Source organism: Streptomyces sp. TG1A-8, assembly GCF_030499535.1.
Taxonomy (GTDB): Bacteria; Actinomycetota; Actinomycetes; order Streptomycetales; family Streptomycetaceae; genus Streptomyces.
In genome coordinates, this window is record NZ_JASTLB010000001.1 from 5,904,609 (window position 1) to 5,961,117 (window position 56,509).

52 protein-coding genes, 2 rRNA genes, 2 pseudogenes and 1 riboswitch (2 of these 57 only partly in view) are annotated in these 56,509 nt (G+C 71.9%); of the genes and pseudogenes, 40 read left to right on the forward strand and 16 right to left on the reverse strand.

The features are described 5' to 3' along the window. The 12 genes from QQY24_RS26050 to QQY24_RS26105 all read left to right on the forward strand — a co-directional run. Positions 1 to 1,633: ribosomal RNA gene (locus QQY24_RS26050) — 23S ribosomal RNA — on the forward strand; it begins 1,489 nt to the left of the window's first position. 85 nt (positions 1,634 to 1,718) lie between these two features. Beyond that, positions 1,719 to 1,835 (forward strand): 5S ribosomal RNA (gene rrf / locus QQY24_RS26055). 106 nt (positions 1,836 to 1,941) lie between these two features. Further along, positions 1,942 to 2,550 carry a CDP-alcohol phosphatidyltransferase family protein gene (locus QQY24_RS26060; RefSeq protein ID WP_301975149.1) on the forward strand — a complete coding sequence of 203 codons (609 nt, stop codon included), beginning with the start codon at positions 1,942 to 1,944 and terminating at the stop codon, positions 2,548 to 2,550. A gap of 113 nt (positions 2,551 to 2,663) precedes the next feature. Then, a complete protein-coding gene (locus QQY24_RS26065; protein ID WP_301975150.1) occupies positions 2,664 to 5,159 on the forward strand; it encodes a mannose-1-phosphate guanyltransferase in 2,496 nt (831 codons plus the stop codon). A 129-nt stretch (positions 5,160 to 5,288) separates the two neighbouring features. After that, complete coding sequence (locus tag QQY24_RS26070; RefSeq protein ID WP_301975151.1) at positions 5,289 to 6,194, forward strand: DUF881 domain-containing protein; 906 nt, start codon at positions 5,289 to 5,291, stop codon at positions 6,192 to 6,194. After that, on the forward strand, positions 6,191 to 6,523 hold the full coding sequence (locus tag QQY24_RS26075) for a small basic family protein (RefSeq protein WP_003988855.1): 333 nt from the start codon (positions 6,191 to 6,193) through the stop codon (positions 6,521 to 6,523). Before QQY24_RS26070 ends, QQY24_RS26075 begins: the two co-directional genes overlap by 4 nt. 5 nt (positions 6,524 to 6,528) lie before the next feature. Continuing rightward, a complete protein-coding gene (locus tag QQY24_RS26080) occupies positions 6,529 to 7,431 on the forward strand; it encodes a DUF881 domain-containing protein (protein WP_301975153.1) in 903 nt (300 codons plus the stop codon). 190 nt (positions 7,432 to 7,621) lie between these two features. Further along, positions 7,622 to 8,452, forward strand: a complete 831-nt coding sequence (locus QQY24_RS26085; protein ID WP_301975154.1) for an FHA domain-containing protein — start codon at positions 7,622 to 7,624, stop codon at positions 8,450 to 8,452. 37 nt (positions 8,453 to 8,489) lie between these two features. Beyond that, complete coding sequence (locus QQY24_RS26090; protein ID WP_301975155.1) at positions 8,490 to 9,227, forward strand: MerR family transcriptional regulator; 738 nt, start codon at positions 8,490 to 8,492, stop codon at positions 9,225 to 9,227. A gap of 86 nt (positions 9,228 to 9,313) precedes the next feature. Further along, positions 9,314 to 9,787, forward strand: coding sequence for a bifunctional nuclease family protein (locus tag QQY24_RS26095; protein WP_004934251.1), 474 nt, complete (start codon positions 9,314 to 9,316; stop codon positions 9,785 to 9,787). A 255-nt stretch (positions 9,788 to 10,042) separates the two neighbouring features. Further along, positions 10,043 to 10,723 (forward strand): MerR family transcriptional regulator, encoded by a 681-nt coding sequence (locus tag QQY24_RS26100; protein WP_301975156.1) that lies wholly within the window; start codon positions 10,043 to 10,045, stop codon positions 10,721 to 10,723. Positions 10,724 to 10,791: 68 nt separating this feature from the next. Continuing rightward, positions 10,792 to 12,204, forward strand: a complete 1,413-nt coding sequence (locus QQY24_RS26105; protein WP_301975157.1) for a DNA polymerase IV — start codon at positions 10,792 to 10,794, stop codon at positions 12,202 to 12,204. A gap of 45 nt (positions 12,205 to 12,249) precedes the next feature. Here the strand turns inward: QQY24_RS26105 and QQY24_RS26110 are convergent, their stop codons facing one another. Further along, a complete protein-coding gene (locus QQY24_RS26110; RefSeq protein WP_301975158.1) occupies positions 12,250 to 12,621 on the reverse strand; it encodes a PRC-barrel domain-containing protein in 372 nt (123 codons plus the stop codon). Between the two features lie 118 nt (positions 12,622 to 12,739). After that, positions 12,740 to 12,834: riboswitch (glycine riboswitch) on the forward strand. 167 nt (positions 12,835 to 13,001) lie between these two features. On the opposite strand from QQY24_RS26110, the gene gcvP reads away from it, so the two are divergent. Beyond that, entirely contained in the window at positions 13,002 to 15,887 is a 2,886-nt protein-coding gene (gene gcvP, locus QQY24_RS26115) for an aminomethyl-transferring glycine dehydrogenase (RefSeq protein WP_301975159.1), read from the forward strand. Positions 15,888 to 15,937: 50 nt separating this feature from the next. On the opposite strand, the gene QQY24_RS26120 is transcribed toward gcvP, so the two are convergent. The 8 genes and pseudogenes from QQY24_RS26120 to QQY24_RS26155 form a co-directional block, all read right to left on the reverse strand. Then, positions 15,938 to 16,357, reverse strand: coding sequence for a molybdopterin-binding protein (locus QQY24_RS26120; RefSeq protein WP_301975160.1), 420 nt, complete (start codon positions 16,355 to 16,357; stop codon positions 15,938 to 15,940). Positions 16,358 to 16,385: 28 nt separating this feature from the next. Next, a complete protein-coding gene (locus QQY24_RS26125) occupies positions 16,386 to 17,471 on the reverse strand; it encodes an ABC transporter ATP-binding protein (RefSeq protein WP_301975161.1) in 1,086 nt (361 codons plus the stop codon). Between the two features lie 58 nt (positions 17,472 to 17,529). Next, a complete protein-coding gene (gene modB, locus QQY24_RS26130) occupies positions 17,530 to 18,387 on the reverse strand; it encodes a molybdate ABC transporter permease subunit (RefSeq protein ID WP_301976361.1) in 858 nt (285 codons plus the stop codon). Further along, positions 18,384 to 19,211 carry a molybdate ABC transporter substrate-binding protein gene (gene modA / locus QQY24_RS26135; protein ID WP_301975162.1) on the reverse strand — a complete coding sequence of 276 codons (828 nt, stop codon included), beginning with the start codon at positions 19,209 to 19,211 and terminating at the stop codon, positions 18,384 to 18,386. Before modA ends, modB begins: the two co-directional genes overlap by 4 nt. A gap of 216 nt (positions 19,212 to 19,427) precedes the next feature. Then, on the reverse strand, positions 19,428 to 19,823 hold the full coding sequence (locus QQY24_RS26140) for a molybdopterin-binding protein (RefSeq protein WP_301975163.1): 396 nt from the start codon (positions 19,821 to 19,823) through the stop codon (positions 19,428 to 19,430). 70 nt (positions 19,824 to 19,893) lie between these two features. Next, a pseudogene (locus QQY24_RS26145) lies at positions 19,894 to 20,663 on the reverse strand (amino acid transporter); the annotation flags it as partial. 104 nt (positions 20,664 to 20,767) lie between these two features. Then, positions 20,768 to 20,974 (reverse strand): DUF5999 family protein, encoded by a 207-nt coding sequence (locus QQY24_RS26150; protein ID WP_301976362.1) that lies wholly within the window; start codon positions 20,972 to 20,974, stop codon positions 20,768 to 20,770. Between the two features lie 348 nt (positions 20,975 to 21,322). Further along, positions 21,323 to 21,907 (reverse strand): hypothetical protein, encoded by a 585-nt coding sequence (locus tag QQY24_RS26155; protein ID WP_301975164.1) that lies wholly within the window; start codon positions 21,905 to 21,907, stop codon positions 21,323 to 21,325. 577 nt (positions 21,908 to 22,484) lie between these two features. Here QQY24_RS26155 and QQY24_RS26160 point away from each other — a divergent pair. Both QQY24_RS26160 and QQY24_RS26165 read left to right on the forward strand, forming a co-directional pair. Further along, positions 22,485 to 24,002, forward strand: a complete 1,518-nt coding sequence (locus QQY24_RS26160) for a glutamate--cysteine ligase (RefSeq protein ID WP_301975165.1) — start codon at positions 22,485 to 22,487, stop codon at positions 24,000 to 24,002. Positions 24,003 to 24,231: 229 nt separating this feature from the next. Beyond that, positions 24,232 to 25,032 (forward strand): CPBP family intramembrane glutamic endopeptidase, encoded by an 801-nt coding sequence (locus QQY24_RS26165; RefSeq protein WP_301976363.1) that lies wholly within the window; start codon positions 24,232 to 24,234, stop codon positions 25,030 to 25,032. Between the two features lie 16 nt (positions 25,033 to 25,048). Here the strand turns inward: QQY24_RS26165 and QQY24_RS26170 are convergent, their stop codons facing one another. Then, complete coding sequence (locus QQY24_RS26170) at positions 25,049 to 25,861, reverse strand: PhzF family phenazine biosynthesis protein (protein ID WP_301975166.1); 813 nt, start codon at positions 25,859 to 25,861, stop codon at positions 25,049 to 25,051. A gap of 187 nt (positions 25,862 to 26,048) precedes the next feature. On the opposite strand from QQY24_RS26170, the gene QQY24_RS26175 reads away from it, so the two are divergent. The 3 genes from QQY24_RS26175 to QQY24_RS26185 are packed head-to-tail and all read left to right on the forward strand — an operon-like array spanning position 26,049 to position 29,874. Further along, a complete protein-coding gene (locus QQY24_RS26175) occupies positions 26,049 to 26,810 on the forward strand; it encodes a TnsA-like heteromeric transposase endonuclease subunit (RefSeq protein ID WP_301975167.1) in 762 nt (253 codons plus the stop codon). Beyond that, positions 26,798 to 28,858, forward strand: a complete 2,061-nt coding sequence (locus QQY24_RS26180) for a transposase (RefSeq protein WP_301975168.1) — start codon at positions 26,798 to 26,800, stop codon at positions 28,856 to 28,858. Before QQY24_RS26175 ends, QQY24_RS26180 begins: the two co-directional genes overlap by 13 nt. Continuing rightward, complete coding sequence (locus QQY24_RS26185) at positions 28,855 to 29,874, forward strand: ATP-binding protein (RefSeq protein ID WP_301975169.1); 1,020 nt, start codon at positions 28,855 to 28,857, stop codon at positions 29,872 to 29,874. Before QQY24_RS26180 ends, QQY24_RS26185 begins: the two co-directional genes overlap by 4 nt. An 817-nt stretch (positions 29,875 to 30,691) precedes the next feature. On the opposite strand, the gene QQY24_RS26190 is transcribed toward QQY24_RS26185, so the two are convergent. Then, positions 30,692 to 31,081 carry a VOC family protein gene (locus tag QQY24_RS26190; protein ID WP_301975170.1) on the reverse strand — a complete coding sequence of 130 codons (390 nt, stop codon included), beginning with the start codon at positions 31,079 to 31,081 and terminating at the stop codon, positions 30,692 to 30,694. Positions 31,082 to 31,372: 291 nt separating this feature from the next. Between QQY24_RS26190 and QQY24_RS26195 the strand changes: the two genes are divergently transcribed. The 4 genes and pseudogenes from QQY24_RS26195 to QQY24_RS26210 form a co-directional block, all read left to right on the forward strand. After that, positions 31,373 to 32,017 (forward strand): PadR family transcriptional regulator, encoded by a 645-nt coding sequence (locus QQY24_RS26195; RefSeq protein ID WP_301976364.1) that lies wholly within the window; start codon positions 31,373 to 31,375, stop codon positions 32,015 to 32,017. Positions 32,018 to 32,271: 254 nt separating this feature from the next. After that, positions 32,272 to 32,898 (forward strand): Clp protease N-terminal domain-containing protein, encoded by a 627-nt coding sequence (locus QQY24_RS26200; RefSeq protein ID WP_301975171.1) that lies wholly within the window; start codon positions 32,272 to 32,274, stop codon positions 32,896 to 32,898. A 46-nt stretch (positions 32,899 to 32,944) separates the two neighbouring features. Then, positions 32,945 to 33,958 carry a DMT family transporter gene (locus QQY24_RS26205; protein WP_301975172.1) on the forward strand — a complete coding sequence of 338 codons (1,014 nt, stop codon included), beginning with the start codon at positions 32,945 to 32,947 and terminating at the stop codon, positions 33,956 to 33,958. Positions 33,959 to 34,100: 142 nt separating this feature from the next. Continuing rightward, a pseudogene (locus QQY24_RS26210) lies at positions 34,101 to 34,418 on the forward strand (hypothetical protein); the annotation flags it as partial. Here QQY24_RS26210 and QQY24_RS26215 read toward each other — a convergent pair. Then, the gene (locus QQY24_RS26215; protein ID WP_301975173.1) at positions 34,400 to 35,083 is read right to left on the reverse strand and encodes a pyridoxamine 5'-phosphate oxidase family protein; all 684 of its coding nucleotides are present in this window, start codon (positions 35,081 to 35,083) and stop codon (positions 34,400 to 34,402) included. The pseudogene QQY24_RS26210 and the gene QQY24_RS26215 sit on opposite strands and share 19 nt — an antisense overlap. Positions 35,084 to 35,132: 49 nt before the next feature. Here QQY24_RS26215 and QQY24_RS26220 point away from each other — a divergent pair, with 49 nt between their 5' ends. Continuing rightward, entirely contained in the window at positions 35,133 to 36,464 is a 1,332-nt protein-coding gene (locus tag QQY24_RS26220) for an aminotransferase class I/II-fold pyridoxal phosphate-dependent enzyme (protein ID WP_301975174.1), read from the forward strand. A 40-nt stretch (positions 36,465 to 36,504) separates the two neighbouring features. Here QQY24_RS26220 and QQY24_RS26225 read toward each other — a convergent pair whose 3' ends face one another. Further along, positions 36,505 to 37,434 (reverse strand): DMT family transporter, encoded by a 930-nt coding sequence (locus QQY24_RS26225; RefSeq protein ID WP_301975175.1) that lies wholly within the window; start codon positions 37,432 to 37,434, stop codon positions 36,505 to 36,507. 74 nt (positions 37,435 to 37,508) lie between these two features. Between QQY24_RS26225 and QQY24_RS26230 the strand changes: the two genes are divergently transcribed. After that, on the forward strand, positions 37,509 to 38,411 hold the full coding sequence (locus tag QQY24_RS26230; RefSeq protein ID WP_301975176.1) for a LysR family transcriptional regulator: 903 nt from the start codon (positions 37,509 to 37,511) through the stop codon (positions 38,409 to 38,411). 3 nt (positions 38,412 to 38,414) lie between these two features. On the opposite strand, the gene QQY24_RS26235 is transcribed toward QQY24_RS26230, so the two are convergent. After that, the gene (locus tag QQY24_RS26235; RefSeq protein ID WP_301975177.1) at positions 38,415 to 38,885 is read right to left on the reverse strand and encodes a pyridoxamine 5'-phosphate oxidase family protein; all 471 of its coding nucleotides are present in this window, start codon (positions 38,883 to 38,885) and stop codon (positions 38,415 to 38,417) included. A 136-nt stretch (positions 38,886 to 39,021) separates the two neighbouring features. Next, positions 39,022 to 39,453 (reverse strand): Rieske (2Fe-2S) protein, encoded by a 432-nt coding sequence (locus QQY24_RS26240; protein WP_301975178.1) that lies wholly within the window; start codon positions 39,451 to 39,453, stop codon positions 39,022 to 39,024. Between the two features lie 1,472 nt (positions 39,454 to 40,925). Between QQY24_RS26240 and QQY24_RS26245 the strand changes: the two genes are divergently transcribed. From QQY24_RS26245 to QQY24_RS26310, 15 genes are all read left to right on the forward strand, one after another. After that, on the forward strand, positions 40,926 to 41,192 hold the full coding sequence (locus QQY24_RS26245) for a hypothetical protein (RefSeq protein WP_301975179.1): 267 nt from the start codon (positions 40,926 to 40,928) through the stop codon (positions 41,190 to 41,192). Positions 41,193 to 41,218: 26 nt separating this feature from the next. Then, positions 41,219 to 41,929, forward strand: coding sequence for an MFS transporter (locus QQY24_RS34830; RefSeq protein ID WP_367658019.1), 711 nt, complete (start codon positions 41,219 to 41,221; stop codon positions 41,927 to 41,929). Further along, the gene (locus QQY24_RS26250; RefSeq protein WP_301975180.1) at positions 41,910 to 43,934 is read left to right on the forward strand and encodes an amino acid adenylation domain-containing protein; all 2,025 of its coding nucleotides are present in this window, start codon (positions 41,910 to 41,912) and stop codon (positions 43,932 to 43,934) included. The genes QQY24_RS34830 and QQY24_RS26250 overlap by 20 nt, the downstream gene beginning before the upstream one ends. A gap of 85 nt (positions 43,935 to 44,019) precedes the next feature. Beyond that, positions 44,020 to 44,742 carry a thioesterase II family protein gene (locus QQY24_RS26255; RefSeq protein WP_301975181.1) on the forward strand — a complete coding sequence of 241 codons (723 nt, stop codon included), beginning with the start codon at positions 44,020 to 44,022 and terminating at the stop codon, positions 44,740 to 44,742. 46 nt (positions 44,743 to 44,788) lie between these two features. Continuing rightward, a complete protein-coding gene (locus QQY24_RS26260; protein WP_301975182.1) occupies positions 44,789 to 45,985 on the forward strand; it encodes a cytochrome P450 in 1,197 nt (398 codons plus the stop codon). Positions 45,986 to 46,023: 38 nt separating this feature from the next. After that, positions 46,024 to 46,830, forward strand: a complete 807-nt coding sequence (locus QQY24_RS26265; protein WP_301975183.1) for a hypothetical protein — start codon at positions 46,024 to 46,026, stop codon at positions 46,828 to 46,830. Further along, on the forward strand, positions 46,827 to 47,546 hold the full coding sequence (locus tag QQY24_RS26270) for an HD family hydrolase (RefSeq protein WP_301975184.1): 720 nt from the start codon (positions 46,827 to 46,829) through the stop codon (positions 47,544 to 47,546). The genes QQY24_RS26265 and QQY24_RS26270 overlap by 4 nt, the downstream gene beginning before the upstream one ends. A 26-nt stretch (positions 47,547 to 47,572) precedes the next feature. After that, on the forward strand, positions 47,573 to 48,589 hold the full coding sequence (locus QQY24_RS26275; protein ID WP_301975185.1) for a zinc-dependent alcohol dehydrogenase family protein: 1,017 nt from the start codon (positions 47,573 to 47,575) through the stop codon (positions 48,587 to 48,589). A 523-nt stretch (positions 48,590 to 49,112) separates the two neighbouring features. Then, a complete protein-coding gene (locus QQY24_RS26280; protein ID WP_301975186.1) occupies positions 49,113 to 49,877 on the forward strand; it encodes a HipA family kinase in 765 nt (254 codons plus the stop codon). Beyond that, a complete protein-coding gene (locus QQY24_RS26285) occupies positions 49,874 to 50,323 on the forward strand; it encodes a DUF3037 domain-containing protein (protein ID WP_301975187.1) in 450 nt (149 codons plus the stop codon). Before QQY24_RS26280 ends, QQY24_RS26285 begins: the two co-directional genes overlap by 4 nt. Positions 50,324 to 50,447: 124 nt before the next feature. Further along, a complete protein-coding gene (gene fabG / locus QQY24_RS26290) occupies positions 50,448 to 51,209 on the forward strand; it encodes a 3-oxoacyl-ACP reductase FabG (RefSeq protein ID WP_301975188.1) in 762 nt (253 codons plus the stop codon). Between the two features lie 28 nt (positions 51,210 to 51,237). Beyond that, positions 51,238 to 51,999, forward strand: coding sequence for an SDR family oxidoreductase (locus tag QQY24_RS26295; RefSeq protein WP_301975189.1), 762 nt, complete (start codon positions 51,238 to 51,240; stop codon positions 51,997 to 51,999). Between the two features lie 248 nt (positions 52,000 to 52,247). Further along, the gene (locus tag QQY24_RS26300; RefSeq protein WP_301975190.1) at positions 52,248 to 53,825 is read left to right on the forward strand and encodes an ABC transporter substrate-binding protein; all 1,578 of its coding nucleotides are present in this window, start codon (positions 52,248 to 52,250) and stop codon (positions 53,823 to 53,825) included. An 82-nt stretch (positions 53,826 to 53,907) separates the two neighbouring features. Next, on the forward strand, positions 53,908 to 54,591 hold the full coding sequence (ung, locus tag QQY24_RS26305) for a uracil-DNA glycosylase (protein ID WP_301975191.1): 684 nt from the start codon (positions 53,908 to 53,910) through the stop codon (positions 54,589 to 54,591). A 123-nt stretch (positions 54,592 to 54,714) separates the two neighbouring features. After that, positions 54,715 to 55,209: a hypothetical protein gene (locus tag QQY24_RS26310; RefSeq protein ID WP_301976365.1), complete on the forward strand. Its 495-nt coding sequence runs from the start codon at positions 54,715 to 54,717 to the stop codon at positions 55,207 to 55,209. A 139-nt stretch (positions 55,210 to 55,348) separates the two neighbouring features. Here the strand turns inward: QQY24_RS26310 and QQY24_RS26315 are convergent, their stop codons facing one another. Further along, positions 55,349 to 55,792: a hypothetical protein gene (locus QQY24_RS26315; RefSeq protein ID WP_301975192.1), complete on the reverse strand. Its 444-nt coding sequence runs from the start codon at positions 55,790 to 55,792 to the stop codon at positions 55,349 to 55,351. 294 nt (positions 55,793 to 56,086) lie between these two features. Between QQY24_RS26315 and QQY24_RS26320 the strand changes: the two genes are divergently transcribed. Then, positions 56,087 to 56,509: the start of a Gfo/Idh/MocA family protein gene (locus tag QQY24_RS26320; protein ID WP_301975193.1), read on the forward strand. It continues 489 nt past the right edge of the window; 423 of the gene's 912 nt are visible here — the first part of the coding sequence; it begins with the start codon at positions 56,087 to 56,089; its stop codon lies off the right edge, out of view.

A 56,509-nucleotide genomic window follows, 5' to 3' on the forward strand; every position in this document is an offset into this window, starting at 1 on the left:
TCGATGGATAACCGGTTGATATTCCGGTACCCGCTGTGAAGCGTCAAACATCGAGCATCGTGATGCTAAGGCCGTGAAGCCGTTCCGGACCCTTCGGGGAATGGAAAGTGGTGGAGCCGCCGGACCAAGCGGTTAGTAGGTGAGTGATGGGGTGACGCAGGAAGGTAGTCCATCCCGGGCGGTGGTTGTCCCGGGGTAAGGGTGTAGCCCGAGTGGTAGGTAAATCCGCCGCTCATGCAGGGTGAGACCTGATGCCGAGCCGATTGTGGTGAAGTGGATGATCCTATGCTGTCGAGAAAAGCCTCTAGCGAGTTTCATGGCGGCCCGTACCCTAAACCGACTCAGGTGGTCAGGTAGAGAATACCGAGGCGTTCGGGTGAACTATGGTTAAGGAACTCGGCAAAATGCCCCCGTAACTTCGGGAGAAGGGGGGCCACGTCTGGTGAGAGCATGTGCTGCTTGAGCTGGGGGTGGCCGCAGAGACCAGCGAGAAGCGACTGTTTACTAAAAACACAGGTCCGTGCGAAGCCGTAAGGCGATGTATACGGACTGACGCCTGCCCGGTGCTGGAACGTTAAGGGGACCGGTTAGCTCCATTTCGGTGGGGCGAAGCTGAGAACTTAAGCGCCAGTAAACGGCGGTGGTAACTATAACCATCCTAAGGTAGCGAAATTCCTTGTCGGGTAAGTTCCGACCTGCACGAATGGCGTAACGACTTCTCGACTGTCTCAACCATAGGCCCGGTGAAATTGCACTACGAGTAAAGATGCTCGTTTCGCGCAGCAGGACGGAAAGACCCCGGGACCTTTACTACAGTTTGATATTGGTGTTCGGTTCGGCTTGTGTAGGATAGCTGGGAGACTGTGAAGCAGGCACGCCAGTGTGTGTGGAGTCGTCGTTGAAATACCAGTCTGGTCGTGCTGGATGTCTAACCTGGGTCCGTGATCCGGATCAGGGACAGTGTCTGATGGGTAGTTTAACTGGGGCGGTTGCCTCCTAAAGAGTAACGGAGGCGCCCAAAGGTTCCCTCAGCCTGGTTGGCAATCAGGTGTTGAGTGTAAGTGCACAAGGGAGCTTGACTGTGAGACCGACGGGTCGAGCAGGGACGAAAGTCGGGACTAGTGATCCGGCGGTGGCTTGTGGAAGCGCCGTCGCTCAACGGATAAAAGGTACCCCGGGGATAACAGGCTGATCTTCCCCAAGAGTCCATATCGACGGGATGGTTTGGCACCTCGATGTCGGCTCGTCGCATCCTGGGGCTGGAGTCGGTCCCAAGGGTTGGGCTGTTCGCCCATTAAAGCGGTACGCGAGCTGGGTTTAGAACGTCGTGAGACAGTTCGGTCCCTATCCGCTGTGCGCGTAGGAGTCTTGAGAAGGGCTGTCCCTAGTACGAGAGGACCGGGACGGACGAACCTCTGGTGTGCCAGTTGTCCTGCCAAGGGCATGGCTGGTTGGCTACGTTCGGGAGGGATAACCGCTGAAAGCATCTAAGCGGGAAGCCTGCTTCGAGATGAGGACTCCCACCCACTTGATGGGGTAAGGCTCCCAGTAGACGACTGGGTTGATAGGCCGGATCTGGAAGCACGGTAACGTGTGGAGGTGACCGGTACTAATAGGCCGAGGGCTTGTCCTCAGTTGCTCGCGTCCACTGTGTTGGTTCTGAAACCACGAACAGCCCCGTGTGCCCGCACATGGTGCGGCGTTCAGTTTCATAGTGTTTCGGTGGTCATAGCGTGAGGGAAACGCCCGGTTACATTCCGAACCCGGAAGCTAAGCCTCACAGCGCCGATGGTACTGCAGGGGGGACCCTGTGGGAGAGTAGGACACCGCCGAACTCCTTTTAGAGCTCCGGCTCCCGGGCACCGCCCGGGAGCCGGAGCTTTTTTGCGTTGCGGTAGGGTCGGGAAGCATCATTGGCTCGTTTCGCACAGGAGGCCCCGGGTGGAGGTCCAGGAGACGCGTGTCCAGACGGACCGGGTCCTCACCATCCCCAATATCCTCAGCATGGCCCGGCTCGTCGGCGTACCCCTCTTCCTGTGGCTGATCCTCAGGCCGGAGTTCGGCGGTCCCAAGAGCGACGGCTGGGCTCTCCTCGTGCTGGCGTTCAGCGGGGTCAGCGACTATCTGGACGGCAAACTCGCCCGGCGCTGGAACCAGATCAGCAGTCTCGGCCGGCTGCTCGATCCCGCCGCCGACCGGCTCTACGTCCTCTCCACGCTGCTCGGGCTCACCTGGCGCGAGATCCTGCCGCTCTGGCTCACCGCCCTGCTGCTGGCGCGAGAGCTGGTCCTCCTGGTGATGGTGGGCGTCCTCCGGCGCCACGGCTATCCGCCGCCGCAGGTGAACTTCCTCGGCAAGGCCGCGACCTTCAACTTGATGTACGCCTTCCCGTTGCTCCTCCTCAGTGACGGAAACGGATGGATCGCGTCACTCGCCGCAGTCTTCGGGTGGGCGTTCGCCGGATGGGGTACAACCCTCTATTGGTGGGCAGGAGTGCTTTACGTGGTACAAGTCCGCCGCCTGGTGCGCGCGGACGCCGCAGCCGATTGAGATCGTCCCTTGTCCGGACAAAGTCGTCCGATGGCCCGCCGTGGAGAAGTGCGGGACAATTTGGACGGGTGAAGTCGGCTAGACAGTCATCTCTTTAGGAGGACGCTTCCGACATGAAGGCCGTCGTGATGGCCGGTGGCGAAGGCACACGCCTTCGTCCTATGACCTCCAGCATGCCCAAGCCGCTCCTGCCCGTGGCGAACCGCCCGATCATGGAGCACGTGCTGCGGCTGCTCAAGAAGCATGGGCTCAATGAGACCGTTGTCACCGTGCAGTTCCTGGCGTCCCTCGTCAAGAACTACTTCGGCGACGGCGAGGAGCTCGGCATGGAGCTCACGTACGCCAACGAGGAGAAGCCACTCGGCACCGCCGGAAGCGTCAAGAACGCCGAAGAGGCACTGAAGGACGATGCTTTCCTCGTCATCTCCGGTGACGCCCTGACGGACTTCGACCTCACGGACCTCATCCGGTTCCACAAGGAGAAGGGCGCGCTCGTCACCGTCTGCCTGACGCGCGTGCCCAACCCGCTGGAGTTCGGCATCACCATCGTCGACGAGGAGGGCAAGGTCGAGCGCTTCCTCGAGAAGCCGACCTGGGGCCAGGTCTTCTCCGACACGGTCAACACGGGCATCTACGTCATGGAGCCCGAAGTCTTCGACTACGTCGAGGCCGACGTGCCCGTCGACTGGTCCGGTGACGTCTTCCCGCAGCTGATGAAGGAAGGCAAGCCGATCTACGGCTACGTCGCCGAGGGCTACTGGGAGGACGTCGGCACCCACGAGAGCTACGTCAAGGCCCAGGCCGACGTCCTCGAGGGCAAGGTCAACGTCGACATCGACGGCTTCGAGATCTCCCCGGGGGTCTGGGTGGCCGAAGGCGCCGAGGTGCACCCCGACGCGGTGCTCCGCGGTCCGCTCTACATCGGTGACTACGCCAAGGTCGAGGCCGGGGCCGAGATCCGCGAGCACACCGTCGTCGGCTCGAACGTCGTCGTGAAGAGCGGCGCGTTCCTGCACAAGGCCGTCGTGCACGACAACGTGTACGTCGGACAGCACAGCAACCTGCGGGGCTGTGTCGTCGGGAAGAACACCGACATCATGCGGGCCGCCCGGATCGAGGACGGCGCCGTCATCGGTGACGAGTGCCTGATCGGTGAGGAATCGATCGTCCAGGGCAACGTGCGGGTCTACCCGTTCAAGACCATCGAGGCCGGTGCCTTCGTCAATACCTCGGTCATCTGGGAGTCCAGGGGCCAGGCCCACCTGTTCGGCGCCCGCGGCGTCACCGGCATCCTGAACGTGGAGATCACGCCCGAGCTGGCCGTGCGGCTGGCCGGCGCGTACGCGACCACGCTGAAGAAGGGCGCCACGGTCACCACGGCCCGCGACCACTCCCGAGGTGCCCGCGCCCTCAAGCGCGCGGTGATCTCCGCGCTGCAGGCCAGTGCGATCGACGTACGGGACCTGGAGAACGTGCCGCTGCCCGTGGCGCGGCAGCAGACCGCGCGCGGCAGCGCCGGCGGCATCATGATCCGGACCTCGCCCGGCGTGCCGGACTCCGTCGACATCATGTTCTTCGACGGCAACGGCGCGGATCTGTCCCAGGGCAGCCAGCGCAAGCTGGACCGCGTGTTCGCACGCCAGGAGTACCGCCGCGCGTTCCCCGGTGAGATCGGTGACCTGCACTTCCCGGCCAGCGTCTTCGACTCGTACACCGGGTCCCTGCTGCGCAACGTCGACACGACGGGCATCGCGGAATCGGGCCTGAAGGTCGTCGTGGACGCCTCCAACGGCAGCGCCGGCCTCGTCCTGCCCAGCCTGCTCGGCAAGCTCGGTGTGGACTCGCTGACCATCAACCCCGGTCTCGACGAGTCCCGTCCCACGGAGACGGCCGAGGTGCGGCGCAAGGGCCTGGTGCGGCTCGGGGAGATAGTGGCATCCTCCGGGGCCGCGTTCGGCGTCCGGTTCGACCCGGTCGGCGAGCGGCTGTCGCTCGTGGACGAGAAGGGCCGGATCATCGAGGACGACCGGGCCCTGCTGGTGCTGCTCGACCTGGTCGCCGCCGAGCGGCGCAGCGGCCGGGTGGCGCTGCCGGTGACCACGACCCGGATCGCCGAGCAGGTGGCCGCCTACCACGGCACGCAGGTCGAGTGGACCACCACCTCCCCCGACGACCTCACGCGGGTGGGCGGCGAAGAGGGCACCATCTTCGGCGGCGACGGCAAGGGCGGGTTCATCGTCCCCGAGTTCAGCAGCGTCTACGACGGCACGGCGGCCTTCGTGCGGCTGATCGGGCTGGTGGCGCGCACCCAGCTCACGCTGAGCCAGATCGACGCGCGGATCCCGCGGGCGCACGTCCTCAAGCGGGACCTGGCGACCCCGTGGGCCGTCAAGGGCCTGGTGATGCGGCGGGTCGTCGAGGCGGCCGGAGAGCGCTCCGTGGACACGACGGACGGCGTGCGGGTCGTGGAGAGCGACGGGCGCTGGGTCATGGTCCTGCCCGACCCCGCCGAGGCGGTCACCCACCTGTGGGCCGAAGGTCCCGACGACGCCTCCGCGCAGGCCCTGCTGGACGAGTGGTCGGCCGTGGTGGACAGCGCCGGGCGGTAGGCCCGGCGGTCCCGGGCGGCGAAAACCACCGCACGCGCGCGTGCCGGACAAGTGTCCCCAAGGGGGCCTGTCCGGCACGCCGGTGGGGCCGTTCGGAGGTACGGGCCGCGACATGCGACGATGTGCGGCATGCCGCAGCAACCCCCCGTTCGGAGCAGTCCCGCGCGGCCGCGCCCGGACGCGTCCATGTCGTTGATCACCAACGTCATGGACCACAGCCTCGACGACGGGTACGCCGAGGCCGCAGCCCGCAGGAAGTCGCGGGGCGAAGGCGGGCTGCCGAAGACCCTGCGGGCGAAACTGGGCCTGGCCGCCGGTCTGGTGCTGGCGGCCCTGGTCGTGACCGTGGGCGCGGCACAGGCGCGCGTGGCCGCGCCCGTGGTGGCCAAGGAGCGCCAGGAACTGATCGACCGCATCGACCGCGGGACCTCGGCCGCGGACAGGCTCGAAGGCGAGGTCGACACGCTGCGCGACGACGTCAGCGCCCGCCAGCGGGCGGCGTTGAAGAACAGCGGGGGCGACGCCGAGGCGGACCTGATGGGTGTCCTGTCGGGCGCGACCGCGGTGCACGGCCCGGGCGTCAAGCTCGTGGTGAACGACGCCAAGGAGGCCAGCACCGGCGGCGACGGCGCCGATCCGCGCGAGACCTCGGGCTTCTCCGACACCGGACGGGTGCGCGACCGGGACATGCAGCGCGTGGTCAACGGGCTGTGGGCGTCCGGGGCCGAGGCCGTCTCCATCAACGGGCGCCGGCTGACCGCCCTGTCGGCGATCAGGGCCGCGGGAGACGCGATACTGGTCGACAACAAGCCGCTGGTGCCGCCGTACACGGTGCTGGCGGTGGGGGACGGGCGGAAACTGAGCACCGGCTTCCAGAACGGCGCCGACGGCCTGTACCTGCACGCCCTGGAGGAGGACTACGGCATCCGCGCCACCATCTCCACGGAGGGCGACGTCCGCCTGCCCGCCGCCCCGAGTGTGATCGTACGAACAGCACGGCCGAACGCCGGCACAACCGAGAAGGGCACATCGTGATCGCCGTACTGGGCCTCGTCGTGGGAGTCGTGGCCGGCCTGTTGGTCCGGCCCGAGGTTCCGGCGGTCGTCGAGCCGTACCTGCCGATCGCCGTGGTGGCGGCCCTGGACGCCGTCTTCGGCGGTCTGCGGGCCATGCTCGACGGCATCTTCGACGACAAGGTCTTCGTGGTGTCGTTCCTGTCGAACGTGGTCGTCGCCGCGCTGATCGTGTTCCTGGGCGACAAGCTGGGCGTGGGCGCACAGCTGTCCACGGGCGTCGTGGTGGTGCTGGGCATCCGGATCTTCTCCAATGCCGCGGCGATCCGACGGCACGTGTTCCGGGCGTGACACGGATGAGCAGCCAGCACGAGCAGCCGCACAACAGGCTGCGCAAGGAACTGCCCGACGAGGTTCCCGCGCCCGCCGGGACGGAGCCCGCCGGGACGGAGCCCGCCGGGACCGAACCCCCCTCGGCCGGGTCCGCCGGGACCGGGTCCGCGCGCACGCCGCGGGGCGCGGCGCCGCGGGATCGGCTCACCGGGCGTCAGCGGCTGATCGACGGCCTGTGGCCGCCGCGGCTCACCCGGGCCCAACTCATCGTGGCCCTGCTGCTGTTCGGCCTCGGGTTCGGGCTGGCCGTGCAGGTGGCGTCCAACAGCGACAGCGGCAGCGCGCTGCGCGGCGCCCGCCAGGAGGACCTCGTTCGCATCCTCGATGAACTGGACGACCGCACCCAGCGTCTTGAGGACGAGAAGCAGGGACTCGAGAAGCAGCGCCAGGAACTGCAGAGCAGCTCCGACCAGGCCGCGGAGGCCCGCAGGCAGACCGCCGAGAAGGAGAGGCAACTCGGCATCCTGGCGGGCACCGTGGCGGCGCAGGGTCCCGGCATCACGATGACGGTCGGGGACACGAAGGGGACGGTCAAGGCGGACATGCTGCTCGACGCGGTCCAGGAGCTGCGCGCGGCCGGCGCGGAGGCGATCCAGGTGAACGGGGTGCGCGTGGTCGCGAACACGTACCTGACCGACGCGGGCAGGGGGGTGAACGTCGACGGGAACAAGATCAACGCCCCCTATCGTTTCAAGGTCATCGGCAAGCCGCAGGACCTCGAGCCGGCGTTGAACATCCCCGGAGGGGTGGTGCAGACCCTGGAGAAGGAGCAGGCCACCGTGGCCGTCGAGCGGTCCGACAAGATCGTCGTGGACGCCTTGCGACAGGCGGAGCAGCCTGACTACGCTCGGTCGTCCTCCCAGTGAACCGGCGGTGCATGTGCGGTGTCCGGCAGGGGCATGAGCTTGCGGGGGGTCGGCGCACCGAAGGGGTGGTGCGTGGTGGAAACTGTTTGGCGGACACGGACGTTGTGAGGATGTCCGGGTCGGCCGGTGTAGGCAATCAGGGTTCGTCCTGCCCCACGGGCGGGTCTGTTTCGGTCAAGGGGAATCGCCCGTGAAGTTGTTTGCGAAGTTGTTCGGCAAGAGCGCGCGAGAAGGCAGCGGCAACGCGACCGCTCGTCATCGCGCACAGCCCGACGCGGAGGACCAGCGCCCGCTGTTCCGCGACCAGGTCGCTGGTCCGGGCGGTGACATTTCCGGAGGTCAGGGCGCCGCGTCGGTTGACCCTGCACAGGCCGGCGGCATAGGTTTCGGGCAATCGTCAGCCTCAGGTGCGGGTGGAGGGTTCACGCCCGGTCCGTACGCGTCGAACGCCCCCGCGGGTCAGCCGCGGCAGGAGGATCCGTCCATGTCGGTCCTGGTCTGTACGAGGTGCGGCAACCGGAACGCGGAGAACGCGCGGTTCTGCTCGAACTGCGGTGCGCCGCTGCGGCCCGGTCTGACCCCGGAGCGCGCGTCGGAGACGACCTCCACGATCTCGATCTCGGGTCTGGAGGCCTACGACGCGGAGGCGACGGGCCAGACGCCGCTGCCGATGCTCTCGCCCGAGGCGCAGGCCGCGGTCGACGCGCTGCCGCTGGGTTCGGCCCTGCTGGTGGTGCGCCGGGGACCGAACTCGGGCAGCCGTTTCCTGCTGGACAGCGACCTGACCACGGCGGGCCGTCATCCGCAGAGCGACATCTTCCTGGACGACGTGACGGTCTCCCGCCGCCACGTGGAGTTCCGGCGCTCCCCGGACGGTTCGTTCACGGTCGCCGACGTGGGCAGCCTGAACGGCACGTACGTCAACCGCGAGCGGATCGACCAGGTCGCCCTGTCGAACGGTGACGAGGTGCAGATCGGCAAGTACCGGCTGGTCTTCTACGCGAGCCGGCACGGCATCTGACCCCCGGACGCCCGTCCGGGGACCCCAGGGAAGGTCCATGCCTCGAACACCGAGCGGCGGTGCCCGAAGCGGTGCCGCCGCCACGGACAGTGGGCCGATGAGCATCGGCACGGTGCTCGGCGTGCTGCGCGACGAGTTCCCGGAAGTCACCATCTCCAAGATCCGCTTCCTGGAGTCGGAGGGGCTCGTGGAGCCGCAGCGGACCCCTTCCGGGTACCGCAAGTTCAGTCCCCAGGACGTCGAGCGCCTCGCGCACGTCCTGAGGATGCAGCGGGACCACTACCTGCCGCTCAAAGTGATCCGGGAGCACCTGGACGCCGTGGCGCGCGGCGAGGCCGTGCCGCTGCCCGTGGTGGGGCGCCAGCGCACCGGGGAGGACGCGCCGGCGCCGCCGGAGCGGCCCACGGTCGCCCGGGTGGGCCGGACCGAGCTGCTGGCGGCGGCGCAGATCGGCGAGGACGTGCTGCGGGAGTGGGAGTCCTACGGGCTCGTCGCCGCGCTGGAGGACGGGGCCTACGACGCCGAGGCCGTCACCGTGGCCTCGTTGATCACCGAGCTGGGCCGGTTCGGGATCGAGCCGCGCCACCTGCGGGTGATGAAGGCCGCCGCCGACCGCGAGGCGGGGCTCGTGGACCAGGTGGTGGCCCCGCTGAGGCGCCACCGCAACCCGCAGACCAGGGCCCACGCCGAGGCCCGCACGAAGGAACTGGCGGCGCTCACGGTGAGGCTGCACGCGGCGCTGGTGCAGACCGCCCTCGGGGTGCGGCTGCCCTGACCGGACGGCCGTCGCGGTGTTCCGGATCGGGCACCTGTTCCCGGCCCGACTACCCAAACGTCCCGGGCACGGCCTAGGGTTGCTGTGTGAACGAGCTCGATGTCGTAGGTGTCCGGGTGGAAATGCCCTCCAACCAACCGATCGTGCTCCTGCGCGAAGTGGGGGGCGACCGCTACCTCCCCATCTGGATCGGGCCGGGGGAGGCCACGGCGATCGCCTTCGCCCAGCAGGGCATGGCCCCCGCGCGGCCGCTGACCCACGACCTGTTCAAGGACGTGCTGGAGGCCGTCGGCCAGGAGCTGACCGAAGTGCGCATCACGGATCTGCGTGAGGGCGTCTTCTACGCGGAACTGGTGTTCGCCAGCGGGGTCGAGGTGAGCGCCCGTCCCTCCGATGCCATAGCGCTGGCTCTGCGTACGGGGACGCCGATCTACGGCAGTGACACGGTGCTCGACGACGCGGGCATCGCGATTCCGGACGAGCAGGAGGACGAAGTGGAGAAGTTCCGCGAGTTCCTCGACCAGATCTCGCCCGAGGACTTCGGCACCAGCAACCAGTGAGGAAGGCGGCGGGGCGGCCCGGGGACCCCGGCCGACCGCCCGGCCCCCCCGCGGTCGGTGCGGCGGCAATTGCCACCGGCCCTTGAGAGCGTCCTCCGGCTCCGCGTGAGCGCATTCGGCTAGCCTTTCCCCGCGATGGGACACGGGAAACCACTCTCAGGGGGATTATCACTCGGCGTGCCGAGTGTGGCGATCGTTGACGCGCCCCAGGTGACTGCCTACCGTCGAGAAGGCAGGTCAAGGACGGAGGTCGGCGTGAGAACCAGCGGCGACGGTACGGCTGGGGGTGCCCCCGGACGCGGTTTCGGGGAGAGCGGCCCGTACCCCTCCCCGAGCTCCCAGCCGCGTTCGAGCGGGGATCGTCCGCAGGCCGGCGGCGCGGTCGACCGCGTTCCGCAGCGACCGACGGCGCCCGACGGCGGAGGGGCGGCGTCCATGGCGTCCGAGGAGATCGGCTACCGGGGGCCCACGGCCTGCGCGGCCGCCGGCATCACGTACCGGCAGCTCGACTACTGGGCCCGCACCGGCCTGGTCGAGCCCAGCGTGCGGCCCGCCTACGGGTCGGGCACCCAGCGTCTCTACAGCTTCCGGGACGTCGTCGTCCTGAAGATCGTGAAGCGGTTCCTGGACACCGGGGTCTCGCTGCAGAACATCCGCACCACCGTCCAGCACCTGAGGGAACGCGGGTTCCGCGACCTGGAGCGGATGACCCTCATGAGCGACGGCGCCACGGTCTACGAGTGCACCTCGCCGGACGAGGTCCACGCCCTGCTCCAGGGCGGTCAGGGCGTCTTCGGCATCGCCGTCGGAGTGGTCTGGCGGGACGTGGAGAGCGCGCTCTCGCAGCTGCACGGGGAGCGCGTGGACACCGGCGAGACGCTCGTCGGGCACAACCCCGCGGACGAGCTGGCCCGGCGGCGCAACCGGGCGGTCTGACGCCGCGGTGCGGCGACCGGCACCCGCCGGGCGCCGCATTGTCAGTGGCGTGGTGCAGCATCGGAGACGTGAGAAACGCGCCCACGATCCTGCACCTCGACATGGACGCCTTCTACGCCTCGGTGGAGCAGGCGTCCAAGCCGAGCCTGCGCGGGAAGGCCGTCGTCGTGGGCGGGCTCGGGCCGCGCGGGGTGGTCGCCACCGCCTCGTACGAGGCACGGGTCTTCGGAGTGCGCTCGGCGATGCCCATGGCCCAGGCGCGCCGGCTCGCCCCGAACGCCGCCTACCTCGTGCCGCGCTTCTCGCTCTACCGGTCGGTCAGCGAGCAGGTGATGGCGCTGCTGCGGGAGCTGTCGCCGCTCGTGGAGCCGCTGAGCCTGGACGAGGCGTTCGTGGACCTGGAGGCCGGGGGATCGGCCCGGGACGAGGATTCGGCGCGGCTGGCCGGTGCGAGGCTGCGCGCGGACATCCGGGCGGTGACCGGGCTCGCCGGGTCGGTGGGGCTCGCCGCGTCCAAGATGCTGGCGAAGATCGCCTCGGAGCGCGCCAAACCCGACGGCCTGGTCCTGATCGAGCCCGGGACCGAGCGTGTGCTGCTGGCCCCCCTGTCGGTGCGCACCCTGCCCGGGGTCGGGCCGGCGACCGGGGACCACCTGCGGCGGGCCGGGATCACCACGGTGGAGGAGCTGGCCGAGGCGGGCGAGGACGAACTGGTCCGGCTGCTGGGCAGGGCGCACGGGCACGCGCTGTACGCCATGGCGCTGGCACGCGACGACCGGCCCGTGGTGGCCGAGCGGGAGACGAAGTCGGTGTCGGTGGAGGACACCTACGACGTGGACATCCACGACCGGCTGCGGGTCGGCCTGGAGGTGCGGCGGCTCGCCGACCGGTGCGTGCGGCGGCTGCGCGACGCCGGCCTGTCCGGGCGGACGATCGTGCTGAAGGTGCGGCGGTACGACTTCTCCACGCTGACCCGCTCCGAGACGCTCAGGGGACCCACGGACGATCCCGCGGTGATCCGGGAGGCGGCCGCGCGGCTGCTGGAGGCCGTGGACACCACGGGCGGGGTGCGGCTGCTCGGCGTGGGCGTCTCCGGGCTCGCCGACTACACCCAGGAGGACCTGTTCGCGCAGGCGGCGGGTGAGCGGGTCGTGGAGACGGCGCAGGAGGCAGCGCCCGAGACGGCCGAGGAGCAGCCGGAGCGGGCCGAACGGCAGTGGCGCGCGGGACAGGACGTCCGGCACGCCGTACACGGGCACGGCTGGGTGCAGGGCAGCGGGCTGGGGCGGGTCACCGTGCGCTTCGAGACGCCGGACTCGGAGCCGGGGCGGATCCGCACGTTCCGGGCCGACGACACCGCCCTGGAGCCGGCGGAACCGCTGCCGCTGGTGCCGGGGACCGCGGAGGGCGGCGCGGGGCGGGGACCCGCGCCGCCCGTTCCGGCCGCCCCGGGCCGGGGACGGGCGGCCGGGGGAGCGTAGGGGCTTGGCGCGGCCACCCGCCCGGGCGGGTGGCCGCGCCAAGCCTCAGCCCTCCTCCGTGCCCGCCAGCCTGCCGAAGTCGCGGTCCGGGACCGTGGGGGGCGGGGCCACGTCGAGGCCGTAGTGGTGGTAGAGCTGGAGTTCCTGCTCCGGGGAGAGGTGGCGCCCGACGCCGAAGTCGGGGGCGTCCTTGATGAGCGCGCGCTCGAAGGGGACCTGGAGGGCGCCGTCGACCAGTTCGCTGGGCTCCAGGGGGACGAAGGCGTCCCGGGAGAAGAGACCGGTGCGTATCGCCGCCCACTCCGGCGCCCCCGTCGCGTCGTCGAGGTACACCTCGTCGATGGTGCCGATCTTGGTCCCATTGCGGTCGAACGCCCTGCGGCCGATCAGGTGGCGCGGATCGATGTCGGTCTGCACGGTCCCTCTCCCTCCAGTGGTCGCAACTCATCCGTAAGCACTACGAAAGGGCACATCGAAGGAGGCGGCCACTCGAAACCCCGTGCGTCGGCCTCGCTGGTAGGCTGGCAACGGTTGTCGACCCCGTGCGGGAGAGTCCTCCGACCAGCTCGGAGGCGCCGAAGGAGCAACTCCTCCCCGGAATCTCTCAGGCCCACGTACCGCACGGACGAGGCCACTCTGGAAAGCAGGGCGGGTGCCGACGGCCTCCGCCCTCACCGACGGGGAAAGCCGGGCGTGCCCGGTGAAGCTCTCAGGTCGTGATGACAGAGGGGGAGGCCGTCCGGGCACCCCCGCCGGGGTGCCCCCCGCAGGTCGCGTCAGACCAGGAGGCCTCCGCAATGACCGCCCATCGCATTCCGCTCTCCGAGCTCGAAGCGGGCATCCCCTTCGAGCAGCGCCACATCGGGCCCGACCAGGAGGCGCGGGCCAAGATGCTCGCGCACGTCGGCTACGGCTCCCTGGACGAGCTGACCGCCGCCGCGGTCCCGGACGTGATCAAGAACGCCGACGCCCTCGACCTGCCCGGCGCCCGCACCGAGGCCGAGGTGCTCGCCGAACTGCGTTCGCTCGCCGACCGCAACCAGGTCCTCGACCCCATGATCGGGCTCGGTTACCACGGCACCTTCACCCCGCCGGTCATCCTGCGCAACGTCATGGAGAACCCGGCCTGGTACACGGCCTACACGCCGTACCAGCCGGAGATCTCCCAGGGGCGGCTGGAGGCGCTGCTGAACTTCCAGACGATGGTCGCCGACCTCACCGGCCTGCCCACCTCGGGCGCATCCCTGCTGGACGAGGGCACGGCCGCCGCCGAGGCGCTGGCGCTGTCCCGGCGGATGGGCAAGAACAAGAAGGGCCTCTTCCTGGTCGACGCGGACGCGCTGCCGCAGACCGTCGCCGTCATCCGGACGCGCGCGGAGCCGACCGGTGTCGAGGTCGTCGTCGCCGACCTCGGCGACGGCATCCCGGCCGAGATCGCCGAGCGCGAGATCAACGGCGTGCTGCTGCAGTACCCGGGCGCCTCCGGAGCCGTACGCGACATCAAGCCGGTCATCGACCAGGCGCACGAGCTGGGCGCCCTCGTCACCGTCGCCGCCGACCTGCTCGCGCTGACCCTGCTGACCTCGCCGGGCGAGCTGGGCGCGGACATCGCCGTCGGCACCACCCAGCGCTTCGGCGTCCCGATGGGCTTCGGCGGTCCGCACGCCGGCTACATGGCGGTGCGCGAGACGTTCGCGCGCAGCCTGCCCGGCCGTCTCGTCGGCGTCTCCGTCGACGCCGACGGCAACAGGGCGTACCGCCTCGCGCTGCAGACCCGTGAGCAGCACATCCGCCGGGAGAAGGCCACCAGCAACATCTGCACCGCCCAGGTGCTGCTCGCGGTGATGGCCGGCATGTACGCCGTCTACCACGGCCCGGAGGGCCTGCGGACCATCGCCCGCCGCACCCACCGCTACGCGGCGATCCTCGCCGAGGGCCTGAGGGCCGGCGGCGTCGAGACCGTCCACGGCGCCTTCTTCGACACCGTCACCGCGCGCGTGCCCGGCAGGGCCGCCGAGGTCGTCGCCGCCGCCCGTGACAAGGGGGTCAACCTGCGCCTGGTGGACGCCGACCACGTCAGCGCGGCCTGCGACGAGACCACCGGCCGGGCCCAGCTGGCCGCCGTGTGGTCCGCCTTCGGCGTCGACGGGGACGTGGCGGCGCTGGACGAGGCCGCGGCGGACGCGCTGCCCGAGTCGCTGCTGCGCACCGACGACTACCTCACCCACCCGGTCTTCCACGAGCACCGCTCCGAGACCGCGATGCTGCGCTACCTGCGCAGGCTGGCCGACCGCGACTACGCGCTCGACCGGGGCATGATCCCGCTGGGCTCGTGCACCATGAAGCTCAACGCGACCACCGAGATGGAGCCGGTCACCTGGCCCGAGTTCGGCGGGCTGCACCCCTTCGCGCCCGCCGAGCAGGCGGAGGGCTACCTCACGCTCATCCGCGAGCTGGAGGAGCGGCTCGCCGAGGTCACCGGCTACGACAAGGTCTCCCTCCAGCCGAACGCCGGTTCCCAGGGCGAGCTGGCCGGTCTGCTCGCCGTGCGCGGCTACCACCGGGCGAACGGCGAGGACCGGCGCACCGTGTGTCTCATCCCCTCCTCCGCGCACGGCACCAACGCCGCCAGCGCCGTGATGGCCGGCATGAAGGTCGTCGTCGTCAAGACCGCCGGGGACGGCGAGATCGACGTCGAGGACCTGCGGGCGAAGATCGAGCAGTACCGCGACGAGCTGGCGGTGCTGATGATCACCTACCCCTCGACGCACGGCGTCTTCGAGGAGCACGTCGCCGACATCTGCGCCCGGGTGCACGACGCGGGCGGCCAGGTCTACGTCGACGGCGCCAACCTCAACGCCCTGGTCGGCCTGGCCAGGCCCGGCCACTTCGGCGGTGACGTCTCCCACCTGAACCTGCACAAGACGTTCTGCATCCCGCACGGCGGCGGCGGCCCCGGCGTCGGCCCGGTCGCGGTCCGCGCGCACCTGGCGCCGTACCTGCCCAACCACCCGCTGCAGCCCGCGGCCGGTCCGGAGACGGGCGTCGGCCCGGTCTCGGCGGCGCCGTGGGGCAGCGCGGGCATCCTGCCCATCTCCTGGGCGTACGTCCGCCTGATGGGCGGCGAGGGACTGAAGCGGGCCACGCAGGTGGCCGTGCTCTCGGCGAACTACATCGCCAAGCGCCTGGAGCCGCACTACCCGGTGCTCTACACCGGGCCCGGCGGCCTGGTCGCGCACGAGTGCATCATCGACCTGCGCCCGCTGACCAAGGCGACCGGAGTGAGCGTGGACGACGTGGCCAAGCGCCTCATCGACTACGGCTTCCACGCGCCGACGATGTCCTTCCCGGTGGCCGGCACGCTGATGATCGAGCCGACCGAGTCCGAGGACCTGGCCGAGCTGGACCGGTTCTGCGACGCGATGATCGCCATCCGCGCGGAGATCGACAAGGTCGGCTCCGGCGTGTGGCCGGCCGAGGACAACCCGCTGCGGGGCGCCCCGCACACCGCGCGGGCGCTCGGCGGGCAGTGGGAGCACCCGTACAGCCGCGAGGAGGCCGTGTTCCCGGCCGGTGTCCCGGCCGCCGGCAAGTACTGGCCGCCGGTGCGCCGGATCGACCAGGCCTTCGGCGACCGCAACCTGGTCTGCTCCTGCCCGCCGCTGGACGCGTACGAGGACTGAGCGGGCCCGGTGGGGCCCCGCCCGGCGGTCCGGGCGGGGCCCCACGCGTGTCACACCGTCGCCAGCGACACCTCGGTCGCCTTGATCAGGGCGATGACGGCGGAGCCGACGAACAGGCCCAGCTCGGTGGCCGCGTCCTTCGTCACGGCCGCGGTGAGTTCACCGCCGTCGACGGCGACCTTCGCGGTGGCCATGACCTCGCCGGTCCGGAGCCGGGTGATCGTGCCGGGAAGCCGGTTGCGGATCGACAGGCCGTCGGCCCGGCTGGTGGCGAGGGAGACCTCCGTGGCCTTCACCAGGGCGCGGACGGCGGTGCCCGGGACGAGGCCGAGTTCCTCCACGGCCTCCAGGGTGATGGCCGTCACGAGGTCCTGACCGCCGTCCAGGCGGATCTCGACGGTGGCCATGACCTCGCCGGGCCGGACGGCGGTGACGGTGCCGGGGAGCTGGTTGCGGATGCTCAGTGTCATGGGCACCCACCGTAGAGCGGATGTCCGCTCAGGCCGGGTACGTGTGGGTCTGCGTCGCTTTCACGGTCGCCCAGACCGGTGCGCCCGGGTGCAGGTCCAGTTCGGCCGCGGCGACGGTGGTGAGGTCGGCGGCCAGGGGGAGCTCGCCGGTGAGGTCGGCGCGGACCCGGTCGCCGTGGGTCTCCAGGCCGGTGACCCGGCAGTGCCACAGGTTGCGGGCGCTGGAGCCGGTGGGCCGGTCCCGGAACAGCGTGACGGCGGACGGCGGGAACGCCACGAACACCGGTCCGGACAGGGCCTCGGTGGTGGTGATCCCGGCTCCGGCGGCCAGCCGCACCGCGTGCCCGTCGGCCTGCCCCCGGTAGAGGTTGAGGCCGACCAGCTGCGCGATGTAGTCCGTGCGCGGGCGGCGCGCGATGTCCGCCGGCGCGCCCTCCTGCACGACCCGGCCGTGCTCGACGACCACCAGCCGGTCCGCGAGCACCATGGCGTCCAGCGGGTCGTGCGTGACGAGGACGGCGACCGCCTCGAAGGCGGCCAGGTGGCGGCGGAGCTGGGCGCGGACCTCCACGCGGGTCCGGGCGTCCAGGGCCGCGAGCGGTTCGTCCAGCAGCAGCAGCCGGGGCCGGGTGGCCAGCGCCCGGGCCAGGGCCACCCGCTGGGCCTGGCCGCCGGACAGGCGGCGCGGCTTGGCGTGGGCGTGGTCGGCGAGGCCCATGCGCTCCAGCCAGGCGGCGGCCTGCGCGCGGGCCCCGGCCCTGCCGGCGCCCCGGCAGCGCGGTCCGAAGGCCACGTTGTCCAGGGCGGACAGGTGCGGGAAGAGCAGGTAGTCCTGGAAGACCACGCCGACCGGGCGGGACTCCGGCGGGGTCCGCTCCAGGGACGTGCCGTCCAGCCGCAGGTGGCCGTCGGAGAGCGGGACGAGTCCGGCGAGGGCGCGCAGGGCGGTGGTCTTGCCGGCACCGTTGGGGCCGAGCAGCGCGACCACGTCCCCGGGGGCGGCGCTCAGGGCCACGTCGAGCCGGAAGGAGCCCCGTGCGACGACGAGCCGGGCGTCGAGGCCCTGGCCGCCCGCGGGGTCCGGGCCGGTCGTGCGGGCACCGGTGCCGGTCATGAGGGGCGTCCTTCCCGGGCGGGCGGGCGGAGGTCCGCCGCGCGTCCTCGCCTCACCGTCACGCTCCCGTCATCCACCGGTCGCGCAGACCGGCGAGCACGGCCACGGACACGGCCAGCAGGACCAGGCTGAGGGCGATGGCGGCCTCGGGGTCGTTCTGCAGGGCGAGGTAGACGGCGAGGGGCATCGTGCGGGTACGGCCGGGGAAGTTGCCCGCGAAGGTGATCGTCGCGCCGAACTCACCGAGCGCGCGGGCCCAGGCCAGGACGGCGCCCGCGGCGATGCCCGGGGCGATCAGCGGCAGGGTGACCCGGCGGAACGCGGTGAAGCGGGAGGCGCCGAGGGTGGCGGCCGCTTCCTCGAAGCGCGGGTCGGCCGCGCGCAGCGTGCCCTCCACGCTGATCACCAGGAACGGCATCGCGACGAACGCCTCCGCGACCACCACCCCGGTGGTGGTGAACGGCAGGGTCACGCCGAACCAGGCGTCGAGCCACCGGCCGACGACCCCGTTGCGGCCGAGGGCCAGCAGCAGGGCCACACCGCCGACCACCGGTGGCAGCACCAGCGGCAGGGTCACCAGGGCCCGGACGAGTCCGCGGCCGGGGAAGTCCGTCCGCGCGAGCAGCCAGGCCAGCGGTACGCCCAGGACGAGGCTCACGGCGGTCGCCGCGGTCGCACTCACCAGGGACAGCCGCAGCGCCTGCCACACCTCGGTGCCGGTCAGCTGCTCCGGCAGGCCGCGCCAGGGGGCGCGCACGAGCAGCGCGACCAGGGGCAGCAGCAGGAAGGCCAGCGCCACCACGCCCGGCACGAGCAGCGGGAGGGGAGCACCGCGCCGGCCGGCGCGGACGCGGCGGCGCGGCGGTCCGTCCGTGCGGGGGCCGGCCGCGGCGCGGGGCCGGTCGAGCGGGGTCACGGCTTGAGGAACCCGGCCCGGCCGAGGACCCTCCGGCCCTCGGCGGACCGGACCAGCGCGACGAACGCCTTGGCGGCCCGTGCGTTGGGCGCGTTCTTCAGCAGGGCGATCGGATAGTCGTTGACCGCCCCGGCCGCCTCGGGGAACTCCACGCCCCGCACCTTGGCACCGGCCGCGCGCACGTCGGTCCTGTAGACGACGGCCGCGTCGGCCTCCTTTAGCTCCACCTTCGTCAGGGCGCTCTTGACGTCCTGCTCGTAGGACACCGGCGTGAGCTCGAGGCCGCCCTGTTCCAGGGCCTTCCGGGCGGCGGCACCGCACGGCACCGTCCTGTCGCACAGCACGACCTTCAGGCCGGGCCTGGTGAGGTCCTTCAGGGAGGACACCTTGTCGGGGTTGCCCGGCAGGGTGGCGATCTCCAGCCGGTTGCGGGCGAAGGTGGCCGGGGTACCGGCCGTGTCCTCCTTCCCCGTCACGATGCCCATGGTCGTGGTGCTGGCCGCGGCGAACACGTCCGCCGGGGCGCCCGCGGTGATGTTCGCGGCCAGGGTGTCGCTGCCGCCGAAGCTGAAGCTCACCCGGGTGCCGGGGTGCTGCCGCTCGAACTCCTCGCCCAGCGTCGTGAAGCTCTCCTGCAACGAGGCCGCCGCGAACACGGTGACCGTGCCGGACAGCGCGGAAGGGGAGGAGCCGGAGGCGCCCGGCTCGTCCGGCGCGGCGTCCGGGGAGTCGCCGGAGGAGGAGCAGGCACTCAGTGCCAGCAGGGCGGCGGCCCCGGCGCCGGCCAGCCGCAGCGTCCGGGTCCGGTGCGCGGAACGGGTCATCACGGGATCTGCTCCTCGGGTCCTGGCGAACGGCTGCCGCGCGCTGTCGCGCCCTGTGGCGGTCGGGCACGTGCGTGCCGTGATGATACTGCCGCATGTGCCAGGCAGGAATCCTCCGTCGGGTCGCATGAGCGGGAGTGCGGGGGCGGAAGGGTGGCATGTGCGTTCCCGCGGTGCCTTCCGCGTGGCCACCGGGAGGCGCTCCGCCGGGCGCGGTCAGACGCGGTCGACGTGTACGTTCGTGGACTTGACGCGCGCGGTGGCCTCCACGCCGACCTCGAGTCCCAGTTCCTCGACGGCTTCCCGGGTCAGCAGGGAGACCAGCCGGTGCGGCCCCGCCTGGATCTCCACCTGGGCGGCGACGTCGCCGAGCTTGATGGCGGTGACGATGCCCGGGAAGGCGTTGCGGACCGAGGTGGAGGAGGCGCCCTCCTCGCCGCCGCCGGCCCTGGCCAGCTCGACCGAGAAGGCGGCGAGGTCCCGCCCGTCGATGAGCCGTCGCCCGGACTCGTCGCGGTGGGTGGCCACCCGGCCGGCGTCGGCCCAGCGGCGGGCGGTGTCCGGGCTGACGCCGAGCAGCCGCGCCGCCTGGCCGATCGTGTAGGACTGCATGCCGGTCACGATAGGGCCACCGCCGGGCAGCCCGCGCGGGCGGGTGCCCGGCGCCGGCACGGGCGCGTCGGCCGGTGTGGACGCGGGGGCGCCGGGCCCGGTGCGGTCCCGCCTCGCACGGGACCTCCCGGGTGACCGGGGCGACCTCGCCCCGTCCGAGGAGGAAGAAGCGCAGGAAGTTCCTGAACGGGTTGCCCTCGGGTCGTTCGAAGTGGACGTGCGGTGCGCAGCCGGTGGGGCCCCGGACGCGGAGGAGGAACGCGACCGGGGCGTCGGGGACGGAGGGCGGCTCCACGGTCAGGACGCGGTGGCGGTGGTGCAGGATCTCGCCGCGCACGGTCAGGCCCGTCCCGAACCCGGACGGGTCGGTCACCGCGACCTCGACGAAGACGAAGTCCTCTGCCCGGGCAGGTCGTTGCCGGCCCGGACCTGCTCGATCTTGTCGCGGTACTGGGCCCGGTCGCGCCGGTCGCGCTCGTCGGCGACGAACCGCGTCCTGCGGGCGGCCGCGTCCCGCACGAGGCGTTCCGCCAGCGGGCCCGGGGTCACGCCGGGCACCCGCAGTCGAAGGCGCGGGCCGGCCGGGACGGCGGCGAGACGAGGGTGATGCCCGTGATTGAAGCAGGCGCCGATCCTCACGCCGTCCGGCCGCTCGACGACGTGGACGACGCTCGTGCAGAGGAACACCGCCGAGATGACCGCGAACGCGACGGTCCAGCCGCGCTTCCTCCTGCGCGCGGCGATGGTCACCGCGATCGCCGCCGAACTGATCCGCACCAGCACGCCGGTGGCGTAGGTGCTGCCCTGCTCGTCGACGTCGGCGTCGAAGATCCGCGTCACCCCCACCGCCGTCGGCGCCGGACGCGCATCGGGGCCGGCGCGCACCGCGGGTGTGCCTCCGGCCCCGGCTCACCGGACGGTGCGGGTGACCGCCCGGGAGGTGCTCAGGCCGCGCTCATCACCCGGTCCGCACCCAGCGGGCGGTGCGGGTCGATGACCCGGCCGTCGGGCAGGAGCTCGCCGGTGTCCTCGAAGAGCAGGACGCCGTTGCACAGCAGGCTCCAGCCCTGCTCCGGGTGGTGCGCCGCGAGGCGGGCGGACTCCCGGTCGGCTGACTCGGCTGGCGGGCACGGCGGCTGGTGCTGGCACATGGGCGGGATCTCTCGCTTTGTCGTGGTCATGTCTATCCCCCGTGAAGACTGGTCGGTCGGAATCCAGTGTTGCCCTCCGGGCGCCATTCCGCAGGTGTTTCGCAGCACCGCTTCCCACGGGTCCACGACGCGTCACCCGCGCGGACGGTTCAATCCGATTCCATCGTCCGTTCGGGTGGTTCGAGGGGGTCACATGGGACTGGTCCGCGGGGAAGGGACCGCCGTTCCGGCTCGTCGGAGCAGGTGAAGGCTCCCGTGAGCGTCACCGGGCCGCCCGGCGGTGGAACGGGGCCGGAAAAACAGTCGTACCCCGCTTCCCTGGCGGTCGGCGGGGTACGCGGGCGTCGTTCAGGCAGGTGAGCCGAGCAGTGGAACGGGAGTCGCCCGATGGGTCAGCACGGGAAGCAGTTCGGCGACCCGGTGCGGCCGGTGGGCCGAGATGCCGGGCGGTGCCGGGGCCAGTGGGACGAGCAGGTCGCTGGCGACCGGGTGGCCCTCGGCGGCCTCGGCCGCGCAGTCGCCGTGCAGCCACAGGGTGAGCATGTACAGGCCGGGTACGGACAGCAGGCGCGGCTGGTACGGCTGCGGGAGCGCCTCGGCCTGCTGGACCGCGCGCTCGGTGGAGGCGATGTAGGGACCTTCGAAGAAGTGCGAGAAGGCCCAGCCGTCGGCGGTCAGCATGGTGTCGGCCGCGGCCACCGCACGCTCGCCGCACCGGATCAGGAAGCGCCAGCCGGCCAGTCTGGTCGCGGACAGCCCCTGCGGGGTGATCCGGTCCAGTACGTGGACGGGAAGCGGGAGTTCGGGAGTCGTGGGCCCCTGTGCGGCCCGCAGGGCGGGGGTGCGGGCCTCTCGGACCGCACTGGGGGAACCGAGGGCTGTCAGGACGGAGCGCAAGGCGGGCGCGGGGGCAGGGGGCACGTGCAGCGGCATGGTGGGTCGCCTCTCGTTCGACAGGCGCGGCGGCGCGAGGAGGGTGGGGCGGACGACGCTGTCTGCTCACGGGTGGCCTGAGAGGTGGGGGCCCGGGTGGGTGCACGAGAGGTGCGGCCGAGGCCTGCCGCCCGTCACCTTGACGGCTGGAACACGGCAGGAGCACGGCGAACCGGACCGCGGGCGCCAACCTTCGGCCTTGTTCGCGAAGTTTATACGACAGGTGTTCACCCGGTGTTTCGGCTATCGGATTCCGGTGGACCGGGCAAGGGGCCATTCGGCCGCCGATCCGAGGTATTCGTCCCGATTTCCCGCCCCGGTCCGCGCTCCTGACCTCGGAATGTACCGCCGCAGTGGACGGCCGAATGTCGTCGGCGTTTTTCACGAGGCGATCGGGGCACCCGAAGGTCCATACTGCAGCATGCCTCGTGAATGTGCCGCAGGGAACACACAAGAGGGTAGCGGGTACCGGGGCCGCGCGGGACGTTATCGATCGCTTCCGCTGGGCATCATCCCACCTGACCCGGGACCCCGGCGGCCGGAGCTCGGCCCGCCCATCCGATGGAGGGACATTTCGATGGGGGAGAAGGTCGTGGCAGGGCAGTTCGACCTGTCCGATCGCCAGCGCTACCGCGAAAAGCTGCAAAAGTGCCTGGCAGGACTGGAGCGACTGCTGGCGGAGAAGCGGTTCGACCGCCCCAAGAACCTCATGGGGGTGGAGATCGAATTGAATCTCGCCGGTTCCGACGGCATGCCCAGAATGCTGAACGGTCAAGTACTGGAGCGCATCGCGAGCCGTGATTTCCAAACAGAACTGGCCATGTTCAACCTGGAAGTGAACATCACTCCGCACCGATTGGGCGGCAGGGTATTCGACCAGCTCGCCGAGGAACTGCGCACCTCGCTCGCGTACGCCGACCGCAAGGCCGGCGAGGTGGACGCCGGGATCGTGATGATCGGCATTCTGCCCACCCTGGGCCGCGACGACCTCGTGTCCTCCAACCTCTCCGAGGCGGACCGCTACACCCTGCTCAACGACCAGATCGTGGCCGCCCGGGGGGAGGACTTCCGCCTCGACATCGACGGGGTGGAGCATCTGACCTGCACCTCGAAGTCCATCGTGCCCGAAGCCGCGTGCACCTCCGTGCAGTTGCACCTCCAGGTCACCCCGGACCGGTTCGCCGACGTGTGGAACGCCGCGCAGGCGGCCTCCGCCGCGCAGATCGCCGTCGGCGCCAACTCGCCGTTCCTGTTCGGGCACGAGCTGTGGCGCGAGTCCCGCCCGCCGCTGTTCCTGCAGGCCACCGACACCCGCCCGCCCGAACTCCAGGCGCAGGGCGTACGGCCGCGCACCTGGTTCGGCGAGCGGTGGGTCACCTCGGCGTACGACCTGTTCGAGGAGAACCTGCGCTTCTTCCCGGCCCTGATCCCGATCTGCGACGACGAGGACCCGCTGGAGGTCCTCGACGCCGGCGGCATCCCGAAGCTCGCCGAACTCGTCCTGCACAACGGCACGGTGTACCGCTGGAACCGGCCCGTGTTCGACATCGCGGACGGGGTCCCGCACCTGCGGGTGGAGAACCGGGTGCTGCCGGCCGGCCCGACCATCACCGACGTGATCGCCAACGCGGCCTTCTACTACGGCCTGGTGCGGGCCCTCGCCGAGGAGGCGCGGCCGGTGTGGACCCGGCTGCCCTTCGAGGCGGCCGAGGCCAACTTCGACGCGGCGTGCCGGCACGGCATCGACGCGCGCTTCGTCTGGCCCCGGCGGGGGCGTTACGGCGGCACGGGCGAGGTCGACGCCGTCACCCTGGTCCGCGACGAACTGCTGCCGCTGGCCTCGGCCGGACTGGACGCGTGGGGCGTGGAGGCCGCCGACCGGGACCTCTACCTCGGCGTCATCGAGGAGCGCTGCCGGCGCCGGGTCAACGGCGCGTCCTGGCAGGCGGCCACCTTCCACGGGCTGCGGGAGCAGGGTCTGAGCCGCGAGGCGGCCCTCGCGGTGACGACGCGCCGCTACGCCCAGCTGATGCACGTGGGGGAGCCGGTCCACACCTGGCCGGTCGGGCTCCCGGCGCCGGTGCCGCTCGGCTGAGCGTCCGGGGCGGCGGGCGGGCCGCCGCGGCCGTGTCCCCGGGCGGGGCGCGGTCGCGGCGACCCGCGGAAGGCGGCCCGCGGACGCGCTCCGACGTGCGGCGGGCGTGCGGCGGGCGTGCGGGCACCGGCCGCGCCCCGTTCGCCGGCCCCGTGAAGAGCCCGGCCGGGCAAGCGCTCCGCATCTCCATCCGGCATGCTGACCTCTCGTGACCGGACCGAAGGCAGGAGTGCACGTGGACGCTGAGGCGGTGGCCGAGTCGTACCCGCGGGAGCGGAACCCGCGGCGGACCCTCCGGGACGAGACGCTGCTCGTCCTAGCGCTGTCGCTCGGCGCGAGCGGCGTTTCCGCCCTGATCAGCTTCATCGGCTCGGTCACGAAACCCGGCGGTCTGAAGGACCAGGCGGCCACCCTCAACGCCTCCGCCGCACCCGGCCGCCCCTGGCTCGACCTGGCCTGGCAGCTGTTCGGCATCGCCACCGCGCTGGTCCCCGTCGCCCTGGTCGCCCACCTCCTGCTGCGCGAGGGCGAGGGCCTGCGCACCCTCGGGTTCGACCGCACCCGACCCTGGTCCGACCTGGCCCGCGGGGCCGGGGTCGCGGCCGTGATCGGCAGCACCGGCATCGCCTTCTACCTGGCCGCCCGCGGACTGGGCTCCAACCTCACCGTCGTCCCCGAGGCCCTGCCCGGGGTGTGGTGGAAGTACCCGGTGCTGATCCTGTCCGCGCTGCAGAACGCGGTCCTCGAAGAGGTGATCGTCGTCGGCTACCTGCTGCGCAGGCTCGGCCGGCTGGGCTGGGGCCCGGGGACCGCGCTGGTGGCCAGCGCGGTCCTGCGCGGGTCGTACCACCTCTACCAGGGCATCGGCGGCTTCGTCGGCAACGTGGTCATGGGCGTGGTCTTCGTCTGGCTGTACCGCCGCTGGGGCCGCGTCGGGCCCCTGGTCGTCGCGCACTCGCTGCTCGACATCGGCGCGTTCGTCGGTTACGCCCTGCTCGCGGGCAGGGTGGGCTGGCTGCCGACGGCCTGAGCGGCGGCCCGCCCGGTCAGGCGAGCAGCTCGCCGTCGAGGACGGTGACCGCGCGGCCCGTGAGCAGTGTGCGCCCGCCGCGCAGCCCGGTGCGGACCAGGCCGGTGCGGCGGGAGGCCTGCAGGCCCGTGAGGTCGTCGCGGCCGAGGCGGGCGGACCAGAGCGGGGCGAGCGCGGTGTGGGCGCTGCCGGTGACCGGGTCCTCGTCGATGCCGACGTTCGGGAAGAAGCAGCGCGAGACGAAGTCGTAGCCGAGGGCCGGGTCGTCGGCGCGGGCGGTGGCGATGACGCCGCGCGCGGAGTGGGCGGCGAGGGCCCCGTGATCCGGGGCGAGCCCCAGGACGGTCTTCTCGTCGGCGAGTTCCACCAGCAGGTCCCCGACGTTCGGGCCGGTGTCGTACACGGCGACCGGTGCGGCGCCCAGCGCGTCGGCGACACCGGCCGGGACCTCCACCTCGGTGAGCGGGGCGGTCGGGAAGTCCAGGGTGATCGAGCCGTCCATGCCGGGCGTGGCCACCAGTACGCCGCTGCGGGTGGCGAACCGCGCGGGCCCCTCGTGGGCGCCGGTGGTGAACAGCACGTGGGCCGTGGCGAGGGTGGCGTGCCCGCACAGGGCGACCTCCGCGACAGGGGTGAACCAGCGCAGTGCCCACTGTGCCTCGCCGTCCCCGGGCAGCGGGTGCGCGAACGCGGTCTCGGCGTGGTTGACCTCCATGGCGACGTTCTGGAGCCAGTCGTCGTCCGGGAAGACGTCGTCCAGGAGCAGGACTCCGGCCGGGTTGCCGGCGAAGGGGCGGTCGGTGAAGGCGTCGACGATTCTGATGCGCATGGCGCCGACGTTAGAGGCGTGGCGAGGGGTGCACCAAAACCAACGCGCGGGTGGTGGCCCGTTTCGCGCGGGGAACCGGGGGGGCCGGGCTGACTCGTCTCAGTGAACTTTGACCGTTCTCACTGAAGTTTGACCGGCTGCTGCTCTACGTTCGCGACGGTTGGGGTTGCAAGGGGCGGGGGCGACGGTGGCTACACCTGTACGGGCATTCGGTGACGAGGCGCTTTCGGCGTTTGAGCTGGACTTTGTGAGGTCTGGAGAGCGTCTTCGGCTGCCGTTGGGCAGGGCCTGGAACACACGCTTCGAGGAGGCGGAACCTGTACGTCCGTTCCGCTGGACGAAGGGTGAGAAGAGCTTCGCGGGCTGGTACTACGCGGTCACGGTCGGCGATCACGTGGGCTACGAGTCGTGGCTCGAGCGGGATCGGTTGATCTTGCTGGACCGGGATCCGGAGGTCGTCGGGATCGGCTCTCAGCCCTTCTGGCTGCACTGGCACGACGGGCAGAGACCGCGGCGTCACGCCCCTGACTACTTCGTACGGCTCGGTGACGGACGAGGCCGTGTGATCGACGTCCGGGCTGGCGACCGCATGGATGAGCGGACCGCGCAGGCCTTCGCTGCGACCCGCCGGGCCTGCGATGCGGTGGGCTGGGAGTTTCAGCACGTGGGCATGCCGGAGCCGGTATTCATGGCGAATGTCCGGTGGCTGGCCCGCTATCGGCGTGACCGCTCCGGACGGCCGGTGGACGTCGCGGCCCGGCTGCTGGAGGTGTTCTCGGAGCCGTTGCCGTTGTGGGCCGGAGCCGAGCGGGTCGGTGACCGTCTGCAGGTCCTGCCGGTGCTGTTCCACCTGCTGTGGTCCGGGCAGCTCGTGACGGATCTGGAGTCCAGGCTGCTGGGAACGGAGAGCCTGGTCAGCGCCGGGAGGAGGAAGCCGTGGGCCGGCTGAAGCGGCCGCCTCGGATCGCGGTCGGGGACCGGGTCCGGTTCGACGGACAGGTCCGCGCGGTGCTTGCCGTCTCGGCAGTGGCCCTGACCTTGACCGACGAGAAGGAGCCGTATCGCGCGGTCCCGTTGCTGGAGCTGTTCGACGCCCACGACTTCCAGGTCGTGGGCACACCGATGCGGATGCCGCTGCCGCCGGCCTCCCTGCTGGAGACCTTCCCCGAAGCGGTGACGGCGAAGGCCTTGTGGTGGGAGGGCCACATCCTGGAGGTGCTGCACGGCCTGCCGCCGGGAGCGGAGCCCGGCACGACGCCGCGGCCCGAATACGGGCCGGACCGGTCGCTGACCGCACGCCAGCGGGCCAAGGCCGCTGAACTGGCGGCCGCCGGGCACCCGGTGACACCCAGCACGGTCGCCCACCGTCGGCGCCGCTACCAGGAACAGGGGGTGATCGGCCTCGCCGACCACCGGCCGATGCGCAAGACACCACAGTTCGGAGAGGTCGACGAGGCGGTGGTCGATGCGATGCGGCAGGCGATCGACGAGGCCGTCGACGCATCAACCCGCACGGGGACCTTCCTCCTCTGGAGAGTCGGAGAAATCCTCCAGAAGACCCCGGAGGGCCGGGCGGCGAAGCTTCCGTCCCGCGCGACGCTCTACCGGCTGCTGGCGAAACTGACCGCGGGCACCCACACCACCGGGTCGGCCACGACCCGCCGTTCCAAGGCCCACGGCGCCAAGACCCCTCACGGTCAGCTGCCGGTCTTCGCGCCGGGCGAGATCATGCAGATCGACTCCACCCCGCTGGACGTGCTGGTCCTGCTCGACAACGGCGTCACGGGCAAAGTCGAGCTCACCGCCATGGTCGATGTCGCCACCCGAACCCTGACCGCGGCGGTGCTGCGTCCGACCACGAAGTCCGTGGACGCCGGCGTGCTGCTGGCCCGCACCGTCACTCCCGAGCTGATGCGGCCGGGCTGGAAGGACGCGCTGAGCATGTCCCGTTCGGTGCTGCCCCACCGCCGTCTGCTGGCGCTGGACGAACGGCTGGAACACGCCGCGGCGCGGCCGGTAATCGTCCCGGAGATGATCGTCTGCGACCACGGAAGCGTGTTCATCTCGCGGAACTTCCGCTCCTCCTGCCGCTTCCTGGAGATCGAGTTCCAGCCGACGCACAAGGGTTCCGGGTTCGAGAAGGGCCACATCGAGAAGATGCTGGGCTCGGTGGCCACGCTGTTCGCGCAGTTCCTGCCCGGCTACACCGGCCGCAACACCGACCACCGCGGGCGCCACCTGGAGCACGAACGCCTGTGGTCCCTGCTCGAGCTTCAGGAACTCCTGGACGAGTGGATCGTCGCCAAGTGGCAGAACCGCAAGCACGACGGTCTGCGCGATCCGTCCCACCCGGGCCGGCTGTTCACCCCGAACGAGAAGTACGCCACTCTGGTCGAGGCCTGCGGCTACGTTCCGATCGCGCTCAGCGGCGATGACTACGTCGAACTCCTGCCCGCGGAATGGCGGGTGGTCAACGAGTACGGCATCCGGATCAAGAACCGCACCTACGACAGCCCGGAACTGGGGCCGATGCGTCGGCAGGACTCCGGTGTCCGGGCCAAACGCGGCCTCTGGGAAGTCCACCGTGACCCCTACGACGTCTCCCGGATCTGGGTCCGTAACCACCGCGGTGACGGCCAGTGGGTCCCGGCCACCTGGAAACACCTGAACCGGGCACCGGTCCCCTTCGGCGACCTGGCCTGGGACCACGTCAGCCACCAGCTGCCCCGCGCCACCGAGGCGGAGATCGCCGACGCGGTCGCCGCCCTGCTCACCCGGGCCCACGGCGGCCCGCAGACCGAGCAGGACCCGAAGCCCGGCAAGCGCGACCGGCGGGTGGCTGCCCGCACGAAAGCCGCAGGGTCCCTCACCCCGGCACCCGTTGCCGGTGCTCAGGCAGAGCCCGAGGACGAAGTCGACCAGAGCGAGGACTCGATGGCCGAGGTGATCCCGCTCGGACTGTTCGACCCGCTCGAAGGCCCCTGGAAACGCTCATGACGGCATCACCCGCTCTGCCCCAGGACTCCCAGCGGCACCTGACCACGATCGACGGCTGGCGTCGCTTCGTCGACGGGCCGCCGGGTCCGCCGCCCCGGCTCGACGATGCCCAGTACGACGCGCTCGGCGAGGCCGGCCAGGCCGCCTTCGACGAAGCCCGCCTCGATCACCACGGCCGTCTGCTGGTGGTCGCCACCTCCGCCGTCCGGCACACCGTCGCCACCGGCCGCCGCCTGGTCGTGCTGAACCGGCATGCGATCAGTGCCCGCCGGGGCCTGATCGTCTCCGGCCCCGCCGGCACCGGGAAGACCATCGCGATCACCCAGCTCGGTCTGTCCCACGAACTGCTGGACCGGGCCCGGCACCCCACCGCCACCGACCGCAAGCCGGTCATCTACGTCACCGTCCCGCCCGCCGCGACACCCCGCATGATCGCGGCCGAGTTCGCCCGGTTCCTCGGACTGCCGGTGATGGCCCGCATGAACATCACCGACCTCATCGAGTCCGTCGTCGGTGTCTGCACCGACGCCCGCACCGGCATGATCCTGGTCGACGAACTCCACAACATCTCGCTCACCACCCAGCACGGCGCCGAAGTCGCCGACACCCTCAAGTACTTCTCCGAGCGGATCCCCGCGACGTTCATCTACGCGGGCATCGACATCGAGCACGGCAGCCTGCTGACCGGCACCCGCGGAGCCCAGATCGCCGGCCGTTTCACCCTGATCCCCACCCACCCCTTCCCTTACAACAGTGAATGGCGGGGCCTGGTCGCCACCATGGAGAAGACCCTCGCCCTGCGGCGGCACCGGTCCGGCACCCTGGCGAAACTGGACCGCTACCTGCACGACCGCACCGGCGGCATGATCGGCGCCCTCTCCCACCAGATCCGCGGGGCCGCGATCGACGCGATCTTCAACGGCACCGAGAAGATCACCAAGGCCGGACTGAAGGCCGTCTCACTGGACGTCGCCGCCGAATCGGCTCAGTCCCGCGGGCCCAGGACGTCCCGATGACCCAGGAGAACATCCGCGTCCTGCCCTTCCAGGTCCGCCCCCGGGCCGGCGAAGGCGTCCGGTCCTTCATCGTCCGCCTGGCCCACGCCAACCATCTCCCGCCCGGCTACCTGCGAACCTTCCTCTGCGAACCGCCCGACCATCTGGGCCTTCCCAGCTGGACACGGCTGGCCGCCGCGACCGGCCGCGACCCTGAGATCCTGCTCGCCACCCTGGAAACCAGGCGCTGCCTGGAGTGCGACGCGGAGATGCCGCCCTCCGACGTCATCGGACGCCGGAGCCTGCGCTGTTCCCAGGCCTGCCGAGAGAAGGCACACCGGGAACGGCATCCTCGCGCTGCCTCACTGAGAGCCCCCTGCCGGCAGTGCGGCAAGAGCATGAAGATCCAGCCCGGACAGCGCTACCGCCTGTGTTCATCCGCCTGTCGAAGGGCCAACTACCTCAAGCACCAGCAGAAATGGTCAGCCGAAGCAGGCCCGGCAGATCCATCCGAACCACCCATCTGCCCCGTCTGCGGCGACCAGATGCTGACACCACGCCGGACATGCTCGGACCGATGCCGCCAGCGAGCACATCGCCAGCAACTCCGGCAGCCTCCTGCGAACCCAAATCCTCCACCGCCGCCGACAGCGCGGCCTGCACCACCGCCGAAGCCACCCGAACCGGCACCCACACCGTCATCACGACCCTGCGAAGTCTGCGAACGGCCGCTGCCACCAGGGCCCTGCCAGAAACAACGCCGGACGTGCTCACAACGCTGCAGGCAGAAGGCGTATCGCCAGCGCCGATCAAACTCCGATGACGGCGGGAAGGCCGGTCAGATGAGGTAGTCCGCGCGCCCCTCATCATCGAGTTCGAAGGGGCCTTCGGGGATGATGCAGAACTCATTGCCCTCGGGATCCGTCATCACCAGGAACCCGCCGGCGTCGTACTCCTCCAGCCGGCGCCCGCCGAGTGCCTCGACACGCTGTTGCTCTGCGGACGGGTCGGGTGAGGTGACGTCGAAGTGCATACGGTTCTTCACAGACTTGGGCTCGCCGGTTCCCTGGAAGCCCAGGCCCAGGCCGTTCTCGCGCTGCAGCCATACATAGGGTCCCATGCGGCCCACGACTGGCCGGCCAAGCAACTCGGACCAGAACGCGGCAAGCCGCTCAGGGTCAGTGGCATCGACGATGAGGGCATTGATCTGCATAGGTGAGTCCGCCATGCCCTGATCCTCTCAGGGCGCACAGGGCCGCCGCTCAGTGTCGGTCGCCACCCGCGCCGTTCGCGGCTGACAAACCATCCGATCGCTGGCTCAGAACAGCGACGGTCAAACTTCGGTGAGACGAACCTGCCAGTGGTCAATCTTCAGTGAGACCGGTCGAACTTCGCTGCGACAGGTCACGGGCGGGGGTGACGGGGGGTTTGCATGCGACCGTTTCCGATATATCGTTGAGTCATCGCGTAACGAACGCGATTGGAACGTGACAGTTCGTACGACGGGATGGAGATCGTGATGCGTACCCACGGATTCGAGCGTGGACACCGTCAGGACGGCCCGGGCCGGTGGGGTCGGGGCGGCATGGGGGGAGGGGGCGGGCGGCGGGCCGCCTTCGGCCCCTTCGGGCCGGGGGGTCCCGGTTTCGGCCCCGGGCCCGGGTTCGGTCCAGGTTTCGGGCCGGGGCCCTGGGGGCCGCGAGGGCGCGGGGGAGGGCGCGGGAGGGCGCGGCGCGGTGACGTGCGCGCCTCGATCCTGGCCCTGCTCAAGGACCGCCCCATGCACGGCTACGAGATGATCCAGGAGATCTCCGGGCGCAGCGGCGGTGCGTGGAAGCCCAGCCCCGGATCGGTCTACCCCACCCTCCAGATGCTGGAGGACGAGGGTCTGATCACCAGTGAGAGCGAGGGCGGCAAGAAGCTGTTCTCCCTCACCGGCAGCGGCCGCAGCGCCGCGCAGGAGGGTCCGCAGGCTCCCTGGGAGGAGGCCTCGCGCGGTGTCGACTGGGAGGCCCTCGGCGAGATCCGCCAGGCCGGTTTCAGCCTGATGGAGGCCTTCGGGCAGGTCTGGAGGACCGGCACCGAGGAGCAGCGCGAGAAGGCGCTGGCCGTCATCAACGACGCCCGCAGGAAGCTGTACCTCATCCTCGCCGACGAGCACTGAGCCGCCGGGCGCCGCGTCGGCGGGCGGTGACGAGCAGCGGTGGGCGGACGCGAGTGCCGGGGCCGGGGCGTCCGGCCCCGCGGGCGCCCCGGTGAGGGGCCCGGGGGGTGCGCGCGGGGCGAAGCCGGCCTGATCTCCTCCGTGAGGATGAGATTCCGGCCGGCGGTGTCCACTCCGCGCGGGACGCGAAGATGGTCCCCTTCGCGGATGCCCCGGCGGCCCGGGGCTGATGGGCTGGGGGTGTGCCATCCCGTATGACCCGCCGGGCCCCGGAGCAGAGCGGCCCGCGCACGGACCAGTACGCCGGACTCAGTGCCGAGCTGGCGGCGGTGCTCGCCGGTGCCCGCCGCAGGGCCGTGCGGGACGGGGACCGGCAGGCCGACACCGCCCATCTGCTCCACTCGCTCCTGGAGGCCGACCCGGAGGTCCGCGCCGCCGTCGCCGCCACCGGGCAGCTCGCCCGGCTGCTGGGCTACCTCGTGCAGCGCAGCATCGGCTACGGACTGCGCTGGCAGGGCGCCGTCGAGGACTCCGGCCCGCTCCCCGCCGTGCCCGGTCCCGGCGCCGCAGGGGACTCCGGCACGTTTCCCGCCGTGCCCGGTCCCGCCCACCGCGGTGCCGGACGCGGAGACGCCGGGGACTGGTCGCCCGCCGCTGCCGCCGCCCTGGCGGAGGCCCGCCGAAGCGCCCGGCGCCGCGGCGCCGCCGTGGCCACCGGCACCGACCTGCTCGCCGTGCTCGTCGTGGATCCGCGCTCCCGGGCCGTGGAGGTCCTCGAACGCGCCGGCATCCCCCGCGGCGACCTGCGCGGCCGCACCGGCGGCCGGGCGCCGCAGCGCACCGGCGACGGGTCCGGCGGCGCCCTCCCGTCCACCCCGTGAGACAGGTGCCAATGGGGGTGACGCTCATGTCATCCCCTGTCATCATGTGCCCGTGCATACGTCAGACAGCCGTTACGGCGACCACGGCAGGGGTGCCGGGCTCGGCCTCGCGCTCGCTTCGGCGCTGGCTTTCGGTGGGTCCGGGGTCGCGGCGAAGCCGCTGATCGAGGCGGGCCTCGACCCGCTGCACGTGGTGTGGCTGCGGGTGGCCGGTGCCGCTGTCGTCATGCTGCCGCTCGCCGTGCGGCACCGCGCCCTGCCGCGCCGCCGTCCCGCGCTGCTCGCCGGGTTCGGGCTGCTCGCCGTCGCCGGGGTCCAGGCCTGTTACTTCGCCGCGCTCTCCCGCATCCCGGTCGGGGTGGCCCTGCTCGTCGAGTACCTGGCACCCGCGCTCGTGCTCGGCTGGGTGCGGTTCGTGCAGCGGCGGCCCGTGACGCGGGCCGCCGCGCTCGGCGTGGTCCTGGCGGTCGGCGGTCTCGCCTGTGTGGTGGAGGTGTGGTCGGGGCTGGGCTTCGACGCGTTGGGCCTGCTGAGCGCCCTCGGTGCCGCCTGCTGCCAGGTGGGCTACTTCGTCCTGTCCGGCCAGGGCGGCGACGCCGGTGACCGGGCACCGGACCCGCTCGGGGTCGTCGCCCACGGCCTGCTCGTCGGCACCGCCGTCCTGACCGCCGTGGCCCGGCCCTGGACCGTGGACTGGTCGGTGCTGGCCGGCCCGGCGCACCTGAACGGCACCGCGGTCCCGGCCGGCGCCCTGCTCGCCTGGCTCGTGCTCGTCGCCACGGTCGTCGCGTACATCACCGGCGTGCTGTCCGTGCGCCGGCTGTCCCCGCAGGTCGCGGGCGTCGTGGCCTGCCTGGAGGCGGTCGTCGCGACCGTGCTGGCCTGGGTGCTGCTCGGCGAACGCCTGTCGGCACCGCAGATCGCCGGCGGCGCGGTCGTCCTCCTCGGCGCGTTCATCGCGCAGTCCTCGTCGCCCGCGGGGAGCCCGACCGGCCCGGCGTCCGGTGACGGCGGAGGCGGCGGGGAAAGAAAGCTGTCCACCCGGGAAACGGCCGCCTGAGACGGGCCTTTGGAAACCCCTGCCCGGCGCACCGCGCCGGGCAGGACGGTGCTGTCCACGGGCGAAGTCCGTGCGCCCCGCCGAAGCGGGTCGCCCCGGATTCCCGCACCCCTGGGTACGCCTCCGCGGAGAAGATCTCGTGTCGCTCGCCCACGCCCTCTACCTCGCCGGAGCCGCCGTCGTCCGGTTCGCCGTCGTCCGGGTGGTCGTGCCGCCGGAGCCGGTGACCGCGGCCGTGCTCGCCGTCGCGCTGCTCGGCGAGCGGCTCACAGTGGCCACCGCGGCCGGCGTCCTGCTGATGCCCGGTGCCGTCGCGGGCCCCGCGGTGGGCGAGGCCCCGGAGCCGGGCGGCGGGAGCGGGTCCGCCCGGCCCCTGGAGTCTCCCGCCCGGATCGGGTCGGACCCCGCGAACCCCGCGGGATCCGGACGGCAGGCCCTGGGTCACAGCGCCGCCAGGTAGTCCGGGAGCCCGATGCCGGGGGCCAGGTCGGCGTTGGCGACGGGCGCGCCGTAGCCCCTGCGGAGCGGGACGACGCCGGCCCAGTACGGCAGGGAGAGGTCGGCGGGCTCGTCGTTGGCGCCGCCGGTGCGCGCCTTGGCCGAGACCTCGTCCAGGTCCAGGCGGATGACCGCGGTGGCGGCCAGCTCCTTCTTGTTCGCGGGCCGGGAGTCGGCGGCCCGGCCCGGGACCACGTGGTCCACCAGCGCGTCCAGGGCCAGCCGCCGCTCCTCGGGGTCGGTGACCTCGTGCGCGACGCCGTGCACCACCACGGAGCGGTAGTTGATCGAGTGGTGGAAGGCGGAGCGGGCCAGCACCAGCTCGTCGACGTGGGTGACCGTCAGGCACACCGCCAGTCCCGGATCGGCCTCGCCGGTCATCCGCAGCGGGCGCGAACCGGTCGAGCCGTGGACGTAGAGCCGCTCGCCGACCCGGCCGTAGAGCGTCGGCAGCACCACCGGGGCGCCGTCCCGGACGAAGCCGAGGTGGCAGACGTAGCCCTCGTCGAGTATCGCGTGCACCAGTTCCCTGTCGTACGACGCCCGGTTCGCGGACCGCGTGGGCACGGTGCGGTCGGTCGGGGTGTAGGCGTCGGGCTGCGCGGACGTCTCCCGGGTCTCCTGCACGGCGGTCCCCTCCTTGGTGGATGCATTGCACTAGTGCATAATTGGTTTTGTGCTAGGAGAGTATCCGATTCAGGGACGGGGCGCAGCGGAGATCGCGGCCAGCGTCGAACGGGCGGTCGGCGCCGGGGAGCTGGAACCGGGCCGGCCGCTGCCGCCCATGCGGGAGTTGGCGGCCCGCCTCGGGGTGAACCCCAACACGGTGGCGGCCGCCTACCGCACCCTGCGTGAGCGCGGGGTGATCGAGACCGCCGGACGCCGGGGCAGCAGGGTCCGGTCCAAACCGGCGACCACGGGACGCGAGCAGATCCGGGTGGAGGTGCCCGCGGGGGTGCGGGACGTGGCCGGCGGCAACCCCGACCCCACGCTGCTGCCGCCACTGGCGGACGCCTTCGCGGCGGCAGCCGCCCTGGGCGACCGGGACCCGGTGCTGTACGGGTCCGACCCCGTCGAGCCGCAGCTCGCCCGGCTCGCCCGTGCCGCCCTGGCCGCCGACGGAGTACCGGACGGTCCCCTCGCCGTGGCCTCCGGCTCGCTGGACGCCGTCGAGCGGGTCCTCGCCGCGCACCTGAAACCGGGCGACCCGGTCGGGGTGGAGGACCCCGGCTGGGGGAGCCTGCTGGACCTGGTCCCGGCGCTCGGACTGAGCCCCCTGCCCGTCGGTGTGGACGACGAGGGCCCGCGTCCCGACGATGTCCGCCGTGCGCTGCGGTCGGGCGCGCGCGCCCTGATCGTCACCGCCCGGGCGCAGAACCCGACCGGGGCCGCGGTGACCGCGGCGCGGGCGCGTGCGCTGCGGTCGGTGCTCCGGGAACACCCCGGCACGCTGCTGATCGAGGACGACCACGGGCACGGCATCGTGGACGTGCCCCTCCACCCCCTCGCCGGGGCCACCCGGCACTGGGCCTTCGTGCGTTCCGTCGCCAAGGCCTGGGGACCGGACCTACGGCTCGCCGTGTTCACCGGGGACGCCGTCACCGTCGACCGGGTGCGCGGGCGGCAGCGGCTGGGCCCCGGGTGGGTGAGCCGGCTCCTCCAGCGGGCCGTGGCGCGGCTGTGGAGCGACGGCGCGGTGGACACCCGCGCGGTGGCGGCCTCCTACGGAAGCCGCCGGGACGCCCTGATCGGGGCGCTCGCGCGGCACGGTGTCGCGGCACACGGCCGCAGCGGCCTGAACGTCTGGGTGCCCGTCCCCGACGAGACCGGCGCGGTGGCCCGTCTCCTGCACGCGGGCTGGGCGGTCACACCGGGAGCGCGCTTCCGCCTGGCGAGCCCGCCCGGCATCCGCGTCACCGTGTCGGCCCTGACCCCGGAGGAAACCGGGCCCCTGGCCGAGGCGGTGGCGGCGGCGATGCGCCCGGCACCGGTGCGCACGTACGCCTAGGAGGGCCCGCCCGTCCCGCCCGGTCCGGGCGGCTCGTGTCCTAGCCGCCGCGCCGCACCTGGGTCAGCGCCGCCCCCGCGAGGACGACCAGCGCGCCCACCGGCGTGTTCCAGCTCAGCGACTCCCCGAGGATCGCGACGCCCGCCGCCGTGGCGATGACGGGGACGAAGTACGTGACCATCTGCGCCGTGGTGGGCCCGACCTCGGCGACCAGGCCGTACTGGATGAGGACCGCCAGCCCCGTGCCCAGTGCCCCCAGCGCGGCGACGGCCAGCAGCGGGACGAGGGGAAGGTGCGCGGGGAACGAGGTGAACAGCGGTGTGACCACGGCCAGTTGGACGGTGGCGAGCAGCAGCTGCGCGCCGGTCATCGACAGGTGCGAGTTCCCCGTGTCCGCCAGTGTCCGCCGGACGTAGATCCAGCCGACCGGATAGCTCAGCGAGGCCAGCAGCGCCATCGCCGTCCCCCCGGCGTCCAGTCCGTGGAAGCCCTGCCACGCGCCGAGGACCGTCAGCACCCCGAGGAAGCCCAGGCCGAGGCCGGCGAAGCGCACCCGCGTCGGCCGGTCCTCGGACAGGGCGACCAGGGACAGGGCCATGCCCCACAGCGGTGAGGTGGCGTTGCAGATGCCGGCCAGCGTGGACGGGACGGTCAGCTCCGCGTAGGCGAAGAGGGAGAACGGCAGGGCGTTGAGGAAGAACGCGGCGACCGCCATGCGGCCCCACAGGCGCGCCCCGCGCGGCAGCCGCTCCCGCTTCACGGCCATCGCCGCCCCCAGGACCGCCGTGCCGAACACCAGCCGGCCCAGCGTGACCTGGAACGGCGCGTAGCCGTTCGTGCCCACCTTGATCAGCAGGAAGCTGAAGCCCCAGATCAGGGACAGGACACCGAAACGCAGCCGCCAGTCGGTACGGGGCCGGGGCGGGGCCGGGGCGGGGGACCGGGTGCGGGAGGTGGCGACCGTGCTCATGACGCCAACGATGCTGGAGCCAACGTCGTAGCACAATCGAGATTTCTCACGGAGTATCTCGTAGGATCGCTTACATGTTGAACCTGGAGCGCCTGCGCACGCTGGACGCCCTCGCCCGGCACGGCTCGGTGAGCGCCGCCGCCGACGCGCTGCACGTCACCACCTCCGCCGTCTCGCAGCAACTGGGCAAGCTGGAACGGGAGGTCGGCCAGCGGCTGCTCGCCAAGAACGGGCGCGGAGTGCGGCTCACGGACGCCGGGCGGCTGCTGTCCGAGCACGCGGCACGCATCCTCTCCCAGGTGGAGCTGGCCCAGTCCGATCTGGAGGCGCACCGGGGCCGGGTCGCCGGCGAACTGCGCCTGTCGGCGTTCCCGACCGCCGCCCGGGGCCTGTTCCCGGCCGCGCTGGCCGCCCTGCGCGCGCGGCACCCGGGCCTGCGGGTGCGCTCCAGCGAACTGGAGCCCGAACAGGGCATCGCCGCCGTCGTCCGCGGCGACCTCGATCTCGCGGTCGTCCTCGACTGGTACAACAAGCCGATGCCCGTTCCCGAGGGCCTGGTCAAGGCGGCCCTCCTGGACGACCCCGCCGATGTCGCCATGCCCGCCGGACACCGGCTCGCCGACCGGGACGAGGTGGACCTCGCCGAGTTCGCCGAGGACGAGTGGATCACCTGGGGCCAGGGGGAGTTCTGCCACGAGTGGCTGATGTTCACCCTGCGGTCGAAGGGCGTCGAGCCGATCGTCGGCCACCGCGCGGGCGAGACCCACACCCAGCTCGGCCTCGTCGCCGCCGGCCTGGGCGTGTGCATCGCGCCGCTGCTGGGCCGCCACCCGGTGCCGCCGGGCGTGGTGACGGTCCCGCTCAGACAGCGGGTGCGCCGCCACGTGTACGTCGTCTGGCGGGCCGACGCCGACCGCCGCCCGTCGATCCGCGCGGCGGTCGAGGCGCTGAAGGCGGCGGCCCGGCAACTGGGCTGAGCGTCACCGCGCGCCCAGTTTGCGGAAGTCCCAGGAGACGGTCTTCTCCGGGGTCAGCCGCGCCCAGGCGTGCTGGCCGTCGTGCGGCAACTCCTCCAGGCCGAGGTACTTGCGGGCGAACAGCGTCTCCACCGTGTCCAGTTCGGCGCACAGTTCCCCGGTCCGCGGCACCTCGCCCACGAACTCCACCCGCCCGGACAGCTCGGCCCCGCGCAACCGGTCGTACTCCTCGCCCGCGTCGACCACGACGGCCACCCGGGGATCACGGCGCAACTGCGCCCAGCGCCTGCTGCGCACCACCGAGTACAGCCACAGCGAGGTGCCGTCCCAGACGAACCACAGCGCGCTCACGTGCGGCGCGCCGTCCGCCGAGACGGACGCGACCCGGCAGGTGCGCCGAGCGGTGAGGAACTCGTCCAGCTCGCCGGGCGTCATCATGATCCTGCGGCCACGGCGCTGCTGAGCTGCGGGCATGCGGCCCCTTCCTTCTCCCACGTCGTGCCGGAGGACGCCCCCGGGGGTGATCCTCCGCCATCGCGTCGCAGAAGGGAACGGGCCGTCCCTCCCCGGCGTCCCCGCGGGGCGCTCCGGTCCTCCGGGCGGCCCGGGTTCAGGCGAGTCTGATCTCGTCGCCGGAGACGGTGATCCGCTCGGCCGGCAGCGGCCTGGTCGCCGGTCCCGCCTGGACGCTGCCGTCGGCGACGGAGAAGCGGCTGTGGTGGCAGGGACAGGCGATCGCGCCGTTCTCGACGGTGGTCACCGCGCACCCCTGGTGGGTGCACTTCGACGAGAACGCCCGGTACGTCCCCGCCGTCGGCTGGGTGACCACCACTCCCTGCTCCTTGTAGATCCTGCCGCCGCCCTCCGGGATCTCGGACGTCTTGCCGAGCACGGTGCCGGCCGAGTCGGCGGAGGTGTTCTCGGTGGAGTCGTCCTCCGAACCGCAGGAGGCCAGTGCGACGGTGAGCCCCGCCGCCCCGGCCGCCGCGATGACAATGCGGCGGGCCGGTCCCGCCGCGGAATCGAGCGATGTGCTGGTCATGTGGGGCTTCCCTTCGCGGAGCGTTTCGCGGTCCGTCCAGGTGTACGGTCCGCGGACGCCGCCCGTTCAGACGGCACGCCGACGCCCTGCCCCGCGTCACTCCACCGTCGGCCCGGACCCGCCGCCCCCGGCGACCCCGGGCGAACGCTCCTCGGCTTGGCTGAAATCCCGGCAGGCACTACGCGGGTCCGGCCGCTCATTCCGGCGCGCCGACCGCACGACCCGAGCCATCCACACCCGCTTGACCTGCGCCTACACGGGGTGAAAAAGATTTATCGGCGTCAATATCGCCCAGCGTTTTCAAGCCGCAGCCCGACATGGGGGTATCTGGCATTATTCGTGGGCGCCATTTGAGTTCTACACGCGTAACTTCAGTGTGCACCGACATCAACGGTTGACGGGGGGCGGCCGGGGTAGGGTTAGCTTTGTCGAGAGTGGTGAGAGGGCTCTGCCCGGCCGCACGGCCGAGCATTGTTCCCTTTCTGCACCTGAATAATCGGACAGGGAGGTACTTCACGTGTAGAGACGAGCGCGGAGTTGTGCAAGAGCTGGCGCCGCATCGGCTGGTGAAATTTCGACAGCAGGTTACTTTCCCTCCCGTTGTCGGGGTGAGACCCGTCCGTCGGTGCGCCTGGGGGAATCCTTACATGTCAGCGGGTGACCAGGCGTGATGGTGGCGAGCTGTGCGTCGGCCTCTCCTGCCGCCGGATCCGGCGTGGTCCGACTCGGCCGACCGTCGGACTCGTGAAAGAATTCAGAATTCATGGAAATTCGAGGAATTCGGCGTCCCGGTGCGCGTTCCGGTGAAGTCGTGTCGTGGTTTCCGGCAGGGCGGCGGGCCTCCGGCCTTCCCGTAACGCGTTCGCTCCCGGAGTGCCCGGATTTCGTGCAAACCGTGGTCCGGCAGCCGGATCCGCGGGCCGCACTTCCTGAACAAAACCGGTGCAGGTGGACGTCTCGGCGGCCGTGCGGCGTTCCATACCGCGCGATCCGCTGTCCCGGGAGTTGTCCGGCGGACCGGACGAGGCCCTGGAACACCTGGAAAAGCGGGCCGCGCGGACAGCGGTGGTCCTCGCTCGGGACCGGCGGACACCCCACCGCCTCGCTCTTCGAAATCCGCGACCGGTTCTCCGGACAAATCGTCCGGGTCACCGCGGTCACCGCGGTCACCGGCGCCGGGGACGAGCCGGACCTCGCGCGGCCGCCGGAGACGCATCCCCCGACTCCCGCGGGTGAGCCGTCTCCACCGCGCGCCGGCAGGCCGGCACTTCCAGCCGTGCGGCGGGCAGTGCCGTGGGCCTCCTGCACGGCGCCTCCGCGGGACCCTTCGACCTCCCCCGTCCAGGCCGAGATCCCGGCCGGCCCGAGCACGCCGTCCCCCGGGGACCTCGCTCCGGCCCGCACGAGGTGGCGGCACGGAACCGTGCCGCCACCGCCGCGACCTGGCCCACCCACTTCAACGACCGGATGTCATGAGCGTCGACACACATCAGACACGGGCCCGGCCGGACGCCCACCTCGACCGCCGCCCCGAGGACGGACCCCCTCTCGCGGGCGTGCGCGAGCTGCTCGGCACACCGGCCGCGGCCCCCGCGTCCCGCAGGGAGCTCCGGGGGCACGTCACCACCGGGGCGGTCCCGGCGAGCGAGCGGGGCCCGTCCCCGGACGTCCACGACGAGCGGCTGCGGTCCCGCGTCCGGGCCCGCCCCGACCGCGCGAGCGCGCACGGCCTGTGGTGAACCGGACTCAGCGATTCACGTCGGCCATGACCGTGGTCGCCGCCTTCCTGGCGGCCATGGGCCAGTTCATCGTCAACGTCGCGCTGACCACCGTCCATGACGACTTGCATGCGCCGGTGTCCCGGACGGAACTCTCCGTCAGCGGTCACGCCCTCGTCTACGGTGCCGTGCTGATCACGGGCGGACGAGTGGGCGCCCTCTACGGGTACCGGCGCCTCTCCGCCCTCGGGGTGGCGGCCTTCACCCTTGCCTCGCTGGGCTGCGGTCCGGCCCCCTCGGCCGGCGTCCTCGTCACGTGCCGCCTGGTGCAGGGCGCCGGAGCGGCCCTGTTCTCCCCCAGACGCTGTCCTTTCCGGGAGCCGTTCGGGAAACGGCCCCCGCGGTCGCCGCGCAGGACACCGTGCCGTCCGCCGGCGCCCTGGGCGCCTTCCGGCCCGAGGGGGCCGCCGTCGCAGGCGTCACGATGCGACCCGCCCGTGCCGGACCCGGCCCGGCCCCGCCGGGCCCGCGGCAGGCCTCCGTGCCGGGACCGGCTGGGGCCACACCGGTCCCGCGCCCGCCGAGCACCCTCCCGACCCCCTGATCGACGCGCTCCGCCAGGTGCCGAAGACCACGGTGAGTCCCTGGACCAGGGCGCGTCGCGCGCGACGGCACAGCGTTTCCCCGGCGCGTGCCGGCTCCCAGCCCTGCAGTTGCAACCCGAGGAGATGACCTCCCATGCCCGACTCGACCGGTGAATCCGTCCTCGTCCTGGTCAACGACGAAGGGCAGTACTCGCTGTGGGCGAGCCACCTGGACGTGCCCCCCGGATGGCGCGTCGTGCGCTCGACGTCGAGCACCCGGGAATCCGCCGCCTTCATCGAGGAGAACTGGACGGACATCCGGCCGAAGAGCATGGCCGGTGCCGACGGCGGAACGGATCCGGCGGACGCCCGGCCGAGCGTGCACGCGCTGTTCGCCGAACAGGCGGCGAGGACACCGGACACGGCGGCGCTGGTCTGGCGGGACCAGGAGATCAGCTACCGGGAACTCGACGAAAGGTCCGGCAGGCTGGCCAGCCTCCTGGCCGACCGGGGCGTCGGTCGCGGCGACTTCGTCGCCCTGTGCGTCGAGCGGACACCCCTGGCGGTCATCTCCTTGCTCGGAATCCTGAAAGCGGGCGCGGCCTATGTCCCGCTCGACCCCGAGTATCCGGTGGAGCGGCTGCGCTACGTGCTGGACGACACCGGAGCCCGGCTCCTGCTGACGCAGGAAGCACTGGGCTTCCTGTTCGTCGGCCACGAGCGGGAAACCCTCTGGCTCGACAGGGAACAGGGCCACATCGACGGCCTGCCCGTCGCGCCGGACGCCGGCACCGCTCCTTCGAGCGCCGCGTACGTCATCCACACCTCCGGATCCACCGGAAGGCCCAAGGGAGTGCTGGTGACGCACCGGTCACTGGCCCACCACGCCGCCTCCGTGAACAGGACACTGCAGCTCGGCCCGGGGGACCGCGTACTGCAGTGCCGGTCGCTGAGTTTCGACGCCGCCGCCGAGGAGATCTTCCCGCCCCTCCTGCACGGCGCCACGCTCGTCCTCGGCGAGGATCCGCTGCGCCAGACGTTCCGTGCCCTGACCCAGCAGGTCGTCGACACCAAGACGACGTTCCTCAGCATCCCGACCGCGTTCTGGCACAGCTGGGTCCTGGAAGAGGACTGCCTCGTCCGGCTGGCCGCGGAATCGTCGCTCCGGGTCGTGATCGTCGCGGGCGAGAAGGCGGAACGGCGGGCCCTGGACACCTGGAACACTCGGGTGGGCGCGGCCATCCGCTGGTGCAACGTGTACGGCCCGACCGAGGGCACCATCACGTCGACCCTCTTCGAGCCGGGGGCCGACTGGGACGGCGGTGACACCCCGTCCGTTCCCATCGGACACCCCATCGAGGACGTGCGGGCCCACGTACTGGACGATGCCCTGCGGCCCGTCGCCGCGGGAACGGTCGGTGAGCTGTACATCGGCGGCGCAGGCGTGGCCGTCGGCTATCTCAACAAGCCTGCGATGACCGCGGAGAGGTTCCTCGCCGATCCCTTCTCCGGGGTGCCCGGACAGCGTCTGTTCCGGACGGGGGACCTGGTCCGGTCGACGGTGGACGGCGCCATCGAGTTCGTCGGCCGCCGCGACCACCAGGTGAAACTGCGCGGCTACCGCGTCGAGCTCGGCGAGATCGAACTCGTCCTGGGCGACCACCCGGACATCCAGGGCTGCGTCGCCCTCGTCGACGACACCGACCCGCAGAACACGCGACTGGTGTGCCACGTCGTCGCGCGCGACGGCGCCGATGCGGCCAACGGCGAGCTGATGGCCCACGTCCGGCGCCACCTGCCCTGGTACATGGTCCCCGCGGCCATCCACGTCATCGACGCCTTCCCCCTGACCCCCAACGGCAAGATCGACCGCACCGCCCTGTCAGCCACCGGGCCGAGCACCCCCGCAGAGGCCGACCACATCGCGCCGCGCACCCCGGTCGAGGCCGTCCTGGCAGCGGTCTGGGAGGAGGTCCTGGACCGGCCGGGCATCAGCGTCGACGCCGACTTCTTCCAGCTGGGCGGGCACTCCCTGCTGGCGGCCACGCTCCTGTCCCGCATACGCTCCCGGCTCGGCGTGTCCGTCCCGGCCCGCGTCCTGTTCGCGTCCCCGACGATCGAAGCGCTGGCAGCAGCGGTCGTACGGCTGAAGTCCGAACCGGTGGCCCATGCCTCGTGAGGCGACCGGCAGGCCCCCGCGCCCACCGCACCCCACGGGCCCGCGCCCACCGACCGGCAGCCGGTGGATCCGGAAGCTCCGCCCCGTGCCGTCGGCACGCCTGCGCCTGGTGTGCCTGCCGCACGCCGGCGGTTCGGCCGGGTTCTTCGGGGACTGGAGCGCGGGCCTGGCGCCCGACGTGGAGCTGTGGGCGATCCAGTACCCGGGGCGGGAGAACCGGATCGGCGAGCCGTTCATCGCCGAGATGGACGTACTGGCCCAGAGCGTCGCGGACGAACTGCACCCGCACGCCGGCACGCCAACCGTGATCTTCGGGCACAGCATGGGCGCGGCGCTCGGCTTCGAGGTCGCCCGCCGCCTCACCACGCCGGGCGAACAGCACGCCATGCGCCACCTCGTGGTCTCGGGATGCGCCGCCCCGCACCGTCTGCGCCCCTTCCCGGGGCAGGAAGGAGCCCACCTGCTGGACGACGAACGGCTCGTGGCCATGCTCGGATCCCTGGGTGCCGGCGGCACGCACCTGCTGGACGACCCGGACCTGCGCGAGGTCCTGCTGCCGCCGGTCCGCAACGACTACCGGCTCGTCCAGTCCTACACCGGACGCCGTGACCCGGCCCTGCCGATCGGCATCACCGCCTTCGCGGGGCGTCAGGACGCCGCCGTGAGCATCGACGAGCTGGACGCCTGGGCCGAGGTGACCGACGGCCGCTGCACCGTCCGCTCCTTCCCCGGCGGCCACTTCTACCTGACGGAACGCCGGGACGAGGTCCTCGGTGCCCTCAACGACGTGCTGGACGGCCTGGGCTGACGCCCCACCCCCGGCCACCACACCGACCACCACGGAAGACGAGGACATGTACACGCCTATCGACTTGTCCGATCCCCTCCTCTACCGGGACGCCGACCCGGAGCCGATCTGGGCGCGGCTGCGTGCCGAGCACCCCGTGTACCGCAACCGGCGGCAGAACGGCGAGTACTTCTGGGCGGTGATGACCCACCGCTTCTGCACCGAGATGCTCACCGATCCGGACGTGTTCGGCTCGGCGAACGGAATGCGACTGGACTCCGATCCGCGGGTCCTGGCCGCCGCCACCGGGAAGATGCTCAACGTCACCGATCCGCCCCGGCACGACAAGATCCGCAAGGTCGTCAGTTCCGCTTTCACCCCGAGAACGGTCGACCGGCTCGAAAGCAACATGCGCAAGACCGCGGCCCGGGCGATCGACGGGGCGATCACCGAGGGCGGGTGCGAATTCACGCGGGTCGCCCAGCAGCTTCCGGTCTCCGTCATCTGCGACATGCTCGGGGTCCCGCCCCATGACTGGGACTTCATGGTCGAGCGCACGCGTTTCGCATGGAGTTCCACGGCACTCGACGAAGCGGACGAGGCCAGGAAGGTACAGGCCCACACGGAGATCCTCTGTTACTTCCAGGACCTGGCCGAGCTGAGGAGGAGGGACCCGCAGGACGACCTCATGAGCGCGCTGGTCCACGGGGAGATCGACGGCGTACCGCTGACCGACCAGGAGATCTTCTACAACTGCGACGCCCTCGTCTCCGGCGGCAACGAGACGACGAGGCACGCCACCGTGGGCGGCCTGCTGGCCCTGATCGAGAACCCGGACCAGTGGCACAGGCTGCGCGTGGACCCGGCGGTGATGCCGTCGGCGATCCAGGAGGTCGTGCGGTACACGTCGCCGGTCATGCACGCCCTGCGCACGGCCAGGGTCGATGTCGAACTCGGCGGGCAGCGCATTCGCGCCGGTGACCACGTCGTGGCGTGGCTGCCGTCGGCGAACCGCGATGACGAGGTGTTCACCGAGCCGGAACGCTTCCTCGTCGACCGATCGCCCAATCGCCACCTGAGCTTCCTCCAGGGAAACCACTACTGCATCGGCTCGGCACTCGCCAAGCTCGAACTCACCGTGATGTTCGACGAACTCGTGCGGCGCGTCGAGGCCGCCGAGAAGGCCGGCCCCGTACGCCGGCTGCGCTCGAACCTGCTGTGGGGCTTCGATTCACTGCCGGTGAAATTCACCCCGCGATCCTGAACGAGAACCAGGACATCCCCGAACCAGAGGTGATTGCGATGAGCACAGCTCGACCCGTGGCGCGGTCCGGTCTCTCCCCGGACGCCGTCCGCACGGTGGAACGTCATGAGGAGCGCTACGGCACCCGCTTCCAGCAGCTGATCCACTTCGACCGGCGGGCACTGGGCTCCTTGCACGCCCCGGGCACGTTGCCGGACACCGTGCGCGTCGCGTCCGGCACCCGCCCTGACGTGATCGACCGCATGGCCACGGTCACTTCCGTGGCCAACCTGCCCGAACCGCGGCACGCCGACCGCGACCGCTACCTCCGGGCCCTCCTCGACATCTACGCCATGCTCCCGGTCCAGGCGGCCGACGCCGCGTCCCTTCCGGGGGCGGCCGTGCTGGCACCCGAACGCGAGGGACGCATCCTGGCGGAACTGCTCGGCGTCATACCGCACGACCGGTGCTGGACGCCGCAGGCCAAGCGCATGCCCGCAGAAGGCGGCCTCCTCGTCGGTGTGGACGGACGACTGCCCGCCGCGGCCGACCGCCTGGTCATCGTCGACGGCGTCGTGGCGAGCGGGGTGACCCTGATGGCGATGATGCGGCTGGCGGCGGCTCCCGGAGCGGTGATCGACGTCTTCACCTGCCACGCGACCGAGGAGGGAGCCCTCGCCCTGGTCCGGTGCGCACAGCAGCTGGGCCTCACCCTCACCCTCCACGCCGGCCACGTCTCCGGCGTCCTCAACGACACGTTCTACTCGGTGGACCCCGGTGCCCCGGCAACCCTGCTCCTCGGCGACATCGGGGACACGATCAGCCCGGTCGCGCCGGACGTCGCGGCAGAGGGGACGACGGCGTGAGCGGGCCCCTGGGGACGCCGGCGCACGACGGATCCCAGCGGCCCGCGGAGGCGGCCGAGCCGGGCGCCGACCCGTCCCGGCTCGCCGCCTCCCTCCCCCCACAGCCCGACACGACACCCGACCGGCTGCGCCGCCAGATCGAGTTCGTGATGGAAACCGATCGACTCAAGAACGTCTTCCGCCGCAGCCCGCTGCTCGCCGCGGACCGCAGGGAGAACGACGCCGAACACTCCTGGCACCTGGCCCTGCTGACCCTCGTACTCGCCGAGTACGCCGACGAACCGCTCGACGTGGGCCGGGTGCTCGCCCTGGTCGTGGTCCACGACCTCGTGGAGATCTACGCGGGGGACACCTTCGTGTACGACACCGAGGCCCTCGTGGACCAGGAGGCGAGGGAACAGCGGGCGGCGGAGCAGCTCTTCTCCCTCCTGCCCGCGGACCAGAGCGCCCGCTTCCGGAGCCTCTGGGACGAGTTCGAGGCCCGGGTCACCCCCGAGGCACGGTTCGCCAAGGCCATGGACCGCCTCCAGCCGCTGCTGCTCAACTACGGCAATCGAGGCGGCACATGGCGTACGCCAGGAGTCACCGCGAACGACGTCCTCGCCCGCAAGTCCCTCATCAAGGACGCCTCCGCGGACCTGTGGCGATACGCGCAGTCACTCATCCACGCGGGAGCCGCCCACGGCTGGGTCCCGCGCTCCGCCTCCGACACCTGATCCCCGTCGAACGACGAGAAAGACCCATGCGAGCCACATTCATCCACGCACCCGGTGACGTCCGGGTGGAGAACGTCCCCGACCCCGTGCCCCTCCATCCCACCGACGCGGTGATCCGGGTCCTGGTCACCTGCGTGTGCGGCTCCGACCTGTGGGAATACCGGGGCATCCGTCCCATCGGCGCACCGCACCCGATCGGCCACGAGTACGTCGGTGTCGTCGAGGAGACGGGAAGGGCGGTGCGGACCCTCACCCCGGGCCAGTTCGTGATCGGTTCGTTCTTCGCCTCGGACAACACCTGCGAAACCTGCCGCAACGGATACCAGACGTCCTGCCCGCAGCGGGAGTTCATCGACGGCAGCCAGGCCGAGTACGTCCGGATCCCCTGGGCCGACGGCACCCTGGTGGCCCTCGACGGTCCGCCGGCCGAGCACTCCCTCCCCAGTCTGCTCGCCCTCTCCGACGTGGCGGGCACCGGCTGGTACGCGGCGGTGGCGGGTGGCGTCCTGCCCGGTGCCACCGTGGCGGTCGTCGGCGACGGGGCGGTCGGCCTGTCCGCCGTGCTCGCCGCGAGGGAACTCGGCGCGGAGAGGATCATCGTCATGAGCCGCCACGTCCCCCGTCGGCAACTGGCGCTGGAGTTCGGAGCCACCGACATCGTGACCGAGCGGGGCCCCGAGGCCGCGTCCCACGTCCGGGAGCTCACCGGGGGAATCGGCGCCGACTCGGTGCTCGAGTGCGTCGGCACCCCCGAGTCGGTGCGGCAGGCCCTGCACTGCGCCCGCCCCGGCGGTGCGGTCGGCATGGTCGGGGTCCCCCACGGGGTGCGGATCGACGGACGGGAGCTGTACGACTCGCACGTGGCGGTGCGGGGCGGCCCGGCCCCCGTGCGCCGCTTCCTGCCCGACCTGATCGCATCGGTGGTGAACGGCCGCATCGACCCGGGCCGGGTCTTCGACCTCACCCTCCCCCTCGACCGGGTCGCCGAGGGCTACCGCGCCATGGACGAGCGCCGCGCCATCAAGGCGCTGCTGCGCCCCTGACGCGTCCGCCCCGGCCCGTCCGACGCCCCGGTCCGTCCGACGCCCCGACCCCGCCCGGCTGCCCGGGGCGGTCCTGCCGGGCCACCCCGAACGCCTCGGACGGCAGTGGCCGTGCTTCCTGTGGCGTTCCCGTCGGATCGGCCCGGACCGGCTCCCGCCCACGGCCGGGGGAAACGGCCGGGGGAACGGGACCCCGGCCGTGGCGGCCCCGAAGGACGGCTTCCACGTGCTGCGGCACCCCTGTGCACCGATCGTGCCGGCGGCCGGGGAGTCCGGCGTGACCTCGGTGCGGTGGCCCGGGCGCTCCTCACCCGCGATCACCCTCGGTTACTATGCTCACTTCGTGCCGGAGGCCGGAAGCAAGGGGCGCGCCGCCGTCGGCGGACTGCCCGGGAAGCAGGGGGAACCGCATGCCGGCCGGACCCCCCGAGCGCCCCCGGGCCGTCGACGGGTGGTTCCCGCTGCTGTGCTCCTCCAAGTCGGTGGTGGATTACAAGGCTGAAGAAACGGGTGGCCTGGGAAAATGTTGAAAGAGGTCACCGCGACCCGCTACATCACGCCCCTGCGTGAGGGCGGCTCGCTGCCGGGGCTCGTCGAGGCCGACGATTTCGGGACGTACGTCATGAAGTTCACCGGCGCCGGGCAGGGCCGCAAGACGCTGGTCGCCGAGGTCGTCTGCGGCGAACTGGCCCGGCGGCTCGGCTTCCGGACGCCCCGGCTGGTCACCGTGGGGCTGGACCCCGTGCTCGGACTCGGCGAGCCCGATCCGCAGGTGCAGGAGCTGCTGCGGTCCAGCGGGGGCGCCAACCTCGGCATGGACTTCCTCTCCGGCGCCCTCGGCTACGACCCGCTCGCCTTCCCGGTGGGCCGCGAGGAGGCCGGGCGGATCGTCTGGTTCGACGCGCTGGTCAACAACGTCGACCGGTCCTGGCGCAACCCCAACCTGCTGGTGCACCGCGGTGAACTGTGGCTCATCGACCACGGCGCCACGATGATCTGGCAGCACAACTGGCCCTCCGCCGAAACCTCCGCCGCCCGCCCCTACGACGCCTGCGACCACGCCCTCGCCCGGTTCGCCCCGGACGTCGCCTCGGCCGCGGCCGACCTGGCCCCCCGGGTCACCGAGGACCTCCTCGCCGAGGTCACCGCCGAGATCCCCGACGCCTGGCTGGCCGGCGAGCCCGGCTTCACCGACCCGGACGACCTCCGCCGGGCCTACGCGCGGCCCCTGCTCGCCCGGGCGGCCGGCATCCACGAACGCATCACCGGGATCGAGGAGGGCAAATGAGTGAGCACCACATCCACATGGCCGGCCATGTGACCGAACGCCACATCACCCGGGCGGGCCAGGGCGGCGACCGTGACGTGTTCGAGTACGCCCTGCTGCGGGTCGTCCCCCGGGTGGAGCGCGGTGAGTGCATCAACGCCGGCGTGGTCGTCTACTGCCGCGCCCAGGCCTACGTCGGGGCGCGCACCCACCTGGACGCGCCCCGGCTGCTCGCCCTCGACCCGGACGCCGACGTCGCCGGGGTGCGGGCCGCGCTCGGGGCCGTCGAGCGCGTGTGCGCCGGCGGGGAGGCGGCCGGGCCCGCGGCCCGCGACGACGCCGGCCGGCGCTTCCGCTGGCTCATCGCGCCCCGCTCCACCGTCGTGCAGCCCGGCCCCGTCCACACCGGCCTGACCACCGATCCGGCCGCCGAGACCGAGCGCCTGCTGGACCTCCTGGTGAGGTAATGGATCACACCATCCGGGCGCGCCGTTGACACCGGGTGCCAGGACTTCTAGCGTCACGGGTACCGAAGGTACTAAGCGGTCGCTCACCGCATTAAGATTCTCTCAAGGACGAGGAGAAGCAGCAATGTCCACCACCGAACAGCGGGTCGCGGTCGTCACCGGCGCGGCGCGCGGCATCGGCGCCGCCACCGCCGTACGACTGGCGGCCGAGGGCCGCGCGGTCGCCGTCATCGACCTCGACGAGACCGCCTGCAAGGACACCGTCGAGAAGATCACCGCGGCCGGCGGCAAGGCGATCGCGGTCGGCGCCGACGTCTCCGACGAGGCACAGGTCGAGGCCGCCGTCGCCCGGATCACCGAGGAGCTGGGCGCCCCGACGATCCTGGTGAACAACGCGGGCGTGCTGCGCGACAACCTGCTGTTCAAGATGAGCGTCTCCGACTGGGACACCGTCATGAACGTGCACCTGCGCGGTTCCTTCCTGATGACCAAGGCCGTCCAGAAGCACATGGTCGACGCGGGCTTCGGCCGGATCGTCAACCTCTCCTCCTCCTCCGCGCTCGGCAACCGCGGCCAGGTCAACTACTCGGCCGCCAAGGCCGGCCTGCAGGGCTTCACCAAGACCCTCGCCATCGAGCTGGGCAAGTTCGGCGTCACCGCCAACGCCGTCGCCCCCGGCTTCATCGCCACCGAGATGACCAAGGCCACCGCCGACCGCGTCGGCATGGGCTTCGAGGACTTCAAGAAGGCCGCCGCCACCCAGATCCCGGTGCAGCGCGTCGGCGAGCCCGAGGACATCGCCAACGCCATCGCCTTCTTCACCGGCGAGGCGGCCGGCTTCGTCTCCGGCCAGGTGCTGTACGTCGCCGGCGGACCGCTCAACTAGGCACTCGGGAAACGCGGAGAACACGGACATGACTGAACTCCCGGAGCTGTCCGGCAAGGTCGCCCTGATCACGGGCGCCAGCCGGGGCATCGGCTACGGCGTGGCCGAGGCGCTCGTGGCGCGCGGCGACCGCCTGTGCATCACCGGCCGCAACGAGGACGCCCTGAAGGAGGCCGTCGAGAAGCTCGGTTCCGACCGTGTCATCGGCGTCGCCGGCAAGGCGCACGACCTCGCCCACCAGGCCGAGGCCGTCGGGCGCGCCATGGAGGCCTTCGGCCGCATCGACTTCCTGGTCAACAACGCCGGCACCAACCCGGTGTTCGGGCCGATGGCCGACCTCGACCTGGAGGTGGCGCGCAAGGTCTTCGAGACCAACGTGATCTCCGCGCTCGGCTTCGCGCAGAAGGCCTGGCACGCCTGGCAGAAGGACAACGGCGGCGCCATCGTCAACATCGCCTCGGTGGCGGGCATCGCGCCCTCGCCGTTCATCGGCGCCTACGGCGTCAGCAAGGCCGCGATGATCAACCTGACCCAGCAGCTGGCGCACGAGTTCGCGCCGAAGGCGCGGGTCAACGCGATCGCCCCGGCCGTCGTGAAGACGAAGTTCGCCCAGGCGCTGTACGAGGGCCGGGAGGCCGAGGCGGCCGCCGCCTACCCGCTCGGCCGGCTCGGCGTGCCCTCCGACATCGGCGGGGCCGCCGCGTTCCTCACCTCCGAGCAGTCCGACTGGGTCACCGGCCAGACGCTCGTCGTGGACGGCGGGATCTTCCTCAACGCCGGCGTGGGCTGACCCGCGGGTGGCCGGGACGGGCCGGTCGGCACGGGCCGGCGGTTCCCTTTCCGGCCGCCCGGCCGTCTGCTCCGGGTGCCGTGTCCCAGCGAACGGCACCCGGAGCACCGCCCGGGGAGCGCGCGGCGGAATGACAACGTCGTCATGGCGCAATCGATCAAAAAGCCCTGTTCCAGGGGAGGTTCGCAGGGCCGGACGCTGCGGTATGGTCTGCCGACCCTTGGTACGGCAGATCGAGGAGCGTGCGCGTGTTCAACCGGAACCGATTCCTGCGAAGAGTCGCGGCGGTCGCGTCCCTCTCCCTGGTGGCCGGATGCAGTCTGCTCTCCAACGGCGATCCGGACAGCGAGAGTCCGATCGTCGTGGGGACCACCAGCGCTCCCAGCACCCTGGACCCGGCCGCCGCCTGGGACGGTTCCTGGGAACTGTTCCGCAACATCTACCAGACGCTCCTCGCCTACCCGAACGGCGCCACCACCCCCCAGCCCGACGCCGCCGAGAGCTGCCGGTTCACCGACTCCACCAGTCGCACCTACCGCTGCACGCTGCGCGCGGGCATGAAGTTCGCCGACGGCGACCCGCTGGACGCCGAGGCCGTCCGGCACTCCATCGACCGGATCCGCACCATCGACGCCCCCAGCGGCCCCGCCGGGCTGCTCGACAGCCTGGACCGCGTGGACACGGCCGGTGACCGCGACGTCGTCTTCCACCTCGACCACCCCGACGCCACCTTCCCGTTCGTGCTGGCCACCCCGGCGATGTCCATCGTCGACCCCGACGACTACCCGGCCGACTCCCTGCGCAAGGACGGCGAGGTCTTCGGCTCCGGACCGTACCGACTCCAGTCGTACCAGGAGGGCAAGCAGGCCGTCCTCGTCCGCAACGGCAACTACAAGGGGTTCGCCAAGCGCCGCAACGACGCGGTGACCATCCGCTACTTCCAGGACTCCCGCGCCATGGTCGAGGCGCTGCGCGACAAGCGGATCGACGTCACCTACCGGGGCCTGGCCGCGAACGACATCATCGCCCTGCAGCAGCACGGCACCACCGACCTGCAGCTCGTCGACGGCTCCGGCACGGACATCAGCTACCTGGTGTTCAACCCCGAGGACCCCTGGGCCGGGCAGCCCGCCGTGCGCAAGGCCGTCGCCCAGGTCGTGGACCGGGCAGCCATCGCGCACAAGGTCTACAAGGACACCGTGGACCCGCTGTACTCCATGGTCCCCAAGGGCCTGACCGGGCACACCACCGCCTTCTTCGACGACTTCGGCGACCCGAGCGTCTCCAAGGCGCGCGAAATCCTCAGGGGCGCGGGCATCACCCGGCCGGTCCCGCTCACCCTCTGGTACACCACCGACCGCTACGGCTCCGAGACCGCCGAGATGTTCCGGGAGCTCGAGCGGCAGCTGGACGACTCCGGCCTGTTCACGGTCGCCCTCAAAAGCCGCCCCTGGAAGACCTACGTGGTCGGCTACCAGAAGGGCGAGTACCCGGTGTTCGGCCGCGGCTGGTTCCCGGACTTCCCCGACGCGGACAACTTCATCGCCCCGTTCGTCGGCGAGCACAACGCCCTCGGTACGCCCTACCCGGCCAAGGAGATCACCTCGGTGCTGCTGCCGCACGCGCGCGCCGAGAGCGACCGCGCCAAGGTGATGAAGGACCTGGAGTCGGCCCAGCGCATCATGGTGGACGACGCCCGGCTCATCCCGCTGTGGCAGGGCCGGCAGTACGTGGCGGCCAGCGACGACATCTCCGGTGGCGAACAGGCCCTCGACCCGTCCACGATCATGACGATGTGGGAGCTGCACCGCAAGACCAGCTGGTGAGAGGCCTACCGGGCAACGGTTGTCAGCGGCCGCCTGTAGGTTCTGAGACCTGCAAGTGACCGCACACCGTGAGGACGTTGACGTGACCGACATCGCCATGCTGCCCGAGTCCTGGCGCGGGGTTCTGGGCGACGAACTCCAGCAGCCCTATTTCAGGGAGCTGACCGAGTTCGTCGAGGAGGAGCGGGCGAAGGGTCCTGTCTACCCGCCGCGCGAGGAGGTCTTCGCCGCGCTGGAGGCGACGCCCTACGAGAAGGTCAAGGTCCTGATCCTCGGCCAGGACCCGTACCACGGCGAGGGTCAGGGCCACGGCCTGTGCTTCTCCGTCCGTCCGGGAGTGAAGACGCCGCCCTCCCTGCGGAACATCTACAAGGAGATGCACGCGGAGCTGGGCCTGCCGATCCCGGACAACGGCTACCTGATGCCCTGGGCCGAGCAGGGCGTGCTGCTGCTCAACGCGGTGCTCACCGTCCGGGGCGGCGAGGCCAACTCGCACAAGGGCCGGGGCTGGGAGAGGTTCACGGACGCGGTGATCCGCGCGGTGGCCTCCCGCCCCGACCCGGCGGTCTTCGTGCTGTGGGGCAACTACGCGCAGAAGAAGCTCCCGCTGATCGACGGGACCCGGCACGCCGTGGTCAAGGGCGCCCACCCCTCGCCCCTGTCCGCGAAGAAGTTCTTCGGTTCCCGCCCGTTCACCCAGATCAACGAGGCGATCGCCCGCCAGGGGCACGACCCGGTCGACTGGCGGATCCCCGACCTGGGCTGAGACGCCGTACGACACGGGGCGGGGCCGTGTCGTACGGGGCCGCCTGCCCCGGAATGCCGGTGGCTCCGGTTAGCGTCGGGGCAGGTGGCCGGCGAGACGGCCGACGTGGGCCCGGAGGACGTGGTGGCGGAGCGACAGGAGCAGGCGGCCCCGGACGCCGTGCTGACGCGGATCGGGCAGATCGTCATCCTGCACCACGGCGGCGACCGGGAGGAGGCCAGGCGCCGCTTCCTGGAACTGTGGGCGGAGCTGGGCGAGAGCGGGCCCCCGCTGCACCGCTGCACGCTGGCGCACTACCTCGCCGACACCCAGGACGACCCCGTGGACGAACTGGCCTGGGACCTGAGGGCGCTGGCCGCCGCGGAGGAACTCGCGGACGGGCGCGGGGCCGGTGATCCGCCGGGCCTGCGGGGCTTCCTCCCCTCGCTGCACCTCAACCTGGCCGCCGACTACGTCGGGCTGGGCCGTTCCGCGGCCGCCCGCGCCCACCTGCGCCGCGCCCGCCACGCCGCCGCGTCCCTGCCCGAGGACGGGTACGGCGACGGCGTACGGGCGGCGATCGGCCGTCTGGAGTCACGGCTGGGCGAGGACGGCCCCCCGGACGGCGGCGGCCGGTGACCGCTGCACCGGTGGCCGAACCGGGCGGGGTTCGCGCGCCGGCGGGCCGGATCCGTCCGGGCCGGGGAGCGGCGCGGCGGCCGGCCCGCGGTGACGTCCGCCGGGTCCGCCGGGCCGGGGACCGCAGCGGAATCCCGTGTCAGTGGCCGTACGCCCGCTCGCAGATCCGTGCCTCGGGGCTGTTCCTGCGCCAGCCGCCGTACTTCCTGCCCAGGGCGCACACGTCGGAGGCGTTCGGGACGGAGCGGGGCAGGTCCGGGACGTCGGTGTACGGCCTTCGCGGGCGGTCCGGGCGCGGCCGGGGCGCGGCGGGCGGCAGCGGCGGGCGGTGCGCGGCCGGCGGGGCGGCCGGCTCGCTGTGCCGGGGGGCGCGGGAGGGGCCGACCTTTTCCAGTCCCTCCCGCGCCGGCGCCTGTACGGGGTGCGACTGCGTACTGCCGTCGGGCCGGGGCGCCGTCTGCTGCGAGGGCGCGGTGCCCGGTGGGGGACCGGGGGCCGCCGGGCGCTGAACCGTCATGCAGCCGGAGAGGGCCGAGACGGCCACGGTGACCAGAAGCGCTGCGGTGGTCGTGGTTCGATGCACCCGCACCACTCTGCTGGGTCGGCCCCCGCCCCGGCACCGTGCACCCGGGGGAAATACCTCCGCACGGGTGGTCTCGTGCCCCGTAAGGAGTGCCCTGCCCGGCGGACGTTGACGCCGCGACGTGCCGGGCGGACGCGCCGCCGCCGATCCGCTCGCGCCGGAGGCGGACGGGCCCGCCGTGCCCGCTTCCCGGCCCCGGCGGGCTTCCCGCCCGGGCATTTCCGGGCACCGCGGTGCCCGGCGGTCCCCGTATGCTTCCGGAAGGCACCCGCAGGGAACCGGTAGGGAGAGCACGTGAAGGTCGGCTGCATCGGGCTCGGGGACATCGCGCAGAAGGCGTACCTTCCGGTGCTGGGCACGCAGCCGGGGATCGACCTCCACCTGCAGACCCGGACGCCCGCCACCCTGACCCGGGTCGCGGACGGCCTGCACCTGCCCCCGGACCGGCGGCACCCCACCCTGGACTCCCTGCTCGACGCGGGCCTCGACGCCGCCTTCGTGCACGCGCCCACCGACGTCCACCCCGGGATCGTCACCCGGCTGCTGGAGGCGGGCGTCCCCACCTACGTGGACAAACCGCTCGCCTACGAACTCGCCGACTCCCGGCGTCTGGTGGCCCTGGCCGAACAGCGCGGCGTCTCCCTCCGCGTGGGCTTCAACCGGCGCCACGCCCCGGGCTACGCGCAGTGCCTGGACCACCCGCGCGAGCTGATCCTC

Excerpts from the sequence above, each read along its gene's own strand:
- QQY24_RS26200 (WP_301975171.1), top strand. The coding sequence starts at position 32,272 with ATGACCCGCCGGGCCCCGGAGCAGAGCGGCCCGCGCACGGACCAGTAC.
- QQY24_RS26070 (WP_301975151.1), top strand. The coding sequence starts at position 5,289 with ATGCCGCAGCAACCCCCCGTTCGGAGCAGTCCCGCGCGGCCGCGCCCG.
- QQY24_RS34830 (WP_367658019.1), top strand. The coding sequence starts at position 41,219 with ATGACCGTGGTCGCCGCCTTCCTGGCGGCCATGGGCCAGTTCATCGTC.
- QQY24_RS26235 (WP_301975177.1), bottom strand. The coding sequence starts at position 38,885 with ATGCCCGCAGCTCAGCAGCGCCGTGGCCGCAGGATCATGATGACGCCC.
- QQY24_RS26240 (WP_301975178.1), bottom strand. The coding sequence starts at position 39,453 with ATGACCAGCACATCGCTCGATTCCGCGGCGGGACCGGCCCGCCGCATT.
- QQY24_RS26080 (WP_301975153.1), top strand. The coding sequence starts at position 6,529 with ATGAGCAGCCAGCACGAGCAGCCGCACAACAGGCTGCGCAAGGAACTG.
- QQY24_RS26260 (WP_301975182.1), top strand. The coding sequence starts at position 44,789 with ATGTACACGCCTATCGACTTGTCCGATCCCCTCCTCTACCGGGACGCC.
- QQY24_RS26160 (WP_301975165.1), top strand. The coding sequence starts at position 22,485 with ATGGGGGAGAAGGTCGTGGCAGGGCAGTTCGACCTGTCCGATCGCCAG.
- QQY24_RS26265 (WP_301975183.1), top strand. The coding sequence starts at position 46,024 with ATGAGCACAGCTCGACCCGTGGCGCGGTCCGGTCTCTCCCCGGACGCC.
- QQY24_RS26195 (WP_301976364.1), top strand. The coding sequence starts at position 31,373 with ATGCGTACCCACGGATTCGAGCGTGGACACCGTCAGGACGGCCCGGGC.
- QQY24_RS26170 (WP_301975166.1), bottom strand. The coding sequence starts at position 25,861 with ATGCGCATCAGAATCGTCGACGCCTTCACCGACCGCCCCTTCGCCGGC.
- QQY24_RS26065 (WP_301975150.1), top strand. The coding sequence starts at position 2,664 with ATGAAGGCCGTCGTGATGGCCGGTGGCGAAGGCACACGCCTTCGTCCT.
- QQY24_RS26225 (WP_301975175.1), bottom strand. The coding sequence starts at position 37,434 with ATGAGCACGGTCGCCACCTCCCGCACCCGGTCCCCCGCCCCGGCCCCG.
- QQY24_RS26230 (WP_301975176.1), top strand. The coding sequence starts at position 37,509 with ATGTTGAACCTGGAGCGCCTGCGCACGCTGGACGCCCTCGCCCGGCAC.
- QQY24_RS26275 (WP_301975185.1), top strand. The coding sequence starts at position 47,573 with ATGCGAGCCACATTCATCCACGCACCCGGTGACGTCCGGGTGGAGAAC.
- modA (WP_301975162.1), bottom strand. The coding sequence starts at position 19,211 with ATGACCCGTTCCGCGCACCGGACCCGGACGCTGCGGCTGGCCGGCGCC.
- QQY24_RS26245 (WP_301975179.1), top strand. The coding sequence starts at position 40,926 with ATGAGCGTCGACACACATCAGACACGGGCCCGGCCGGACGCCCACCTC.
- QQY24_RS26125 (WP_301975161.1), bottom strand. The coding sequence starts at position 17,471 with ATGACCGGCACCGGTGCCCGCACGACCGGCCCGGACCCCGCGGGCGGC.
- QQY24_RS26295 (WP_301975189.1), top strand. The coding sequence starts at position 51,238 with ATGACTGAACTCCCGGAGCTGTCCGGCAAGGTCGCCCTGATCACGGGC.
- QQY24_RS26190 (WP_301975170.1), bottom strand. The coding sequence starts at position 31,081 with ATGGCGGACTCACCTATGCAGATCAATGCCCTCATCGTCGATGCCACT.
- QQY24_RS26285 (WP_301975187.1), top strand. The coding sequence starts at position 49,874 with ATGAGTGAGCACCACATCCACATGGCCGGCCATGTGACCGAACGCCAC.
- QQY24_RS26140 (WP_301975163.1), bottom strand. The coding sequence starts at position 19,823 with ATGCAGTCCTACACGATCGGCCAGGCGGCGCGGCTGCTCGGCGTCAGC.
- QQY24_RS26090 (WP_301975155.1), top strand. The coding sequence starts at position 8,490 with ATGCCTCGAACACCGAGCGGCGGTGCCCGAAGCGGTGCCGCCGCCACG.
- QQY24_RS26280 (WP_301975186.1), top strand. The coding sequence starts at position 49,113 with ATGTTGAAAGAGGTCACCGCGACCCGCTACATCACGCCCCTGCGTGAG.
- QQY24_RS26120 (WP_301975160.1), bottom strand. The coding sequence starts at position 16,357 with ATGACACTGAGCATCCGCAACCAGCTCCCCGGCACCGTCACCGCCGTC.
- fabG (WP_301975188.1), top strand. The coding sequence starts at position 50,448 with ATGTCCACCACCGAACAGCGGGTCGCGGTCGTCACCGGCGCGGCGCGC.
- QQY24_RS26250 (WP_301975180.1), top strand. The coding sequence starts at position 41,910 with ATGCCCGACTCGACCGGTGAATCCGTCCTCGTCCTGGTCAACGACGAA.
- QQY24_RS26150 (WP_301976362.1), bottom strand. The coding sequence starts at position 20,974 with ATGTGCCAGCACCAGCCGCCGTGCCCGCCAGCCGAGTCAGCCGACCGG.
- QQY24_RS26155 (WP_301975164.1), bottom strand. The coding sequence starts at position 21,907 with ATGCCGCTGCACGTGCCCCCTGCCCCCGCGCCCGCCTTGCGCTCCGTC.
- gcvP (WP_301975159.1), top strand. The coding sequence starts at position 13,002 with ATGACCGCCCATCGCATTCCGCTCTCCGAGCTCGAAGCGGGCATCCCC.
- QQY24_RS26185 (WP_301975169.1), top strand. The coding sequence starts at position 28,855 with ATGACGGCATCACCCGCTCTGCCCCAGGACTCCCAGCGGCACCTGACC.